Origin of the sequence: Variovorax sp. OV329 (assembly GCF_900114785.1) — a bacterium.
GTDB lineage: Bacteria > Pseudomonadota > Gammaproteobacteria > Burkholderiales > Burkholderiaceae_C > Variovorax.
The window spans coordinates 1-45,394 of sequence record NZ_FOUG01000027.1 but is presented as its reverse complement, the minus strand read 5'-3'; the positions used below and the strand labels follow the sequence as shown (position 1 = coordinate 45,394).

Genomic DNA, 45,394 nt, shown 5'->3' with positions numbered 1-45,394 from the left:
GCTGTTCACCCGGTTGTTCCTTCTGGAAAGTTCTGAAGCGTCGTAACTCCAGTCTCCCAGACTCTTCCGGGTGAACAACCTATTGAGACATCACATCTAGCTTGCGGCGGCTGTCTGAACGCAGCGAACGAAGTTCGCGGAGTGAGTTCCGCCGCGGGGCCGGTCTCGCGAGCAGCACAGGGCAGTCGGCGCCAAAGGCGACGACCGCCCAAGTGGCGCGCTGCGCACACAGCGGCACACAGGCCTTTGACCCGCCCCGAACAACACCACCGCTGCACACAGAACTTTGACCCGCCCCGAACAACGTCATCGCTCAGGCCTTGCCCGAAAAACTACTCCGAAACCTCAGGAGAGTCAGGAGAAACAGACCCCTTGCGACGAGACTTGCGGGCATCCTTCTTGGCCTGCCGCTCCGCATCCTTGCGCTCCCCCTCGGCGAGCCACGACGCGAACTCTTCAGGCGTCTCCAAAGACACTCGCCCAAGAATCGCCGCGCGGAATTCGTTCATCACGATCTCCGCCGCCTTCTGCATGTTCACGCGTCCCTTGCCCAGCAGCGCGCCACGCTTGCGTCCGATGGCTTCGAGCACTTCCTCGTCGCGCATCTGCGCGATCGGCTCGCTCAGCTTGAAGCGCGCCTCCAGCAAGGGCGCATAGTGCTGGCGCAAATAGTCGAGCAGTTCCAGCGCCACCTCTTCCTCGTCGTAGGCATTGCGGCCGACGGCGCCGCTCGCCGCCAGGTTGTAGCCGCTCTTGTCCACGATGATGCGCGGCCAGAGCATGCCCGGCGTGTCCCACAAGTAGAAGTCGTCGGCCAGCGTGATGCGCTGCTCCAGCTTCGTGATGCCTGCCTCGTCGCCCGTCTTCGCCTTGCGCTCGCCCTTCAAGGTGTTGATCAGCGTCGACTTGCCCACGTTGGGCACGCCGCAGATCAGCACCCGCATCGGCTTGGCCATGCCGCCACGATTGGGCGCCAGCGCGTGGCAGGCCGCGACCAGCTTCTGCGCCGGGGCACGCTCGCTCGCGTCCAGCGCGATGGCGCGCGTCTCGGGTTGCGCGTTGTAGTGCGCCAGCCAGCGCGCTGTCACCACGGGGTCGGCCAGGTCCTGCTTGTTGAGCACCTTCAGCCGCGGCTTGTGGCCGGTCAGCGCGTGCAGCATCGGATTGGCGCTGGAGCCGGGCAAACGCGCGTCGAGCAACTCGATCACCACGTCGATCTCCGTCATGCGCTCGGCAATCGCCTTCTTGGTCACGTGCATGTGACCGGGAAACCACTGGATGGGCATGCGTTCTACTTGTCTTCAGGCAATCGACTGAGCCGCCTTCGCGCCCTGGTAGGCGCTGTACAGGCGCTCGAACACCGGGCCGGGCTTGCCGGTGCCGATGGGCTGTCCATCGAGCAGCACCACCGGCAGCACTTCCTTGCTGGCCGAGCTGATCATCAGCTCGTCGGCGCCATGCACCTGCGCCGCATCGATGGGCATCAGCGCAAAGGGAATGCCCTCCTGCTCGCACAGCTCGCGGATCAGCTCGTAGCGGATGCCCTCCAGCACGTGTTCGCTCTTGGGCACGCCGTACACCGCGCCGTCGCGCACGATCCAGACGTTGGACGACGACGCCTCGGTCAGTTGCCCCTCGCGGAAGAGCAGGGTCTCGGTGGCGCCCACGTCGGCCGACACCTGGCGCGCCATCACGTTGCCCAGCAGCGAAGTGCTCTTGATGTCGCCGCGCTCCCAGCGGAAGTCCTCTGCCGTCACGCAGGCCACTCCCTCGCGCACCGTCTGCGCACCGGGCCGCTTCATGGCCGAGACCATGATGAATACCGTGGGCTCGATGTCCTTGGGCATCACGTGGTCGCGCACCGCCACGCCGCGCGAGACCTGGATGTAGATCATCTGGTCCTCGCTGGCGTGCGCGGCAATCAGCTTGCGGCAGCGCTCCAGCCATTCCTCGGCGCTGTGCGGATTGGCAATGCGCAGCTTGCCCAGGTTGCGGTCCAGCCGCGCCAGGTGCTGCTCGAAACGGAACAGCTTGCGTCCGTACACCGGCACCACGTCGTAGATGCCGTCGCCGAAGATGAAGCCGCGATCAAGCACCGAGACCTTGGCCTGGTTGAGCGGCGTGTACTCGCCGTTGAGGTAGCAGAGGGTGTCAGGCAGTTGGTCGATCATCTGGAGGGGCTCGCGGTACGGGTGGCGGTCATGTGGGAAAAGCGCCATCATGCATCGTCGACAACGCGAAAGGGAGAGCACAACATGCAAATCCAGGTCAACGCCGGCAACGGCATCGACAACAAGGAGACGCTGGAACGGTGGGCGGAAGGCGAGCTGCGGCAGGGCCTGAGCCGCTTCGCCGCGGAGATCACCCGCGTGGAGGTGCACCTGGCCGGCGGCACGCCCGACAAGGGCGGCGCCAGCGACAAGCGCTGCACGATGGAAGCGCGCCTGCCGCGGCACAGCGCGCTGGCAGTCACGCACCACGCCAGCGGAACCGACGAGGCCTTCCGCGGCGCACTGGACAAGCTGCGGCACCTGCTGGACAACAAGCTCGGCCGCAGCGCCGACCATCGGCGGCGCGACACGATCCGCAACAGCGCCGACGCCGACGACGCCGTCCCTCTGCGGGACGAACCGGCCGACTAGCCGCTTGTGCGACCCGCAGCGCTCAGGCGCGGGCCGCGGCCGCCATGCCCTTGGCCACCTCGTTGCTGCCCTGAGCCGTGCCACTCTGCGGCACCTGCTCGTCGTCGCGATCGGTCACTTCGGCCAGGCGCGCAGCCAGCGCTTCGGGCGCATGATCGCCGATGCCGATGTAGGCACCTTGCGTGAGCGTGATGTGCGCCGCCTCGAAGGTGCCCGCGCCGGCGCACAGGATGGTGCGGTTGGGCGCCTGCTCGCTGGCTAGCACCAGCATCGCGGGCACCACGGCCTCGGGCTTGAAGGCTTCCAGCATCTGCGGCGGGAACAGGTCCTCGGTCATGCGCGTGGCCGCCGTCGGCGCCAGGCAGTTCACGCGGATGTCGTTCTTCGCGCCTTCGATGCTGAGGGTCTGCATCAGGCCCACCAGCGCCAGCTTGGCGGCGCCGTAGTTGGCCTGGCCGAAGTTGCCGTACAGGCCCGAGGACGAGGTGGTCATGACGATGCGGCCGTACTTCTGCTCGTTCATCAGCGCCCACACGGCCTTGGTGCAGTGCACCGCTCCCATCAGGTGAACGTCGACCACCAATTGGAAGTCCGCCAGTTCCATCTTCGAAAAACTCTTGTCGCGCAGGATGCCGGCGTTGTTCACCAGGATGTCGACGCGGCCCCAGGCGTCCACCGCCTGCTGCACCATGGCCTGAACCGCGGCGAAGTCGGTCACCGACGCGCCATTGGCCAGGGCCTCGCCGCCGGCCGCCTTGATCTCGTCCACCACCGCCTGCGCCGCCGTGGAAGAGCCGCCGGTGCCGTTCACGGTGCCGCCCAGGTCGTTGACCAGCACCTTGGCGCCGCGTGCGGCCAAAGCCAGCGCATGCTGGCGGCCCAGGCCGCCGCCGGCGCCGGTGACGATGGCCACGCGGCCCTTGAAGCCGATCTTGTCGTGGGTGCTGCTGCTGCTCATGGTCGAAGGTCCTGCGTAGTCTCGATGTCGTTGGAATAAAGGAAAGGGACGCGCTGTCGCCCCGCAGCCCTTCTCAGGGCTCGCGCGGCACAGGAAAGCTAAAGGGACGCGACGGCCGCGCGCCTGCGCAGGCCGAGCCGGTCGGCGGACACGTACTGCTGGCGATAGATCTCGAAGGGCATGGTGTCGCCGTCCTCGATCTTCTGCTGTGCGTCCACCGAGTCCTGCGTCATCTGCTCGAAATGCGCCTGCTCATGCTCGGCCCAGGGCAGGCCGTCGATGTACTCGCGCGTCGATTCCGACTGCGCGCGCACGAAGGACACGAAGGAGTTGTCATGGTCTCGCGCCATGGCCGCCAGCACGCGGGCCGAAGGCAGGCTGTCGGGCGACTGCAGCGCAGCGGCTGCGTCGCGCACGGCCTGCGCATGCAGCTCGCCGCCATGCGCCGCGTCGAGGGCGGCGGCGATCGGGCCGAGCTGCGCGATCAACTCCGCGCCCCACGCCGCCAGGCCAAGCTCGCGGCCCGCACGCTGCAGCTTCAGGCCGGGCTCGCGGCCACGCGCTGCCGTCAGGTGCTGGTTGCGCGCCAGCTCGGCGATTTCCGCCGGCGTGTCGTCGGGGCTGTCGGTGAGCAGGCAGTGCATCAGGAACACGTCCAGGAAGCGCATGGTCGATGCACGGATGCCCACAGGCTCGAAGGGGTCCAGGTCCATCAGCCGCACCTCGATGTACTCCACGCCGCGCTCGCGCAGCGCGTGCAGCGGGCGCTCGCCGGTGAAGATGGTGCGCTTGGGGCGGATGGTGCCGTAGAACTCGTTCTCGATCTGCAGCAGCGTGGTGGCCAGCTGGTTGTATTCGCCGCCCGGGCCCTGGATGCCGATGGCCTCGTAGGCAGGCCAGGGGTGCGTGAGTGCGTCTTCCAGCGAGGCGCCGTAGCCGTCCAGGCTGTTGTAGCTCACGGCGAGCGAGGCCTGCGCATCGCTCTGGTAGCCGAGCCGGCCCATGCGCAGCGACGTGCCGTGCGGCATGTGCATGCTGCCTTCGCCGAGCGGCTGCAGCTCGTGCTCGCGGCCGGCCACGAAGGTGGAACACAGCGACGGCGATGCACCGAAGAGGTAGAGCAGAAGGAAGGCGTTGCGGCGGAAGTTGCGGATCAGCCCGAAGTACTGCTCGCTGCTCACTTCAGGCAGCGACCAGTTGTAGTGGATGCCCGAGATGGTCTGCATGCGCCGGCCATAGCGGTAGGCCAGGCCCATGCGGTAGACGCTCTTGGCGCGACCCACGTTGGAGGAGCCGTAGCGCCCGATCGGAATGGTTTCGTCCGCCGGCAGGCCGCAGGGCATGCTCGAGACCCACAGGCGCTCGTCGCCTTCCTTCAGCGCACGGTAGCTGAACTGGTGGATGCGGGTCAGCTCGGCCAGGCAGGCTTCCACCTCGGTGTGGGCGCCGGTGATGAGCTCCACCTGCGATTCGCTGAAATCGGTGGTGATGTGGGGGTGGGTCAGCGCCGAACCCAGCGCCGCGGGGTGCGGCGTCAGGGCCAGCCGGCCGTCGGGCTGGGCCCGCAGGCTTTCCTTCTCGATGCCGCGGCGCATGCCCAGCAGACGCGCGGTCGAGAGCGCGTCCACACGCTCCTGCAATGTGCTCATTTCCATAGGACCGGTCGTTCTTTTGTGGGGCTGGAAGTTAGCATGCCCCGCCAAGACCTGCTCGGGGACGGTCAAGCGCCCCCGGCGGCCGCTAGCGGGCCAGCACCTTCAGCAGCCAGGCGTTGAGATCGGCGATCTCCTCCATGCAGACCGAGTGCGCCATCGGGTACTCGTGCCAGTCGACCTGGTAGCCCAGCGCCTGGAGCGCGTCGCGGGTGGCGGTGGCGCGCTGCAGCACCACCACCGGGTCGGCGCTGCCATGGGCCAGGAAGATGGGCGTGTCGTGGTTGGCGCCGTGGCGCTCGGCTTCCAGCGTCGCTGCGAGGGGCAGGTAGCCCGACAGCCCCACGATGCCAGCCAGCTTTTCCTTGTGGCGCAGGCCCGTCATCAGCGCCATGGCGCAGCCCTGGGAGAAGCCGGCCACCACGATGCGGTCGGCGGCGATGCCGCGCGACTTCTCCTTCTCGATGACCGCCTCGATGCTGGCCTGCGAACGGCGCAGGCCCGCCTCGTCCTCGCGCTGCACCAGGTTCGGGCCGTAGATGTCGTACCAGGCCGGCATCTGGTAGCCGCCGTTGATGGTGACCGGCATCACCGGCGCGTTCGGGAAAACGAAACGCACCGGGCCCACGCTGGACAGGTCCAGCTCCTGCGCGATGGGCACGAAGTCGTTGCCGTCGGCGCCCAGGCCGTGCATCAGCACGATGGAGGCGGTGGGGTTCGGGGCGGTCTCGATTTCGATGGGAGGGAGGGACATGGGTGCCGCTTCGCTTCTGGAGAAAAAAGAGGGGGATGCAGGGATTGTCGTGGCTCAGCGCCGGTCGCGCCGCTCGCGCGCGCGGCGCACCTGGCGGCTCTGGGCGGCCTGCTCGGCCGCGCGCTTCTCCGCGCCCTTCTTCGCGCGGCGCCTGTTGGAGAGCCAGCGGCCCAGCACGAAGCTGCCCAGGCCGCTCACCACGACGATGACCAGGCCGATGATGCCGATGCTGTCCACCATCATTGCACCCGCACGATGGAAGTGGGCTTGAAGCCCAGGTCGGCCGCCTTGCCCTTGCGTCCGCGACCGGCGCGGGCGTTGTTGAGCGAACGGATCTCCAGCGTCTCGTCGCGCGGCTTGCCGCCGCGGCCGATGCCTTCGATCTTCACGCTGCGCGTGTAGGCTGCGGCGCCGGCGAGGGTGTCCTTGGCATCCAGGTCGATCAGCGTGAGGCCGCGGCCACCCTTGGGCAGCGCCTTCAGTTCGGCGATCTCGAAGGTCAGGATGCGTCCGCCCGTGGACGCGCAGGCCACGTGCGTGGCCATGGACTGCGGCTCGGCACCGCTGGCCCCGCCCACCAGCGAGGGCCGGCACAGGCCCTCGCCCTCGCCCACGTCGATGAAGGCCTTGCCGCCACGCTGGCGCGACATCATGTTCTCCACCGTGGCGATGAAGCCGTAGCCGCCGGTGTTGGACAGCAGCAGGCTGGCGCCCACCGGGCCGGCGAAGAAATGCTGCACCTGCGTGCCGCTTTCCAGGTCGATGAGCGTGGTCACCGGCTGGCCGTCGCCGCGCCCGCCGGGCAGCGAAGCCACCGCCACGGTGTAGACGCGCACGCTCTTGTCCTTGGCGGTGCCGAACACCAGCAGCGTGTCGACGCTGCGGCATTCGAAGGCCTCGTAGAGCTCGTCGCCGGACTTGAAGCTGTATTCCGCCGGCGCGCTTCGATCGGCCGCCCAGCCCTTCTGGGTGCGCACCCAGCCCTTCTGCGACACGATCACCGTCACCGGCTCGTCGACCACGCGCACCTCGGCCACGGCGCGCTTCTCGGCCTGGATGAGGGTGCGGCGCTCGTCGCCGAAGGTCTTGGTGTCCTGCTCGATTTCCTTGATGAGCAGGCGGCGCAGCGTGGCCGGATTGCCCAGCACTTCTTCGAGCTTCTTCTGGTCCTCGCGCAGGTTGGCAAGCTCCTGCTCGATCTTGATGGCTTCCAGCCGGGCCAGTTGGCGCAGGCGGATTTCCAGGATGTCCTCGGCCTGGCGATCCGACAGCTTGAAGCGCGCGATCAGCGCCGCCTTGGGGTCCTCGGCGGCGCGGATGATGGCGATCACTTCGTCGATGTTCAGCAGCACCAGCTGCCGGCCTTCGAGGATGTGGATGCGGTCCAGCACCTTGTCCAGGCGGTACTGCGAGCGGCGCTGCACCGTCTTCGCACGGAACTCCACCCATTCGCTCAGGATCTGGCGCAGCGACTTCTGCACCGGCTTGCCGTCGATGCCCACCATCGTCAGGTTGATGGGGGCGGAGCTTTCCAGCGAGGTGTGGGCCAGCAGCGTCGTGATGAACTCTTCCTGGCTGATGCGGCTGGTCTTGGGCTCGAACACCAGGCGCACCGGCGCGTCCTTGCTCGATTCGTCGCGCACCACGTCGAGCACCGAGAGCACCGCGGCCTTCAACTGCGTCTGCTCCGCGCTGAGCGCCTTCTTGCCGGCGCGCACCTTGGGGTTGGTGAGTTCCTCGATCTCCTCCAGCACCTTCTGCGAGCTCACGCCCGGGGGCAGCTCGTTGACCACCAGCTGCCACTGGCCGCGCGCCAGGTCCTCGATCTTCCAGCGCGCGCGCACCTTGATCGAGCCGCGGCCGGTGCGGTAGGCCTCGGCGATGTCGGCCGGGCTGCTGATGATCTGCGCGCCACCCGGATAGTCGGGGCCGGGGATCATGCCGGCCAGTTCCTCGTCGCTCAGCTTGCCGCCGCTCTTGACGAGCGCCATGCAGGCATCGGCCACCTCGCGCAGGTTGTGGCTGGGGATCTCGGTGGCCAGGCCCACGGCGATGCCGCTGGCGCCGTTGAGCAGCACGAAAGGCAGGCGCGCGGGCAGCAGCCGGGGCTCGTCGGTGCTGCCGTCGTAGTTGGGCACGAAGTCCACCGTGCCCTCGTCGATCTCGTCGAGCAGCAGGCTGGTGATGCGCGACAGGCGCGCCTCGGTGTAGCGCATGGCCGCCGCGCCGTCGCCGTCGCGGCTGCCGAAGTTGCCCTGGCCGTCCACCAGCGGGTAGCGCTGCGCGAAGTCCTGCGCCATGCGCACCAGCGCGTCGTAGGCCGCCTGGTCGCCGTGCGGATGGAAGCGGCCCAGCACGTCGCCCACCACGCGGGCGCTCTTCACGGGCTTGGCGCCCACGGTGCCGTTGGCGCCGCCGAAGCCCAGGCCCATGCGCGACATCGAATACAGGATGCGGCGCTGCACAGGCTTCTGGCCGTCGCACACGTCGGGCAGCGCGCGGCCCTTCACGACGGAAAGCGCGTATTCCAGGTAGGCCTGCTGCGCGTAGTCGGCCAGGGTCAGGCCGCCGTCATCATCGGGCGGCGGAAGGTCGAGCGTGGGTTGTTCGGAATCCATAAGAAAACAGGCTACTCAAGAAAATTTGAAAGTCGGATGCGCAAGAAGATCAGGGCGTCTCAGGCAGGGCCGGTGCGGCCGGCATCGCCATGCCCGGCGGCGGCACGTTGCCGCGGCCGATCGCGCCGCCCTTGGGGCCTGCCAGCTCCATGCGCACGCGGCCAGGCTTGCCACCACCCGTGCCGGCACGAAGTGCTGCCTCGGGCTTGAGGTAGGCGTACAGCTGCATGACGGTGGCGACGTAGTTGCGCGTCTCGGGGTAGTTGGGAATGCGGTTGCCCGCCTTCTGCACCGCGCCCTCGCCGGCGTTGTAGGCAGCCAGCGCCAGGTCCAGCCGGCCAGGGAAGAGGACGATCAGGTCGGCAAGGTAGCGCGAGCCTGTGGCCACGTTCTGGCGCGGGTCGAAGAGCTTGGCCTCGACGGTGGCGCGTGCGTCGCCGCGCACGCCGTAGCGCGCAGCCGTGTCGGGCATCACCTGCATCAGGCCCAGCGCGCCCTTGGGCGACACGGCCTGCGGGTCGAAGCCCGATTCGGTGGCCACCAGGGCCTGCAGCAGTTCGTAGTCGATGTCGTGCCGGTGCGCCGCGTCGCGCAGCGCCCGCTTGGCGTTCCTGTAGCCGGGCGAGGCATCGAACATGGCCAGCAGGCTGCGCTGCGCGGCCGTGGACCCGCCGCGGCCTGCGCCCGCGCCCGGCAGGCCGGCTGCCGTGTCGAAGCTCTGGCCCGCCTTGAAGAAGAGCTGGTAGCGCGCATCCAGCGGCTCGGACGCGAAATGCGCCACGCCCTTCTCGTCCACGTAGCCGTAGATGCTGGCGGCCTGCGCGAGCGGCCACAGCGCCGCCATGCCCAGTGCGATCAGCACCGTGCGCAGGCGAAGACCAGGCTTCGCGCGTTGCAGTTGGTCAGACGTCCATCTGGACATCGCCCAGCCCGGCTTGAATGTTGTCGTCCATCGGATCTCGTTGAATCGATTCGAACGCACGGCCGGGCGCTTGCCCGATCAGACATCGACCTCCACGTCGTCGCCGCGCAGTTCCATGAGTTCGCGCCGCGCCGCCGCCTCGCCCTTGCCCATGAGCTTGGTGATCTCGCCCTGCGTCTGCGAGAAGTCCAGCTTGCCCAGGCGCACCTGCAGCAGGCGACGGGTGTCGGGGTTGAGGGTGGTCTCCCACAACTGCTCGGCGCTCATTTCGCCCAGGCCCTTGAAGCGGCTGATGGTCCAGGCGCCTTCGCGCACGCCGTCCTTGCGCAGCTTGTCCAGGATGGCGGTGAGTTCGCCCTCGTCCAGCGCGTAGAGCTTGGCGGCCGGCTTCTTGCCGCGCGCCGGCGCGTCCACGCGGAACAGCGGCGGCTTGGCAACGTAGACGTGGCCGGTGTCGATCAGCTTCGGGAAGTGGCGGAAGAAGAGCGTGAGCAGCAGCACCTGGATGTGCGAGCCGTCCACGTCCGCGTCGGACAGGATGCAGACCTTGCCGTAGCGCAGGCCCGAGAGGTCAGGCGTATCGTCCGGGCCGTGCGGGTCCACGCCGATGGCCACCGAGATGTCGTGGATCTCGGTGTTGGCGAACAGGCGGTCGCGCTCCACCTCCCAGGTGTTGAGCACCTTGCCACGCAGCGGCAGGATGGCCTGCGCTTCCTTGTCGCGGCCCATCTTGGCGCTGCCGCCGGCCGAGTCGCCCTCGACCAGGAAGACCTCGTTGTGCGCGATGTCCTTGCTCTCGCAATCGGTCAGCTTGCCGGGCAGCACGGCCACGCCGGAGCCCTTGCGCTTCTCGACCTTCTGGCCGGCGCGCTGGCGCGTCTGCGCGGCCTTGATGGCCAGCTCGGCCAGCTTCCGGCCGTAGTCCACGTGCTGATTGAGCCACAGCTCCAGCGCCGGGCGCACGAAGCTGGACACCAGGCGCACCGCGTCGCGCGAGTTCAGGCGCTCCTTGATCTGGCCCTGGAACTGCGGGTCCAGCACCTTGGCCGAGAGCACGTAGGAAGCGCGTGCGAACACGTCCTCGGGCAGCAGCTTCACGCCCTTGGGCAGGAGCGAGTGCAGTTCGACGAAGCTCTTCACCGCGTTGAACAGGCCGTCGCGCAGGCCGCTCTCATGCGTGCCGCCGGCGCTGGTGGGAATCAGGTTGACGTAGCTCTCGCGCACCGGCTGGCCTTCCTCCGTGAAGGCCACGCACCATTCGGCGCCCTCGCCCTCGGCGAAGCTGTCGGCGTTCTTGTCCGCGTAGCCGGTGCCTTCGAAGAGCGGAATGACAGGGTCGCCGTTGAGCGTCTGCATCAGGTAGTCGCGCAGGCCGCCCTTGTAGAGCCATTGCTGCGTGTCCTTTGTCTTCTCGTTGACTAGCGTGACGGCCACGCCGGGCATCAGCACTGCCTTGCTGCGCAGCAGGTGCGTCAGTTCATTGATGGGCAGCGTGTGCGATTCGAAATACTTGCCGTCGGGCCAGGCGCGCACCGTGGTGCCCTGCCGGCGCTCGCCGGATTCGATGGCCCGCACCTGCAGCGGCTCCACCACGTCGCCGGCGGAAAAGGCCAGGCGCGCCACCTGGCCTTCGCGGTGCGACTGCACCTCGAGCCGGGTGGACAGCGCGTTGGTCACGCTCACGCCCACGCCGTGCAGGCCGCCGGAGAAGCTGTAGGCGCCGCCGGAGCCCTTGTCGAACTTGCCACCGGCGTGCAGCCGGGTGAAGACCAGTTCCACCACCGGCGCCTTTTCCTCCGGGTGCAACCCGAATGGAATGCCGCGGCCGTCGTCTTCCACGCTCACCGAGCCGTCGGTATGCAGCGTGACCTTGATCTTCTTGCCAAAGCCGGCCAGCGCCTCGTCCGCGGCGTTGTCCAGCACCTCCTGGATGATGTGCAGCGGGTTGTCGGTGCGGGTGTACATGCCCGGCCGCTGCTTGACGGGCTCGAGCCCCTTGAGGACGCGGATGGACGCCTCGCCGTAGGTACCTGGTTCCTTGCTTGCCATAAGCGGCGGATTCTAGGTCGGCGCCGGTCGCCCGATTTGCAGGCCGATGCCGCGGCGCATCAAAGCACACCAAAGATTTCAACAATGGCGCTGCGCAGGCGACAAGCAGCCGCCGGCCCTTTTGTTTACATTTGCCCGCACCATGAATTCCCCGCAACCCCTGAGCCTGCAGCGCGTGCTGCTGTGCGGCGCCCTGATCGTGACCCTGTCCATGGGCATCCGCCACGGCTTCGGCCTGTGGCTGCAGCCGATCACGCAGGCGCAGGACTGGTCGCGCCAGACCTTCTCCTTCGCCCTGGCGGTGCAGAACCTCTCGTGGGGCGTGATGGGCGTGTTCGCCGGCATGATGGCCGACAGGATCGGCGCCTCCAAGGTGCTGATGATGGGCGCGCTGGTCTACGCGCTGGGCATGGCGGGCATGGCCCTGTCGACCACGCCGTTGATGTTCGCCCTGACCACCGGCGTGCTGATCGGCGCCGCCCATGCCTGCACCACCTACGCCGTCATCTACGGCGTGATCGGCCGGCAGATTCCGGCCGAGAAGCGCTCCTGGGCCATGGGCGTGGCGGCCGCGGCCGGCTCCTTCGGCCAGTTCCTGATGGTGCCGGTGGAAGGCCACCTGATCGCCCAGCTGGGCTGGCAGAACGCCCTGCTGGTGCTGGCGGCCGCCACGCTGATCATCGCCCCGCTGGCCCTGGGCCTGCGCGAGCCGCGCCACACCACCAGCCACGCACACCGCGACCAGAGCATCGCCCAGGCGGTGGCCGAGGCCTTCCGCTACCCCAGCTTCCGCCTGCTGATGGCCGGCTATTTCGTGTGCGGCTTCCAGGTCGTGTTCATCGGCGTGCACATGCCCAGCTACCTGCGCGACAAGGGCCTGGGCCCGGAGGTGGCGAGCTACGCGCTGGCGCTCATCGGCCTCTTCAACGTCTTCGGCACCTACGCCGCCGGCTCGCTGGGCCAGCGCATGGCGCGCCGCAAGATCCTGGCGGCGATCTACTTCGGCCGGGCCATCGCCATCGCCATCTTCCTGGCGGTGCCGATCTCGCCGGTCTCGGTGTACGTGTTCTCGGCGGTGATCGGCTTCCTGTGGCTGTCTACCGTGCCGCCCACCAACGCGATCGTTGCCGGCATCTTCGGCGTGTCGCACCTGTCGATGCTCAGCGGCTTCGTCTTCTTCTCCCACCAGATCGGCTCCTTCCTGGGCGTCTGGCTGGGCGGCTTCCTGTACGACCGCACGGGCAGCTACGACGTCGTCTGGTGGCTGTCCATCGCCCTGGGTGTGTTTGCCGCCATCGTGAACCTGCCGGTGCGCGAAGGCGCCATCGCACGGCCGGTGCGGCCGGCGCCGCAGGCGGCCTGAGGCGCGCGACAATCGAATCCTCATGAGCGCCGCACATCGCCACAACCTGCAACGCACCGCCTGGTGGGCGGCGGCCGTGGCGGCGCTGGGCGCGGTGTTCGCGCTCTACACCCGCCCGGCCTTCCTGGTCACGCTGGTCGACCAGATCTGGGCATGCTTCTGAGCGGCACCGATCCGCACGCCGCGCTGTCGGCGCCCTCGCGCTGGGTCCAGCGCTGGTCGCACCTGCTGCCGGCCGGCGGCCGCGTGCTGGACGTGGCCTGCGGCAGCGGCCGGCACATGAAGTGGCTGGCGGGGCTGGGCCATCCGGTCACCGGCGTGGACCGTGCCGCCGATGCGCTGGCCTCCGCCGGCGCCTTCGGCCCGACGGTGCTGGCCGACATCGAGTCCGGCCCCTGGCCCTTCTCCGGCCAGGCCTTCGATGGCGTGGTCGTCACCAACTACCTCTGGCGCACCCGCCTGCCCGACATCGTGGCCGCAGTGGCCCCCGGCGGCGTGCTGCTGTACGAGACCTTCGCCCAGGGCAACGAGAGCGTGGGCAAGCCCTCCAGGCCGGACTTCCTGCTGGCGCCGGGCGAACTGCTGCGCGCCTGCGCCGGCCTGCGGGTGGTGGCCTACGAGGACGGCTTCCTGCCCTCGCCCGAGCGTTTCGTGCAGCGCATCGCGGCCGTCCGGGCGCCGCAGGACCCGGGGGAAACCCCGCCCCGCTACCCGTTGGCGGTAGAGGGCTGAGGCCCCGGCCGGGGGTCCGGCCCCGGTAGAATGTGGTCTTTTCGTCCTAAAGAGACACCCCCTTGCAGCAGCAACTGACTGGCAGCATCGTCGCGCTCGTGACGCCGATGCATGAAGACGGCAGCGTCGACTACCCGGCCCTGCGCCGCCTGATCGACTGGCACATCGAAGAAGGCACCGACTGCCTCGGCGTGGTCGGCACCACGGGCGAGTCGCCCACGGTCGATGTCGAGGAGCATTGCGAGATCATCCGCGTCTCGGTCGAGCAGGCCAAGGGGCGCGTGCCCGTCATGGCGGGCTGCGGTGCCAACTCCACCAAGGAAGCCATCGAGCTGGCCAAGTACGCCAAGGGCGTGGGCGCCGACTCGCAGCTGCAGGTCGTTCCCTACTACAACAAGCCCACGCAAGAGGGCCAGTTCCAGCACTTCAAGGCCATCGCCGAAGCCGTGGGCGACCTGCCCATCGTGCTGTACAACGTGCCCGGCCGCACCGTGGCAGACATGGCGCACGACACCGTGGTCCGCCTCGCCAAGGTGTCCGGCATCGTCGGCATCAAGGAAGCCACCGGCAACATCGAGCGGGCCCAGTGGCTCATCCGCGATGTGCCGAAGAATTTCGCCGTCTATTCGGGCGACGACCCGACCGCCGTGGCGCTCATGCTGTGCGGCGGCCAGGGCAACATCAGCGTCACGGCCAACGTGGCGCCGCGCAAGATGCACGAGCTGTGCGTGGCGGCCATCGCCGGCGATGCGCGGCGCGCCATGCAGATCCAGATGGAACTTCTGCCGCTGCACCGGCATCTGTTCGTGGAGCCCAATCCGATTCCCGTGAAGTGGGCCATGTCCCGTCTCGGCCTGTGCGGCGGCGCCATGCGCCTGCCCCTGACCGAATTGTCCGAAGGGGCCCGCCCCGTGGTTGAAGCCGCTCTGCGCCAGAGCGGCCTGCTCAAGGATTGATCCAACCAAGTCGCCTTCTGACTCTGCAGCAAGCCGGCAAGCCAAGGCCCCCGCGCCCCGCCAAGACCGGCCTCCTAGAGCGCTGAAGCGCCCACCCCCAATCAGGAAGATGACCTTGAAAACTCTTTCGCGCCTCGCGTTGCTGGCCCTTGCCGCCAGCCTTGCAGCCTGCTCCGTGTTCGAGAGCGACAAGATCGACTACAAGAGCGCCGGCAAGGTGCCGACGCTGGAAGTACCGCCCGACCTCACCCAGCTGACCCGCGACAACCGCTACGCCATCCCCGGGGGTGCGGTGTCCGCCAACGCGATGCAGGCCGGCATGACCAACGCGCCCAGCGCGCCCACGGCCGTCAACGCCATCGGCGACGTGCGCCTGGAGCGCAACGGCACGCAGCGCTGGCTGGTGGTCAACCGCGCGCCCGACCAGATCTGGGATTCGATCCGCGACTTCTGGCAGGAGAACGGCTTCCTGCTGACCACCGACCAGCGCAACATCGGCATCATGGAAACCGACTGGGCCGAGAACCGTGCCAAGCTGCCGCAGGACATCATCCGCGGCACGCTGGGCAAATTGGTCGACTCGGTGTATTCCACCGGCGAACTGGACCGTTTCCGCACGCGCCTGGAGCAAAGCGGCGGCAGCACCGAGATCTTCGTGAGCCACCGCGGCATGACCGAGGTCTACTCCAACAGCGCCAAGGACCAGACCATCTGGCAGCCGCGCCCGGCCGACCCCGAACTCGAAACCGAATTCCTGCGCCGCCTGATGGTCAAGCTGGGCGTGTCGCAGGAGCAGTCCAAGGCGCTGGTCGCCGCGGGCGGCGCCCCGGCTTCGCAACGCGCCACGGTCAGCACCGACGGCAACGGCATGCCCACCGTGCGCATCAACGAGAACTTCGACCGCGCCTGGCGCCGTGTCGGCCTGACGCTGGACCGCACCGGCTTCACCGTGGAAGACCGCGACCGCGCCGCCGGCACCTACTTCGTGCGCTACGTGCCGCCGGACCGCAAGGAGCCGGGCACCTGGGCCAAGCTGATCACCTTCGGCCAGGCCGGCAAGGACCTCAAGCCGTTGAAGCTGCGTGTGCAGGTCAAGAGCCAGGGCGACCTGAGCACGGTGAGCGTGCTCAACGAAGCCGGCGCGCCCGACAACAGCGAAAGCGCGAAGAAGATCGTCCAGGTCATTGCCGACGACATGAAGTGAGAGCCTGCCCGTTGACGGGCAAGGCGATCCTCCTGCACAGCGTGAACAGGCCCTAGCCGATGCTGCGATTTCGAAGCCTCGGCAGCGGCAGCAGCGGCAACGCCACGCTGATCGAGGCCGGCAACGGCCACACCACCAGCCGCGTGCTGGTGGATTGCGGCTTCGGGCTGCGCCACCTCGAGGCGCGCCTCGAACGCGCAGGGCTGGCAGCCACGGACATCGACGCCCTCTTCATCACCCACGAGCACGGCGACCACATCGGTTGCGCGCATGCCTTCTCACGCCGCCACGGCACCGCCGTGTGGATGAGCGAAGGCACCTGGATGGCCAGCGGCGCGCGCGACTACGAGGGGCGCCTGAACTTCGCGCGCGACGGCGAAGCCATTGCCGTCGGCGACATGCAGGTCAGGCCCTTCACCGTGCCGCACGACGCACGCGAGCCGCTGCAGCTGCGCTGCACCGACGGTGCGCGCCACCTGGGTGTGCTCACCGACCTGGGCCATGCCACGCCACATGTGCTTGCCCAATTGGGCGGGCTCGATTCGCTGCTGCTGGAGTTCAACCACGACGTGGACCTGCTGGGGGTGTCGAGTTATCCGCCCTTTCTCAAGCAGCGCGTGGGCGGCAAGTGGGGACACCTGTCGAACGACGCAGCAGCGGGCATCGCGGCCGCGCTGTGCCACGGCGCCATCCGGCATCTGGTGGCCGCGCACCTGAGCGAGCAGAACAACCGGCCCGACATCGTCCGCCAGGCGATGGCGCAGGTGCTGGGTGCCCATGCGGACGAGATGCTCACGGCCAACGCGGCCGAGGGCACGCCCTGGCTGGACGTCTAGTCGCGCAGGCGCGCGCCCCGGAAGCAAAAAGCCGCCCGAGGGCGGCTTTTTGTTTGAGGCGTCGAACGCCAGCAGTCTGCGAGCTATTGCTTCGGCGGTGCGTTGGCGGCCGCGTCAGCCGCCGCCTTGCGTGCGGCCTCGACGGCCTTGTTCGCTTCGTCGAGCGCGGCCTGCGAGTCGGGTGCGGGCGTGCCCGGCGTTGCAGCAGGCGCTGCGGGCGAAGGCGCCACGACAGGCGGCGGTGCGGGTGCAGGTGTGACAGCAGCAGGTGGCGTGGTCGTGCTCGTCGCCGGCGTCGCGGCTTCCTGCTTGTTGCAGGCAGTGAGTGCAGCGGCGCCGATCAGTGAGGCGATGAGCCAGGCGGACTTGTTCATGAAAGCTCCTTGAATGCGAGTCGGGAACACGAAAAAATTCTAGACCCGCACCCTGCCCGCAAGCCGCTTCAGGCGTGTATCAAACGGTGTTTGCGGCCTTGGCCTACAAGCCCAGCGTGGTGATCGGAAAGCCTTCGCGGCTGCTGCGCAGGCACTCGTCGAGCTGCTCGCGCAAGGCTCGGCGACTCATGGCATCGGTACCCGCGTGGCCACGGCAGCGCTCAACATCCAGGCGCCGCAGTGCCCAGGTAGGCGTCCAGATCGCGCTGGGCACCGTGGGCAGGCCGGCACCGCGGCACACGCGCGCATCGACGATGTGGCCCCACATGCGCCTCCAGTGGACGAAGCGTGCGTGATGGCGCTCGAACACGTCGTAGCGCTCGGCCAGCAGCGTGAGACGGCGGCCTGCGGAGGACCACTGCTGCATGGCATCGGCCACCACGCGCTCGCCCAAGGGCCAGTCGACGAAATCGGGGTCGCTCCAGGTCCACTCGCGCCAGCCTTCACGCGCTGCGGCATCAAGGGCAGTCCTGATCAGCTGCGCGAATTCGTCGGGCCCCGCGAATGGGCCGGAGGGAAGCACTGCGGCATTGATGCCCGATGCTTCATTCGGCATGGGCCCACCCCGCGTCGCACCAGTCGCGCATCAGCTCGATCGCATCCTTGCTCGCGCCGCGCAGGTCTGTGGCTTGAAGCTCGCGCCGGTCCGCGAGACGGCGCATCAGGGTGGCGTCCCGCCCGCCCGCGCGAAAGCTCTCGCCGTTGATGTAGATGTGGCGTGCGTCGTAGAGCATGCGCGTGCGCCGGTCCAGGGCCACGCGCTGCCAGGGCTCGTCGGGCACATGCGCGTCGTCGTCGAACCACACGTTGGCCTTGGGCTCGGTCATCGATTCGCCCAGCGCGCGCTCGATGGCGTCGGGCTCGCGCAGCGCCAGCGCGACGGCCTCGCGCGCGAAAGCCTGCAGGGCTTCGGGCATGGCGGCGGGTGCGGTGACGGCGCCTTGCGTCGGATCACGGTAGTGCGTGTGCGATGCAGAAGTCGGCGACGCGTGCTCCAGCTCTTCCGCATGTGCCTCGGCCACGCGCGCGAGCAGGTCGGCGCCCAGGTGGCGCTTGGCGGGCGAGCGCAGGCCGATGGAATAGGTCATGCAGTCGCCGCCTTCGGCAACCCCGTCGTGCGCATAGCGCGGCGGCAGGTAGAGCATGTCGCCGGGCTCCAGCACGAAGCTCTGCTCGGGCTCGAAGTTCTCCAGGATCTTCAGCGGCACGCCTTCCTGCAGCCGCATGTCGCGCTGCCGCCCGATGGACCAGCGGCGCCTGCCCGCCGCCTGCAGCAGGAACACGTCGTAGCTGTCGAAGTGCGGGCCCACACCGCCCTGGTCGCTGGCGTAGCTGATCATCAGGTCGTCCAGGCGCGCATCCGGGAGGAAGCGGAACTGCCGCAGCAGCGCGTGGATGCCGGCGTGGTGCAGGTCCACGCCCTGCACCAGCAGCGTCCACCCGGGCCGCGTGGCGGGCGGCAATGCGCGCCGGCCGAAGGGGCCCTGGCGCAGCGTCCAGCCCTTGGCGCCGTGCTGGATCAGGCGCGACTCGACACCCTCCTGGCCAGCAAGGTCGAACAGTTCGGCACGCGCGATCGGTGGCACCATGTCGGGCACGGCGCCGCGGACCAGAAGGGGCTTTTTCTGCCAGTAGCGGCGCATGAATTGCTGCGGGCTGATATTGCCCAGCAGCGCCAGTGGCGATTGGATGTCCATGGGAGAATTCTCGCTTATGGAAATCACTGAACAATGCGTGGTCGCGCTGACCTGGAAGCTCAAGGACACGCTGGGCGAACTGCTCGACGAGCTCGATGAGCCGGTCGAGTTCCTGGTGGGCGGCGACGACCTGCTCAAGCCCATCGAAGCCGCGCTGCAGGGCCACGGCCCGGGCGCCACGCTGCAACTTCACATCGAGCCGGAGGAAGCCTTCGGCGACTACGACGAGGAGCGCGTGTTCCTCGAGCCGCGCACCATCTTCCCTACGGAACTGGAAGAAGGCATGACCTTCGACGGCGCCGCGCTGCCCAAGGGCCACAGCGATGGCATGCCCAAGGACCTGCTCTACACCGTGACCGAGATCTACCCGGAGCACGTGGTGCTGGACGGCAACCATCCGCTGGCCGGCATCGCCCTTCGCATCGAGCTCAAGGTGGAATCCGTGCGCGAGGCTACCGAGGACGAGATCGGCAGCGGCAGCGCGGGCACCGGCTTCTTCAAGGTGCAGCCCGCGTCGCCGGGCAACGGCACGCTGCACTGAGCTCGACTCGGGCACGAAAAAGCCGGGCACTGCCCGGCTTTTTAATTGATGCCGTCCGGCCGCTCAGACGCGCGAGATCTGGTTGCCGTCGATGCGCACGCGGTCGCCCACCCGAAGGTCGCCCGGGTTCTGCACGTCGAAGGCGCGGTAGTTGCCGTTCTCGGTCTGGATCGAGACGCGGTAGTTCTGGTAGACCTGCGGCGCGCGGGCATTGGATTCGATCGCGTTGCCCAGCAGGGCACCGCCCACCACGCCCAGCACGGTGGCTGCGGCCTTGCCGCTGCCGCCACCCACCTGGTGGCCCAGCACGCCGCCCAGCACACCACCGGTGACCGCGCCCACGGCGCTTTGCTGCGAACCGGAGGTCTGGCTCTGCATCACCTCGATGTTGACCACGCGGCCATAACTCACGTGGGGGGCCGGCGCTGCAGCCACGGGGTAAGGCGCGGGCTGGTAGGGATAGGAACTGGTCTGGTAGTAGGGGGCCGGGGCCACGCAGGCCGTCAGCGCGGCGAGCGCGGCGGCACCCAGGCCAAGGCGGCCGACCTGGCCGAATCGTTTGAGCGTGTTGTTCATGATGTAGGGGCTCCTCGTCTTCAGATGGCACGTTTGCTCATCGTTGATGACATAACGCATCTTCTGCATGATTCGAGCACAGCGGCAAGGGCAGGTTCCCGCCTTTACCTGTCAGAAACAGACGACTTCAGGGTCAGTCCCGCTCTGGCTCAGTGCTTGCCGGTGGAGCCGTAGCCGCCCTCCCCGCGCTCGCTGGGCGGGAACTCGGCCACCAGGTTGAACTTCGCCTGCACCACCGGGACGATGACCAGTTGGGCCAGCCGCTCCATGGGCTGCAGCACGAAGGGCACGTCGCTGCGGTTCCAGGCGCTGATCTTCAGCTCGCCCTGGTAGTCGGAGTCGATCAGGCCCACCAGGTTGCCCAGCACGATGCCGTGCTTGTGGCCCAGGCCCGAGCGCGGAAGGATCAGCGCGGCGTAGCCGGGGTCGGCCAGGTGGATGGCGATGCCGGTGCCCACCAGCTGCCAGCCGTTGGGCTCCAGGGTGATGGGAGCATCCAGGCAGGCGCGCAGGTCCAGGCCGGCGCTGCCGGGGGTGGCGTAGGCAGGCAGCTGGTCGGCCATGCGGGGGTCGAGGACTTTGACGTCGATTCTCATTTGATCTTCTGCTGTTGCTGCTTCTGCTTCTGTGCGATGTCTTGAAGGTTGTCTTCGAGCTTCTTCATGATCTGGCGCAGTCCGCGCGCCAGCGGATGCTCGCCCGGGACTTGCAGTCCGGGCGGGATGGACAGGGCGCGCGCCTGATCGGCCGAGCCCGGGTCGTTCACACCGCCGAACACGGGTGAATCGGACTCGGGCCTGCCGAAATGATCATCCGGAAGCTGTTGGCTGCCTTGCCGCGCCGCGCGCTGCGCCACCAGGCTGCGCTGCGCCGACTGGGCCGAGAGGCGCTCCACGTAGGCCGCGAAGTCGCCCTTGGGCGGGGTGTCCCAGGGATGGGCCATGGCTCAGGCCGGCTTCCAGCCCGGCAGGCGGGCCGCGATCTCGGCGATCAGCTCGCGGGCCAGCACCTGCTTTGCGGCACGCGGCAGTTCGCGCACGCCGGTCGGGTCCACCAGCAGCAGGCTGTTGTGGTCCTGGCCGAAGGTGAGCGGGCCGATGTTGCCCACCAGCAGCGGAATGCCCTTGCGCTCGCGCTTGGCCTTGGCGTGCTCCACCAGGTTCTCGCTCTCGGCGGCGAAGCCCACGCAATAGAGCTTGCCGCTCTTCGCGCGCTCGCCCTGCGCCAGGGCGAGCAGGATGTCGGGGTTCTCGACGAAGTTGAGCACGGGCGTCTTGCCGCTGCCGTCCTTCTTGATCTTCTGCTGGCTGTGGCTGGCCGGGCGCCAGTCGGCCACGGCCGCGGTGGCCACGAACACGGTCGCGTCCTGCGCCGAGGCCTGCGAGGCGGCCAGCATCTGCTGCGCGGACTGCACGTCGATGCGGTCCACGCCGCGCGGCGTGGGCAGGTGCACCGGCCCGGCCACCAGGGTGACGCGCGCGCCGGCCTCGCGCGCGGCGCGGGCAATGGCGAAGCCCATCTTGCCGGAGGAATGGTTGGTGATGCCGCGGATCGGGTCCAGGGCCTCGAAGGTTGGGCCGGCCGTCACCAGCACGTGCTGGCCCGCCAGCACCTTGGGCTGGAAGTGGGCCACGATGTCTTCCATCAACTCGGCCGGCTCCAGCATGCGGCCGTCGCCGGTCTCGCCGCAGGCCTGGTCGCCGCTGCCCACGCCCAGGGCGATGGCACCGTCGGCCTGCACCTGCGCCAGGTTGCGCAGCGTGGCGGGGTGCGACCACATCTCGCGGTTCATGGCCGGGGCCAGCAACAGGGGCACGCGGCCGATGGGGCGGGCCAGGCACATGAGGCTCAGCAGCTCGTCGGAGCGCCCCTGCACCAGGCGCGCGATGAAGTCGGCGCTGCAGGGCGCCAGCACGATCGCATCGGCCTCGCGGCTCAGGTTGATGTGCGGCATGTTGTTGGGCTCGCGCCCGTCCCACTGCGAGACGTAGACCGGTCGGCCCGACAGGGCCTGCATGGTCACCGGCGTCATGAACTGGGTGGCCGACTCCGTCATCACCACCTGCACCGTGGCGCCCGCCTTGATCATCAGCCGGCACAGCTCGGCCGACTTGTAGCAGGCGATGCCGCCCGTAAGGCCCAGGACGATGTGTTTGCCGGCAAGATCTTGCATAGGGTCGCAAGTGTAATGAGGGCAGGCCCACGCCGCGCCCCGGTATTTGGCCCGCGTCCCAAGGCGGCAGGGGACCCTCCCCTATAATTCGAATTTCCCACTGCCCGAATCCCGCATTCGGTACTGGCATGACCAAATTCGTCTTCGTTACCGGCGGTGTGGTGTCTTCCCTCGGCAAGGGAATCGCCTCCGCCTCGCTCGCCGCGCTCCTCGAATCGCGCGGCCTCCAAGTCACCCTCATCAAGCTCGACCCCTACATCAACGTCGACCCGGGCACGATGTCGCCGTTCCAGCACGGCGAAGTGTTCGTCACCGACGATGGGGCCGAAACCGACCTGGACCTGGGTCACTACGAGCGCTTCATCACGACGCGCATGCGCAAGGCCAACAACTTCACCACTGGCCAGATCTACAAGTCGGTGCTGGAGAAGGAACGCCGCGGCGACTACCTGGGCAAGACGGTGCAGGTGATCCCGCACATCACCAACGAGATCCAGGAATACGTCAAGCGCGGCGCCGGCATCGGCACCGATCATGAAGTGGACGTGGCCATCGTCGAGATCGGCGGAACGGTGGGCGACATCGAGTCCCTGCCCTTCCTCGAAGCCGTGCGCCAGATGAGCCTGCGCATGGGCCCCAACCAGGCCGCCTTCGTGCACCTGAGCTACGTGCCCTGGATCGCCGCCGCGGGCGAGCTCAAGACCAAGCCCACCCAGCACACTGCGCAGAAGCTGCGCGAAATCGGTATTCAGGCCGATGCGCTGCTGTGCCGCGCCGACCGGCCCATTCCGGAAGACGAACGCTCGAAGATCTCGCTGTTCTCCAACGTGCCCGAGTGGGGCGTGATCTCCATGTGGGACGTGGACACCATCTACAAGGTGCCCCGCATGCTGCACGAGCAGGGGCTGGACGGCCTCATCTGCGACAAGCTGCGCATCAACACGCCGCCGGCCAAGCTGCAGCGCTGGGACGACCTGGTGCACGAGGTGGAGCATCCGCAGCACGAGGTCACCATCGCCATGGTGGGCAAGTACGTCGACCTGTCCGACAGCTACAAGTCGCTGAACGAGGCGCTGCGCCATGCCGGCATGAAGAACCATGCCCGCGTGAAGATCGACTACATCGACTCCGAGACCATCGAGCCCGACAACGTCTCGCGCCTGGCCAAGTACGACGCCATCCTGGTGCCCGGCGGCTTCGGCCAGCGCGGCGTGGAAGGCAAGATCTGCTCGGCCCGCTTCGCCCGCGAGAACAAGATCCCCTACCTGGGCATCTGCCTGGGCATGCAGGTCGCGACCATCGAGTACGCCCGCAACGTGGCGGGCCTGAAGGAAGCCAACAGCACCGAGTTCGACCCCAGCACGCCCGTGCCCGTCATCGCCCTCATCACCGAGTGGAAGGACGCGGACGGCAGCATCAAGGTGCGCAATGAGCAGTCCGACCTGGGCGGCACCATGCGCCTGGGCGCGCAGAGCTCCGACGTGCAGCCCGGCACCCTGGCCCACAGCATCTACGGCGACGTGGTCACCGAGCGCCACCGCCACCGCTACGAGGCCAACGTGAACTACCTGGACCAGCTGCGCAAGGCCGGACTGGTGATCTCGGCCCTGACGCAGCGCGAGCAGCTCACCGAGATCGTCGAGCTGCCCAAGGCCCAGCACCCCTGGTACATGGGCGTGCAGTTCCACCCCGAGTTCAAGTCCACCCCCTGGAGCGGCCACCCGCTGTTCAACGCCTTCGTCGAGGCGGCGCTGGTGCACCAGGGCGTGGAGAAGACCTCGCTGAAGGTGGTGGCCTGATCCAGGCCGCCCGGGCGCTTACTGCGGAGACCCCATGAAACTTACCGGATTCGACATCGGGCTGGACAAGCCCTTCTTCCTGATCGCCGGCCCCTGCGTGGTGGAGTCCGAGCAGCTGCAGATGGACACCGCCGGCACGCTGAAGGAAATCACGTCCTCGCTGGGCATCCCCTTCATCTTCAAGAGCAGCTTCGACAAGGCCAACCGCAGCTCGGGCTCGAGCTTTCGCGGCCCCGGCCGCGAGAAGGGCCTGGACATCCTGGCCAAGGTCAAGCGCGAGCTGGGCCTGCCGGTGCTCACCGACGTGCACAACGAGGACGACATCACCGAGGCGGCCAAGTTCGTCGACGTTTTGCAGACGCCCGCCTTCCTGTGCCGCCAGACCGACTTCATCCGCGCCGCGGCGCAGTCGGGCAAGCCGGTGAACATCAAGAAGGGCCAGTTCCTGTCGCCCCACGAGATGAAGAACGTCATCGACAAGGCCCGCGACGCCGCGCGCGAGAAGGGCCTGCCCGAAGACAGCTTCATGGCCTGCGAGCGCGGCGCCAGCTTCGGCTACAACAACCTGGTGAGCGACATGCGCAGCCTGGCCATCATGCGCGAGACCGGCGCCCCGGTGGTGTTCGACGCCACCCACTCGGTGCAGTTGCCCGGCGGCCAGGGCACCAGCTCGGGCGGCCAGCGCGAGATGGTGCCGGTGCTCTCGCGCGCCGCGGTGGCGGTGGGCATCTCGGGGCTGTTCATGGAAACGCACCCGGACCCCAACAAGGCGCTGTCGGACGGCCCCAACGCGGTGCCGCTCAAGCACATGAAGGCGCTGCTGGAAACGCTGGTCGCCCTGGACCGCATCACCAAGAAGACGCCTTTCCTCGAGACCAATTTCCAAGCCTGAAGGAACACGCACCATGAGCAGCGGCTACGTCATCGCCCACGTCGAAGTCACCAACCCGACCCAGTACGAGGAATACAAGAAGTGGTCCTCGGTGGCCATGCAGGCCCACGGCGCCGAGGTGTGCGCGCGCGGCGGCCAGGTGGCGGTGCTGGAGGGCGACTGGACGCCCTCGCGCATCGTGGTGCTCAAGTTCCCCAGCTTCGAGAAGGCCAAGGCTTTCTACGAGACGCCCGAATACCACAAGGCACGCGAGGCCCGCGCCGGTGCGGCGGTCATGCGCATGATCGCGGTCGAAGGGCTCTGAGCCTCATCGGCCTGCGCGTATAACCGCCACCCCTTTCCCCTCCACACTGTCATCCCCTCATCAAAGCAAGAGACCATGAGCGCAATCGTAGACATCGTCGGCCGTGAAATCCTCGACAGCCGCGGCAATCCCACCGTCGAATGCGACGTGCTGCTCGAGTCGGGCACCATGGGCCGCGCGGCCGTGCCCTCGGGCGCGTCGACCGGCTCGCGCGAGGCCATCGAGCTGCGCGACGGCGACAAGAGCCGCTACCTGGGCAAGGGCGTGCTGAAGGCGGTCGAGCACATCAACACCGAGATCTCCGAATCGGTGCTGGGCCTGGACGCTTCCGAGCAGGCCTTCCTGGACCGCACGCTGTGCGACCTGGACGGCACCGACAACAAGAGCCGCCTGGGCGCCAACTCGATGCTGGCCGTGTCGATGGCCGTGGCCCGCGCCGCGGCCGAGGAATCGGGCCTGCCGCTGTACCGCTACTTCGGCGGCATGGGCGGCATGCAGATGCCGGTGCCGATGATGAACGTCATCAACGGCGGCGCGCATGCCAACAACAGCCTGGACCTGCAGGAGTTCATGATCATCCCGGTGGGCGCCCCCACCTTCCGCGAGGCGCTGCGCTACGGCGCCGAGGTGTTCCACTCGCTCAAGAAGATCATCGACAGCCGCGGCATGCCCACCGCCGTGGGCGACGAAGGCGGCTTCGCCCCCAACGTCGAGAGCCACGAGGCGGCCATCCAGCTGATCCTGGAAGCCATCGACAAGGCCGGCTACGTGGCCGGCGAGCAGATCGCCCTTGGCCTGGACTGCGCCGCCAGCGAGTTCTACAAGGACGGCAAGTACGTCTTGGCCGGCGAAGGCGGCCTGCAGCTGGAAGCCGCCCAGTGGACCGACATGCTGGCTACCTGGTGCGACAAGTACCCGATCATCAGCATCGAGGACGGCATGCACGAAGGCGACTGGGACGGCTGGAAGCTGCTCACCGATCGCCTCGCCAAGAAGGTGCAGCTGGTGGGCGACGACCTGTTCGTCACCAACACCAAGATCCTGAAGGAAGGCATCGACAAGGGCATCGCCAACTCGATCCTGATCAAGATCAACCAGATCGGCACCCTGACCGAGACCTTCGCCGCCATCGAGATGGCCAAGCGCGCCGGTTACACCGCCGTGATCTCGCACCGCTCGGGCGAGACCGAGGACTCCACCATCGCCGACATCGCGGTGGGCACCAACGCTGGCCAGATCAAGACCGGCTCGCTGTCGCGCTCGGACCGCATGGCCAAGTACAACCAGCTGCTGCGCATCGAGGAAGACCTGGGCGACGTGGCCAGCTACCCCGGCCGCGCAGCCTTCTACAACCTGCGCTGAACGCAACCGGCTGAGACCCCACGCCGGCCGTCATGCGCTCGCGCATCGTTCCGATCATCCTGGTCCTGCTCTTGCTCGCCCTGCAGTTTCAACTGTGGAGCGGGCGCGGCAGCATTCCCGACGTGGCGCGCCAGAAGGAGGCCCTGGCCAAGCTCAACGAGGCCAACACGCGCGCCTCGCAAGCCAACGAGCGGCTGGAGTCCGAAGTGCGCGACCTGCAGGAAGGCCTGGAGATGGTCGAGGAGCGGGCCCGTGCCGAGCTGGGCATGGTCAAGCCCAACGAGGTGTACGTCCAGATCACCCGCTGAGCAAAGCGCCCGCCGGGCGCTTTTTTTCATTCTTCCCCGATGTCTTCGCAGATCGCATTGCTTGGCGCCGTCCGCAGCGGTCGCCATGCGCTGCTGCGCGACCTGACGCCGCGGCTGCTGGGCACGGACTTCGACGCGCAGGTGGTCGAGGACCTCGCCGACCTGAAGGCCCCTGCCCTGGTGCTGCTGCTCGCGCCGCGTGATGCGGCCGGCGAGCAGGAAGACATGCGGTGGCGTGATCGGCTTGCTGCAGCCGGCATCGGCTTCTCGGTGCTTCACGGCGACGAGAAGGCGCAGTTCGATGGCGCCTGGCGGCTCGTCCAGCCGCTGCTGGGGCAGCAACCCGAGAACGAGCCGGTCGGCACGAGTGCCCGCTGGACGTGGAGCTGCGACAAGTGCTCCGATCCCGGCTGCGAGCACCGCCTGTTCCAGGACCTGGTTCAGGGCCGGCGCGAGGCCGGCTGAGCGACCGGCGGTCTTACTGGACCGTCGGGCTACCCGGCAACTGGTCCTTGGCCGCGGTGAAGATCTGCGCCGCGTCCACCGCATCGAAGCGGTACTGCTTGCCGCAGAAGTCGCAGCCCACCTCGATGTCGCCGCGCTCGGCCAGGATCTCCTCGGCCTCCTGCACGCCCAGGCCGCGGATCATGCCCGCCACGCGCTCGCGGCTGCAGGTGCAGCGAAAACGCGGGCCCAGCATGCCCACCTGGGGTTCGAAGCGCAGCAGCTTCTCTTCCCAGAACAGGCGCCGCAGGATGGTGTCCACGTCCAGGCTTAGCAACTCGTCACGCGTGAGGCTGCTGGCCAGGATGGAGATGCGGTTGTAGTCCTCGTTGTGGCCCATGCGGTCCTCCAGCGAGATGCCCTGCACCGCCGCCCCGGGGTCGCCCGCCAGGTTGGCCTCGCCCTTGGTGGGCAGGCGCTGGATCAAGAGGCCAGCGGCCACCTTGTCGTCGGCCGCCAGCACCAGCGTGGTGTCCAGCTGCTCGCTTTGCAGCATGTACTGCTGCAGCACCTCGTTGAGCTGTCGCAGCGGCTTGCCATGCGCATCGGCCAGCGGCACCACGCCCTGGTAGGGCTGCTGGCCCGGCACGCGCTCGGCGGGCTCCAGCGTGATCGCGCAGCGGCCGCGCCCGTGCAGGTTCACCATCTGCGGCAGGCGCGCGTCGGGCGCTATCTCGCCGGTCACCGTGGCGGTGGAGCGCAGGCTCATGTCGGGCTTGGCTTCGGCCACGACGACCTTCACCGGGCCATCGCCGAAGACCTGCAGGATCAGCGAGCCCTTGAACTTGATGTTGGCCTGCATGAGCGCAGCGGCGGCCGTCATCTCGCCCAGCAGCTCGGCCACGGGCGCCGGATAGGGGCCGGTGGTGGTGTTGGAGGCGCGGCGCGCCAGGATTTCCTGCCAGGCGTCGGTCAGGCGAACGACCATGCCGCGCACCGGCAGGCCTTCGAACAGGAATTTGTGGAGTTCGCTCACGCGGGAATCCTCGGGGTGGTCTGGCACTTCTTCAGCCGACCTTCTTCAGGCCCTTGCGGAAGCGCTCGCTGTTGTGGACGTAGTGCTGTGCATTGGCGCGCAGCTTCGCGGCCGAGGCCTCGTCCAGCGTGCGCACCACCTTGGCCGGCGCGCCGATGATGAGGGAGTTGTCCGGAAACTCCTTGCCCTCGGTCACCACGCTGCCGGCACCGACGATGCAGTTGCGGCCGATGCGGGCATTGTTCAAGACCACCGCGCCGATGCCGATCAGCGTGTTGTCACCGATGGTGCAGCCGTGCAGCATGACCATGTGGCCCACCGTGACGTTCTCGCCCAGCGTAAGCGGCACGCCCGAGTCCGAGTGAAGGGCCGACATGTCCTGCACGTTGGTGTTGCGGCCGATGGTGATGGGCTCGTTGTCGCCGCGCGCGACGGTGCCGAACCAGACGCTGGCGTTCTCGCCCAGGATCACGTTGCCGATGAGTTGCGCGCTGTCCGCCACCCAGGCGCCGTCCGCCAGCTTAGGCGCCACGCCGTCCAGTTCATACAAGGCCATTGCAGATTCCCCTCGAAAACTAGAATTGTAGGGATGCACCCCCGCCTTCGTGCCCTTGAGGCCTTGCGCCTGGCCGACCCCGAGCTGAAGGTCGCGGCCACCCGCGCGCTGGCCGCCAGCGACGACCTGGAGGGCATCGGCGAAGGCGCCGTGCGCACCGCCGACGACGACGAAGGCGTGCCCGGCCGCCCCGACCGGCCCGAGCGCGTGTCCGCCTTCGCGGTGCCCAAGCGCTCGCCGTTCGTTACTGAAGGCCGCGCGGCGCTGGTGCATTCCATCTGCCACATCGAATTCAACGCCATCAACCTGGCGCTGGACGCCGTGTGGCGCTTCGACGGCATGCCCGCCGCCTACTACCGCGACTGGCTGCGCGTGGCCGACGAGGAGGCGCAGCACTTCGGCCTGTTGCATGCGCACCTGCAGACGATGGGCTGGCGCTACGGCGACTACCCCGGCCACGACGGCCTGTGGACCATGTGCGAGCGCACGAAGGACGACGTGCTGGCCCGCATGGCCCTGGTGCCCCGCACGCTGGAGGCACGCGGGCTGGACGCCACGCCCCAGATCCAGGCCAAGCTGCGCCGCGTCAACACGCCCGACGCGCACGAGGCGGTGGCCATCCTGGACATCATCCTGCGCGACGAGGTGGGCCACGTGGCCATCGGCAACCACTGGTACCGGTGGCTGTGCGAGCGCGCCGGGCTGGACCCCGAGCCCCTCTATCCGCAGCTGGTGGCCCGCTACGAGGCCCCGCGCCTGAAGCCGCCCTTCAACCACGAAGCCCGCGCGAGGGCGGGCTTCAGCGAGGAAGAACTGCGCATGCTCGACGCGCAGGCCGCGGCCCGGTGATCAGTCGGCCTTGATGTTGGCGGCGCGGATGATGCGCCCGTTGGCCTCGTACTCGCGGGCGATCTCGCGCGCGAAATCGGCCGGGCTGCCGCCGGCCGGCTCGTTGTCGGTGGCACGCAGCTTGGCCGCGATCTCGGGGTTGGCCAGGGCGCGGTTGATCTCGGTGTTGAGCCGCTCGATCACCGGGGCCGGGGTGGCCGCCGGCACGAAGATGCCGAAGCGCGACGAAAGATTGGCCGCCGGATAGCCCAGCTCGGCCAGCGTGGGCACCTGCGGCAGGCCCGGCAGGCGCGAAGGCGCGCCCACCGCCAGCGGGCGCAGCTTGCCCGACTGGATGTGCGGCGTGAGCGTGGGCCCGGCGTTGGTCGACAGGATCTCGAACTGTCCGCCCAGCGCATCGTTGAGCTGCTGGCCGCCGCCCTTGTAGGGCACGTGCGTGATGTCCAGCTTGGCCGCGGCATCGAGCTGCTCCAGCATGATGTGGCCTAGCGACGCCGGCCCCGAGGTGGCCCAGCGGATCGCACCCGGCGAGGCCTTGGCATCGCGCACCAGTCCCGGGAAGTCCTGGCTCTTGCTGGCCGACGTGGCCAGCAGCAGCACAGGCGAGACCATCACGCTGGCCACCGGCGCGATGTCCTTCTGCGCATCGAAAGGCAGCTTGCCCAGGTGCGGGCTCAGCACCAGCGGGCTGATGGCCGAGAAGCCCAGCACGCTGCCGTCCGCAGGGGCCTTGGCCACCGCGTCCATGCCGATGGCACCGCTGGCGCCGGCCTTGTTCTCGACCACGACGGCGCTGCCGATCTGCGCCGACAGCTTGTCGCCAAGCGCACGCGCGATGACGTCGCTCACGCCGCCGGCCGGATAGGCGACGACGATGCGGATGGTCTTGGGCAGCGGCTGCTGCGCGAATGCGGCGCCGTTGCCTGCGAGGGCAGCCAGCGCGAGGGCGCCGGCCAGCACGGTGCGGCGGGCGATGGAGGAATCTTGGAGCTTCATGTCTTCAGTCGATCGATGCGGCGGCGTCAGCCGCGCGGGTGATGCTGGGCGTGCAGCTGCTTCAGGCGCTCGCGCGCCACGTGGGTGTAGATGGTGGTGGTGGAGATGTCGGCATGGCCCAGCAGCATCTGCACCGCGCGCAGGTCGGCGCCGTGGTTGAGCAGGTGCGTGGCAAAGGCATGCCGCAGCGTGTGCGGCGACAGTGGCGAGCGGATGCCGGCAGCCAGCGCGCATTTCTTGACGATGATCCAGAACATGACCCGCGTCATGCCCGCGCCGCGCGCGGTGACGAAAAGGTCGGCGGTCTGCTGGCCGGCCAGGATTTCTTCGCGCGCCTCGTGAAGGTAGCGCTCCATCCAGTGCCGCGCTTCGGCGCCGAAGGGCACCAGGCGTTCCTTGCTGCCCTTGCCCATCACGCGCAGCACGCCTTCGTTCATGCCCAGGTCGAAAACCTTCAGGCCCACCAGCTCGCTCACGCGCAGGCCGCTGGCGTACATCAGCTCGAGCATGGCGCGGTCGCGCAGGCCCAGCGGGTTGTTCAGGTCGGGTGCGGCCAGCAGGTCTTCCACCTGCTTCTCGGTCAGCGTCTTGGGCACGCGCAGCGACTGGCGCGCGGGCATCAGTCGCAGCGTGGGGTCGGCATCGATGCGCTTCTCGCGCAGAGCCCAGCGGTAGTAGCGCTTGAAGACAGTGAGGCGCCGATTGGCCGAGGTGGCCTTGCCCTTCTGCGACAGGCGCGCACCCATGTAGGCCTGAAGGTCGTGCTCGCGCACCGCGTCCAGCGTGGCGTGCCGCTCGCGCAGCCACTGCGCCAGCAGGCTCAGGTCGCGCCGATACGCCTCGAGCGTGTTCTTGGCCAGGCCGTGCTCGAGCCACAGCGCATCGACGAACTCGTCGATTTCGGGGAAGGCGGTGGCAGCAGGCGCGGAATTCATCGGGGCGCAAGCCTAGCAAAACATAAAGAGAAAGCCGCCCGAAAGGCGGCTTTCTCTTTGCTCAGAGCTGATGCGTCCTCAGTCCAGGGTCAGCTTCTGCTTGGCAACCACTTGCTTGTAGATCGCCAGCTCGGCCTTGATCTGCTCGGCAAACTGCTCGGGCGTGTTGGCGACGACCACCGAACCCGTTTCCTCGATGCGCTTGCGCACCGCGGGCTCTTCCAGCGCCTTCTTCGCTCCGGCGTTGATCTTGTCCACCACTTCCTTGGGCAGGCCCTTGGGGCCCAGGATGCCGTAGTAGGCCATGCGGTTCACCGGCTCCAGGCCCACTTCCTTGAAGGTGGGCACGTTGGGCAGTTCCTTCAGACGCTGCGGCGCGGCCACCACGATGGGCACCAGCTTGCCGGCCTGGATGAAGGGCATGGCCGAGGGGAGGTTGTCGAAGATCATCGGCACCTGGCCGCCCACCGTGTCGGTCAGCGCCGGACCCGCGCCGCGGTACGGGATGTGGGTGACGTAGGTGTTGGTCAGGCTCTTGTAGAGCTCCATCAGCAGGTGGCCGATGCCGCCCGTGCCCGAGCTGGAGTAGGAATACTTGCCCGGGTTGCGCTTGAGCTCGGCCACGAATTCCTGGTAGTTCTTGGCCGGGAAGTTCGGGTTGACCGCGATCACGTTCGGCGTGGCCGCCAGGTTGATGATGGGCGTGAAGTCGGTGAGCGGGTTGTAGGGCGTCTTGGGGTTGATGGCCGGGTTGGCGGCCGTGCTCGACACGGTGGCCACGCCCAGCTTGTAGCCGTCCGGCGCTGCCTTGGCGGTTTCGTTGGCGCCCACGGCACCGCCGCCGCCGGCCTTGTTGATCACGATCACGCTCTGGCCCAGCACGCGGCTGAGCGGGTCGGCCACGACGCGGGCCACGATGTCGGTGGTGCCCCCTGGCGCGAAAGGCACCTGCAGCTCGATCGGCTTGTTGGGGTAGTTCTGCGCCAGGCTGGGGCCTGCCATGGTGAGCATCGCGCTGGCAGCGGCCATCGCGGCCCAATGGCGACTTTGAATCATCTAGGAATCTCCTTGATTGGAAGGGGTCGGGAACAAAATTCGAGACCTCGATGCTAGCGGCAAGCGCCGGCAGACCATTCCCTGGATTACCCATGGCAATGGCCGGTTTATCCTCGGATGGGTGAACCATGCCCAGCTGCTTTTTCCCGACTTCTCCCTGATCGCCTGCGGCTGGCTCCTGTGCCGATACACCGGCCTGAACCGCAAGGTCTGGGACCAGGTCGACAGCCTGGTGTACTACTTTCTCTTCCCTGTCCTGCTGTTCCACTCGATCGTGCGCAGCCCGCTGGACTTCGGCGCCACTTCCAGCCTGGTGGCCGCCGGCGTGATGCTGAGCCTGACGGGCATCGCCCTGTCCTACAGCCTGCCCTACCTGCCCTGGCTGCGTCATCACATCGACCGGCGCGAGCATGCGGCGAGCGCGCAGGTGGCCTTCCGCTTCAACTCCTTCATCAGCCTCACGCTGGCCGACCGGCTGGCGGGCGCACAGGGCCTGTTGCTGATCGCGGTGCTGATCGGCGTGTGCGTTCCCCTGCTCAACGTGGCCTCGGTGTGGCCGATGGCGCGCCATGCGCAGACCGGCTTCGTGCGCCAGCTGGTGCGCAACCCGCTCATCATCGCCACCGTCTCCGGGCTGCTGGCCAACATCCTGGGCTTCACCGTGCCGAACTGGCTCACGCCCACGCTGTCGCGCATCGGCGGCGCCTCGCTGGCCCTGGGCCTCATGGCCGCCGGCGCGGGCATGCAGTTCGCGACGCTGGGCCGGGGCAAGGTGCTGGCGGTGTCGGTGCTCTCGATTCGCCACCTGCTGCTGCCCCTGGTGGCCTGGGGCCTGACCCGCGCCATGCGGCTGGAGCCCACGCAGGCGGCCGTGCTGATGACCTTCTCCGCCGTGCCCACCGCTTCCAGCGCCTATGTGCTGGCGAGCCGGATGGGGTACAACGGCCCCTTCGTGGCGGGGCTCGTCACGCTGTCGACCTTGCTGGGAGTGGCGAGCCTGAGCTTCGCATTGGCACTGCCGAGGTGAGCCGAGCATGGATGCAGACCCGAACGATGCCCTCGATGTCGATGTGCTGATCGTCGGTGCCGGCCTGTCCGGCATCGGCGCTGCGAGCCACATCCGGCGCCGGTGCCCGCAGCACAGCGTCGCCATCGTGGAGGCGCGCGACCGCCTGGGCGGCACCTGGGACCTGTTCCGCTACCCGGGCGTGCGTTCCGACTCCGACATGCACACGCTCAGCTACGCCTTCCGACCCTGGACCGGCGAGCGCAGCATCGCCAGCGGCCCGGAGATCCTGCAGTACCTGCAGGACACGGCGCGCGAGGAAGGCGTGGCGCCGCTGATCCGCTACGGCCACGCCGTTCGCGAGGCGCGCTGGACCAGCGAGGACGCCCTGTGGACGGTGGGCATCGAGCGCAGCGATGGGAGCCTGCAACTGCGCTGCCGCTTCCTGCTGCTGTGCACCGGCTACTACGATTACCAGGGCGGCTACACGCCCGAGTTCGCCGGCCTCGATGCCTTTGCCGGCCGCGTGGTGCATCCGCAGCACTGGCCCGATGACTTCGACGCCATCGGCAAGCAGGTGGTGGTGATCGGCAGCGGCGCCACCGCCGTGACGCTCGTTCCGGCCCTGGCGACCCAGGCCTCGCACGTGACGCTGCTGCAGCGCTCGCCCACCTACATGGCCGTGCGGCCCTCGGTGGATGCCTCGGCCAACTGGCTGCGGCGCCGGTTGGGGCCGCGCCTCTCGCACGGCCTGAACCGCTGGCGCAACCTGCTCTTCACCATGTACGTCTACCGCACCTGCATGCGCAAGCCGCAGCGGGCCAAGGCCTTCCTGGTCGGCATGGTGCGCCAGCAGCTGGGCCCGGGCTACGACGTGACCCGGCACTTCACGCCGCGCTACAAGCCCTGGGAACAGCGCCTGTGCCTGGTGCCCGACGGCGACCTGTTCAGGCGCATCCGCGAGGGCCGCGTGAGCATGGTCACCGACGAGATCGACCACTTCACCCGCAACGGCATCGACCTAAAGAGCGGCGCGCACCTGAGCGCGGACATCGTGATCACCGCCACCGGCCTGAAGCTCAAGCCGCTGGGCGCGCTGAGGCTGGTAGTGGACGGACGCGCCATCGACCCTTCGCAACTCGTCTACTACAAGGGCGTGATGTTCGGCGGCGTGCCCAACCTGGCCACCGTGGTCGGCTACGTCAACGCCTCGTGGACGCTCAAGGCGGACCTGGCCAGCGTCTTCGTCTGCCGGCTGCTCAACCACATGCGCAGCCGCGGCTACGTGCAGTGCACGCCGCGCGTGGACGAGCACGCGGACGCAGCGCAGCCCTCGTGGGGCGCGCTGTCATCGGGCTATTTGCAGCGCGCGCATGCGCAACTGCCCAAGCAGGGCCGGGACAAGCCCTGGCAGCTGAACCAGAACTACCTCGCCGACTGGGTCCAGCTTCGCTGGGCGAAGCTGGCCGACGGCGTGATGCAGTTCTCTTCTTCTCAGGCCAGGGTGTAGGCCGTCTTCACCGTGGTGAAGAACTCCTGCGCGTACTTGCCCTGCTCGCGCGGGCCGTAGCTCGAGCCCTTGCGCCCGCCAAAGGGCACGTGGTAGTCCACGCCCGCCGTGGGCAGGTTCACCATCACCATGCCCGCCTGGCTGTGGCGCTTGAAGTGCGTGGCGTACTTCAGGCTGGTGGTGGCGATGCCCGCCGACAGGCCGAACTCGGTGTCGTTGGCCGTCGCCAGGGCTTCGTCGTAATCCTTCACGCGGATCACGCTGGCCACCGGGCCGAAGATCTCTTCCTTGTTGATGCGCATCGCCGCCACCGACTCGGAGAACAGCGCCGGCTGCATGTAGAAGCCATCGGTGTCCAGCTTCAGGCGCTGGCCACCCGCTGCCAGCGTGGCGCCCTCCCCTTTGCCAATCTCGATGTAGCTCAGGTCCTGCTCCAGCTGGCTCTGGCTGGACACCGGGCCGATGTCCGTGCCCTGCGCCAGCGCGTCGCCCACCTTGATCTTCTCCATGCGCGCCTTCATGGCCTCGATGAATTTGGGGTAGATGCCTTCGGTGACGATCAGGCGGCTGGAAGCGGTGCAGCGCTGGCCGGTGGAGTAGAAGGCGCTCTGCACGCTCAGTTCCACGGCTTGCGCCAGGTCGGCGTCATCCAGCACCACCTGCGGGTTCTTGCCGCCCATCTCCAGCTGCACCTTCTTGTGCGTCTCCACGCAGCGCTGCGCGATGCCGCGGCCCACGCCCACCGAGCCGGTGAAGCTGATGGCATGCACGCCCGGGTGCTCGACCAGCGCGTTGCCGATGACGCTGCCGCGGCCCATCACCAGGTTGAACACGCCCGCGGGGATGCCCGAACGGCTGATGATCTCGGCGATCGCCCAGGCGCAGCCCGGCACCAGGTCGGCCGGCTTGAGCACCACGCAATTGCCGAAGGCCAGCGCCGGGGCGATCTTCCACGCCGGAATGGCGATGGGAAAGTTCCACGGCGTGATCAGGCCCACCACGCCCACGGGCTCGCGGGTGATCTCCACGCCGATGTTGGGGCGCACCGAGGGCAGCAGTTCGCCGGCCAGGCGCAGGCATTCGCCGGCGAAGAACTTGAAGATGTAGCCGGCGCGGGCCGCCTCGCCGATGCCTTCGGCCTTGGTCTTGCCCTCTTCGCGCGCCAGCAGCGTGCCCAGTTCTTCCTTGCGCGCCAGGATCTCGTTGCCGATCTTGTCCAGCGCGTCCGAGCGCGCCTGCACGCTGCCGGTGGCCCAGGCCGGGAAGGCCGCAGTGGCGGCGGCCACCGCCGCGTTCACCTGCGCGGCGTCGCCCTGGGCGTACTCGGCGATGGTGTCGGCCAGGTTCGACGGGTTGATGTTGGGGCTGTAGCTGTTGCCCTTGACCCACTGGCCGCCGATGAAGTTGTCGTGTTGCTGCATCTGGATTCGCTCCTCTTGAGGTGCCGCCGCTTATTGCGGGCCGAGAGTGTCGATCAGGGCCTTGAGCTTGTCCAATTCGTCGGGCTTGAGGTCGGTCAGCGGTGCGCGCACCGGGCCGGCGTCATGGCCGACGAGCTTGGCGCCCGCCTTCACGATGCTCACGGCGTAGCCGGGCATGCGGTTGCGCAGGTCCAGGTAGGGCATGAAGAAGTCCTTGAGCAGGCGGTGCTGCGTGGCCATGTCGTCGTCGCGCACGGCTTCGTAGAACTGGATCGCGGTCTTGGGGATGAAGTTGAACACCGCCGACGAGTACACCGGGGTTCCCAGCGCCTTGTAGGCAGCGGCATAGACCTCGGCCGTGGGCAGGCCGCCCAGGTAGGCGAAGCGGTCGCCCATCTTCTGGTAGATCGCGACCATGGCCTCGATGTCACCCACGCCGTCCTTGAAGCCCACCAGGTTCGGGTTGCGCTCGGCCAGCCTGGCCAGTGTCTCGGGCTTGAGGCGGCTGTTGGCGCGGTTGTAGACGATGACGCCGAACTTCACGCTCTTGCACACCGCTTCCACGTGCGCGGCCAGGCCTTCCTGGCCGGCTTCGGTCAGGTAGTGCGGCAGCAGCAGGATGCCGTGCGCGCCGGCCTTCTCGGCAGCTTGTGCGCACTGGATGGCGAAGCGGGTCGGGCCGCCGGTGCCGGCAATGATCGGCACCTTGCCGCGGCAGGTGTCGACCGCGGTCTGGATGATCTCGGGATATTCCTCGCCGGTCAGCGAGAAGAACTCGCCCGTGCCGCCGGCGGCGAACAGGGCCGTGGCACCGTAGGGCGCCAGCCATTCCAGGCGCTCGATGTAGCCCTTCTTGTCGAAGTCGCCGTTCGAATCGAAGTCGGTGAGCGGAAAGGAGAGCAGGCCGGAGCCCATGATGGTCTTGAGTTCTTGCGGATTCATCTGCGAACGGTCCAGTGAGGGTGGGTTGGGGATGGTGTGAGGGAAAGAAAGGAAATGCTCAGTCGAGCCGGATGTCGGCGTCCTTGACGACCTTGGCCCAGCGGGCGCGCTCCTTGTTGAAGAACTGCTCTTCCTCGGCCGGCGTCATGGTCACCACCTCGGCGCCCTGCCCGGCCAGGCGCGAGCGGATGTCGGCCGAGCGGATGATGGTGATGAGTTCCTTGTTCAGGCGGTTGACCACGGCGTCGGGCGTGCCGCGCGGCACGCGCACGCCCTGCCAGGTGCCGGACTCGAAGCCGGGCACGCCCTGTTCGGCCACGGTGGGCACGTTGCCGATCAGCGGCATGCGCGTGGCCTTGGACACGGCCAGCACCTTGAGCTTGCCGTTCTGCACCTGCGGCAGCGTGGCCAGCATGCCGTTCATCAGCACCTGGGTCTGGCCGGCTACCGTGTCCTGGATGGCCTGCACGCCGCCCTTGTAGGGCACGTACACCCACTTGGCGCCCACCGCGCGCTGCAGGGCCACGCCCGCCAGGTGCGGCGCGCTGCCGGTGGCGGTGACGGCGAAGTTCAGGTCGCTGGTCTTGGACAGCGCCACCAGCTCCTTCAGGCTGTCGGCCTTCACCGAGGGGTGCACCACCAGCAGGTGGGGCGAGTAGGCCAGCATGGTCACGCCGCGCAGGTCCTTGGAGGGGTCGAAGCTGAGCTTGGTGTAGACCGAGGGGCTGATGGCCAGCGCACCCACGTCGCACAGAAGCAGCGTGTAGCCGTCGGCCGGCGCCTTGGCGACCAGGTCGGCGCCCAGGTTGCCGTTGGCACCCGGCTTGTTGTCGACGATCACCGTCTGGCCCAGGGCCGCGGACAGCGGCTGGCTGATGGCGCGGGCGATGATGTCCGACGACCCGCCCGGCGGGTAGGGCACCACGATGCGGATCGGCTTGGTGGGATTCCACTCGGCCTGCGCCAGGGCGGGCGCATGCGCCCCGACCAGCGTGGCGCCCATCAGCAGGGAGGCACCGATCAGGTGGCGCCGGCGTTGAACGTTCATCTCTTGTCTCCTTGGGGTGTGGAAGGGAGCCGGCCCATGCCTTCGCCGCGGATTGCAGCGGGCATCGTGTCCGACTTGTCATCAGTCATCGTACAACTGAAAGAACGACTTGTCCAGCCGGATGGCGGCCGATCGCCGCCGGATTCACGGATCAGCGGGAGGGCTTGGCCTCGGCGCCCTGCTGTGCCAGGCGCGCGGCCTCCTGCGCCAGCCGCAGGCGTTCGCGGCTGTTGGTCAGGTGGATGCGCATGGCGGCGCGCGCCGACTCGGAGTCGCGCCGGGCGATGGCGGCGTAGATCTCCTCGTGCTCGCGGTTGACCCGGCTCAGGTACTCGGCGCCTCGGTCGATGTTGCGCAGGGCATTGATGCGGGTGCGCGGGATGATCGTGGTGCCCAGGTGGCTCATGATGTCCGCGAAGTACGGATTGCCGGTGGCCTGGGCGATCTCCAGGTGGAAGCGGAAGTCCGGCGCCACGGTGTCCCCGGCCTGGGCGACGTTGGTCTCGAAGTCGTCCAGCGCCTGGCGCATGGCCTGCAGCTGCGCCTCGGTGTGGCGGCTGGCCGCCAGGCCGGCCGACTCGGTCTCCAGGCTGATGCGCAGTTCCAGCACCGCCAGCACGTCGACCGAGGTGGCGATGTCGCCCGCATCCAGCCGGAACATGCCCGTGGTGCGCGGCTGCAGCACGAAGGTGCCGATGCCGTGGTGCGTTTCCACCAGGCCGCCCGCCTGAAGCTTGGACAGCGCTTCGCGCACGACGGTCCGGCTCACGCCGAAGGACTGCATGATGGCCGACTCGGTGGGCAGCTTGTCGCCCGGCCGCAACGCGCCGTCGCGGATCTGGATGCCGAAGGCGTCCACCAGGGCGTGCGCCAGTCCCCGGCCCCGAGGCCGCGCGCGGGTCGCCGGCGCGACCGGCGCGTCGGCCGGGGCGCCGGTGGGCCTGGGAAGCTCTGTTGACACGCGCGACATGGCCTGATGATAATTGCGCGGCAGTTGTACGACAACAGATAACTTACGATACCTATGAGCGAGACATCCGGCAAGACTCCGGCCCCAGCCACTACTGCGGCCCCCAAGCTTTCCCGCCTGCTGCTGACCGGCGCCGCCGGCGGCCTGGGCAAGGTGCTGCGCGAGCGCCTGCAACCCTTTGCCCAAGTCATCCGCCTGTCCGACGTCGCCGAGATGGCACCCGCGGCCGGCGCCCACGAGGAAGTGACGCCCTGCAACCTGGCCGACAAGAAGGCCGTGGACGCCCTGGTGGCCGGCTGCGACGCCATCGTCCACCTGGGCGGCGTGTCCGTCGAGCGCCCTTTCGAGGAAATCCTCGAAGCGAACATCAAGGGCGTCTTCCACATCTACGAGGCGGCCCGCCGCCACGGCGTGAAGCGCGTGGTGTTCGCCAGTTCCAACCACGTGATCGGCTTCTACGAGCAGAGCGAGCACATCGACGCCCACGCCGCGCGCCGGCCCGACGGCTACTACGGCCTGTCCAAGTCCTTCGGCGAGGACGTGGCCCAGTTCTACTTCGACCGCTACGGCATCGAGACGGTGAGCATCCGCATCGGCTCTTCCTTCCCCGAGCCGCTGAACCGCCGGATGATGAGCACCTGGCTCAGCTACCGCGACCTGACCAGCCTGATCGAGAAATCGCTCTTCACGCCGGACGTGAAGCACACCGTGGTCTACGGCATGTCGGCCAACCGCGACGTGTGGTGGGACAACAGCGCGGCGGCGCACCTGGGCTTCGTGCCGCAGGACAGCTCCGAGGTCTTCCGCGCCAAGGTCGAGGCGCAGCCGCCGGTGGCACCCACCGATCCCAACGCCATCTACCAGGGCGGCGCCTTCACCGCCCAGGGCCCCTTCGGCGACTGAGGCGAATCCCGCGTTGCCTCACATGCAAGCCGAACTCATCCTCGACGCGCGCTGCGCCACGGGCGAAAGCCCCGTGTGGAGCGCGCAGGAGCAGGCCCTCTACTGGGTGGACATTCCCGCCCGCCAGCTGCATCGCATCGACCCGTCCACCGGCGCCCACAAGATCTGGACCGGCGACGAGATGCTCGCCTGCATCGCGCCGCGCGCCGGCCACCCGGGCCAATGGATCGCCGGCATGGAAAGCGGCCTGTTCGCCATCGCCACGCGAGACGACGGCACCCTGGCCACGACGCGCCTGGCCCACGTGGCACACGAGCAATCGGGCATGCGCTTCAACGACGGCCGCTGCGACCGCCAGGGCCGCTTCTGGGCCGGCACCATGCTGATGGACATGGCCGCGGCCCGCGAGGTCGGCCGCGTCTACCGCTACCAGAGCGACGTCAACGCCGAAGCGGCGCTGCGGGTGCACTTCGAGCACATGATCGTGCCCAACGGCATGGCCTTCAGCCCCGACGGCCGCACCATGTACCTGTCGGACTCGCATCCGAACGTGCAGGCCATCTGGGCCTTCGACTACGACACCCAGACCGGCACGCCGCACAACCGGCGCCTGTTCGTGGACATGAAGCCCCTGCCCGGCCGCCCCGACGGTGCCGCGGTCGACGCGGATGGCTGCTACTGGATCTGCGGCAACGACGCCGGCCTGGTGCACCGCTTCACGCCGGAGGGCAAGCTCGACCGCTCGCTGGCCGTGCCGGTGAAGAAGCCCGCGATGTGCGCCTTCGGCGGCAGCGCGCTCGACACCTTGTTCGTGACCTCCATCCGCCCGGGCGGCGACCTGTCCGACCAGCCCCTGGCCGGCGGCGTGTTCGCGCTGAACCCCGGCGTGAAGGGCCTGCCCGAGCCCGATTGCCGGTTCTGAGTTTTTCAAGCGTTTCCATCAGATTTCAACCACCCACCAAAGAGGAAGACAAATGAAATACACCCGCACCCTGATCGCGCTCGCCGCGAGTGCCTGCGCCCTGGCTGCACACGCCGTCGAGTTCCGCTCGGCCGACGTGCACAACAGCGACGAATACCCCACCGTGGCGGCCGTGAAGCACATGAGCGAGTTGCTGGAAAAGCGCAGCAACGGCAAGTACAAGATCAAGGTCTTCAACAAGAGCGCCCTCGGCTCGGAGAAGGAGACCATCGACCAGGTCAAGATCGGCGCGCTGGAGATGAACCGCGTGAACATCAGCGCGCTGAACTCCATGTGCCCGAAGACGCTGGTGCCCACCATGCCCTTCCTGTTCAGCTCGATCGACCACATGCGCAAGACGCTGGACGGCCCGATCGGCGAGGAAATCCTCAAGGGCTGCGAGCATGAAGGCCTGGTCGGCCTGGCCTTCTACGACAGCGGCGCGCGCTCCATCTACGCCAAGAAGCCGGTGAAGTCGGTGGCCGACACCAAGGGCCTGAAGATCCGCGTGCAGCAGTCCGACCTGTGGATCGCGCTGGCCAGCGCCATGGGCGCCAACCCCACTCCCATGCCTGCCGGCGAGGTCTACACCGCGCTGAAGACCGGCCTGATCGACGCCGCCGAGAACAACATCCCCTCCTACGACGGCTTCAAGCACTACGAGGCGGTGAAGATCTACTCGCGCACCGAGCACTCGATGGCGCCGGAAATGCTGGTGATGTCCAAGGCCGTGTACGACAAGCTGTCCAAGGAAGACCAGGCGCTCTTCCGCCAGGCCGCCAAGGACTCCGTGCCTTTCCAGCGCAAGAAGTGGGACGAGCAGGAAGCCAAGTCGCTGGACGTGGTGACCAAGGGCGGCGCGACCATCGTCACGGACGTGGACAAGGCCTCCTTCCGCACGGCCATGGCCCCCGTGTACGCCAAGTTCATCACCACGCCTGACCTGCAACGCCTGGTGAAGGCCGTGCAGGACAGCGGCAAGTAAGTAAGTCGCGCGCCTTGTCGTGAACCCGTTCCCGCCCCGCACGGCGGGGACGGTCCCGGACCCATCCTGAAGAGACTTCCATGACCCTCGCCGCCCAACCGGCAGAGACGGCCGCGGACGTGAACGACGTGCCCCTTCAGCTCCACGAGCTGAACGAGGGGCACGAGCGTCCGCCCGCGCGCCACCTCTACTCGCGCATCTGCGCCTTTCTTTCCAAGTACAGCCTGATGCTGGCCGTGGTGATGCTCATCGGCATCATCGTGTGCGTGCAGTACCAGGTGGTGGGCCGCTACGTCTTCAACGACACGCCGACCTGGGCCGAGGACCTGGCGCTGCAGCTGGTGCTGTACGTCACCGCCTTGGGCGTGGCCGTGGGCGTGCGCGACTCGGGCCACATCGGGCTCGATTCGCTGGTGTCCCTGCTGCCCGAATCGGCGCGCCTGAAGGTCGAGATCCTGATCCACGCGCTGGTGGCCTTCTTCGGCGCCATCATGGTGTGGAGCGGCTGGATGTGGACCCAGCTCAAGTGGACCGACCTCAAGCCCATGCTGCACATCCCCGTGGGCGCGGACTACCTCGCGCTGGTGGTGGCGGGCATCCTCATCGTGCTTTTTTCAATCGAACATATCGTCGCGCTGCTGCGCGGCGAGGAAGTGGTGCCAGCGTGGAACTGACTGTCCTGACCATCGCCTTCGCGGCACTGCTCGTCCTGGGCGTGCCGGTGGCCTTCTCGATCGGCCTGGCCTCGGTGGCCACGGTCTGGTATGCGGGCCTGCCCACCGCCGTGGTGTTCCAGAAGATGGTCGGCGGCATGCAGATCTTCTCCTTCCTGGCCATCCCCTTCTTCGTGTTCGCCGGCGAACTCATGCTCTACGGCGGCATCGCCCAGCGCATCGTGCGCTTCGCCAACAGCCTGATCGGCCACGTGCGCGGCGGCCTGGGCATGAGCAACGTGGTGGGCTGCACGCTGTTCGGCGGCGTCGCCGGCTCGCCGGTGGCCGACGTCTCGGCCATGGGCTCGGTGATGATCCCGCTGATGAAGAAGGAAGGGTACGACGCCGACTACGCGGTCAACGTCACGACCCACGCGGCCCTGGTGGGCGCACTGATGCCCACCTCGCACAACCTGATCATCTTCACGCTGGCCACCACGGGCATCGCCTCGGTGAGCGTGCTCAGCCTGATCCTCGCGGGCCTCATTCCCGCGCTGATCCTCACGCTGTGCAACCTGGCGGCGGCCTACTACGTGGCCATCAAGCGCGGCTACCCGATCCGCGGCGCCTTCCCGGGCTGGAGCGAAGTGCTGGCCGCCTTCATCGCGGCCCTGCCGGGGCTGCTGATCGTGGTCATCATCCTGGCGGGCATCCTGTCGGGCGTGTTCACCGCCACCGAGTCGGCCGCCACCGCGGTGCTGTGGGCGCTGATCGTCACGGTGTTCGTGTACCGCTCGCTGAGCTGGCACGACTTCATCAAGGCCTGCGCCAAGGCCTGCCGCACCACCGGCGTGGTGCTGCTGCTGATCGGCATCTCCTCGGCCTTCGGCTACTTCATGGCGCTGTACGAAGTGCCGCAGAAGACCGGCGAGCTGATGACCAGCGTGTCGAGCTCGCCCTGGGTCATCTTCCTGATGATCAACGTGCTGCTGTTCGTGCTGGGCACCTTCCTGGACATGGCAGCCACCATCCTGATCTGCACGCCCATCTTCCTGCCCATCGCCATGCAGTTCGGCATGAGCCCGGTGCAGTTCGGCATCGTGATGCTGATCAACTGCGCGCTGGGGCTGAACACGCCACCGGTGGGCACCACGCAGTTCATAGGATGCGCGATCGGGGAGGTCTCCGTGGGGACGGTGATGCGGTCCATCTGGCCCTTCTACGGCGCGCTGCTGGTGTGCCTGATGCTGGTGACCTACGTGCCCTCCTTCTCGATGTGGCTGCCCGAGCTCTTCAACCCGACCGTCGTCGCCAAGTAGCCCGAGCATCGCCATGAGCACCCGCGCGCCCCATCGCATCCAGGTCCATCCGGCCGACAACGTCGCCATCGTCGCCAACGACGGTGGCCTGAAGGCCGGCACGGTGTTCGACGACGGCCTCGCCCTCGTCGACAACGTGCCGCAGGGCCACAAGGTGTCGCTGGTCGACCTGGCCGAAGGCGATGCGGTGCTGCGCTACAACGTGGCCATCGGCTACGCCCTCAAGCCCATTCCCGCAGGCAGCTGGGTGCACGAGCGCCTGCTGCAGATGCCCGCCGCGCGCGAGCTGCAGGGCCTGCCCATCGCCACCGTCAAGCCGCCGGCTGCCGCGCCGCTGGAAGGCTTCAGCTTCGAGGGCTTCCGCAACCCCGACGGCACGGTGGGCACGCGCAACATCCTGGCGATCACCCAGACCGTGCAGTGCGTGGCCGGCGTCACCGACTTCGCCGTGCAGCGCATCAAGGCCGAGCTGCTGCCCAAGTATCCGCATGTCGACGACGTGGTGGCGCTGGAGCACAGCTACGGCTGCGGCGTGGCCATCGACGCGCCCGACGCGATCATTCCCATCCGCACCCTGCGCAACATCAGCCTGAACCCCAACTTTGGTGGCGAGGTGATGGTGGTGAGCCTGGGCTGCGAGAAGCTGCAGCCCGAGCGCCTGCTGCCCCCCGGCACCATCCCGCTGGTGGATGAGCGCAACGTGGCCGACGTGGGCGAGAACGCCACCAGCCAGCTGGACGTGGTGTGCCTGCAGGACGAGGCGCACGTGGGCTTCATGTCCATGATCGACTCGGTCATGCGCCAGGCCGAGGAACACCTGGAGCGCCTGAACGCGCGCCGGCGTGAGAGCGTGCCCGCCAGCGAACTGGTGGTGGGCGTGCAGTGCGGGGGCAGCGATGCCTTCTCGGGCGTCACGGCCAACCCGGCAGTGGGCTTTTGCACCGACCTGCTGGTGCGCGCGGGCGCCACCGTGATGTTCTCCGAAGTGACCGAGGTGCGCGACGGCATCGACCAGCTCACCTCGCGCGCGAC

Annotated in this window: 48 protein-coding genes; 23 read left to right on the top strand and 25 right to left on the bottom strand. The window is 68.0% G+C overall.

The window, feature by feature from the left end; translation table 11 throughout:
• Positions 1–332 precede the first annotated feature (332 nt).
• Positions 333–1,286: a ribosome biogenesis GTPase YlqF gene (gene ylqF / locus BM345_RS27945; protein WP_093386659.1), complete on the bottom strand. Its 954-nt coding sequence runs from the start codon at positions 1,284–1,286 to the stop codon at positions 333–335.
• A gap of 15 nt (positions 1,287–1,301) precedes the next feature.
• Entirely contained in the window at positions 1,302–2,171 is an 870-nt protein-coding gene (locus BM345_RS27940; RefSeq protein ID WP_093386656.1) for a D-amino acid aminotransferase, read from the bottom strand.
• 84 nt (positions 2,172–2,255) lie between these two features.
• On the opposite strand from BM345_RS27940, the gene BM345_RS27935 reads away from it, so the two are divergent.
• Positions 2,256–2,642 carry an HPF/RaiA family ribosome-associated protein gene (locus BM345_RS27935; RefSeq protein ID WP_093386653.1) on the top strand — a complete coding sequence of 129 codons (387 nt, stop codon included), beginning with the start codon at positions 2,256–2,258 and terminating at the stop codon, positions 2,640–2,642.
• A gap of 22 nt (positions 2,643–2,664) precedes the next feature.
• Here the strand turns inward: BM345_RS27935 and BM345_RS27930 are convergent, their stop codons facing one another.
• The 7 genes from BM345_RS27930 to BM345_RS27900 form a co-directional block, all read right to left on the bottom strand.
• Positions 2,665–3,600: an SDR family NAD(P)-dependent oxidoreductase gene (locus tag BM345_RS27930; RefSeq protein WP_093386650.1), complete on the bottom strand. Its 936-nt coding sequence runs from the start codon at positions 3,598–3,600 to the stop codon at positions 2,665–2,667.
• Positions 3,601–3,698: 98 nt separating this feature from the next.
• Entirely contained in the window at positions 3,699–5,249 is a 1,551-nt protein-coding gene (gene gshA, locus BM345_RS27925; RefSeq protein ID WP_093386670.1) for a glutamate--cysteine ligase, read from the bottom strand.
• A 91-nt stretch (positions 5,250–5,340) separates the two neighbouring features.
• Positions 5,341–6,006, bottom strand: coding sequence for an alpha/beta hydrolase (locus BM345_RS27920; protein WP_093386647.1), 666 nt, complete (start codon positions 6,004–6,006; stop codon positions 5,341–5,343).
• Positions 6,007–6,060: 54 nt separating this feature from the next.
• A complete protein-coding gene (locus BM345_RS27915) occupies positions 6,061–6,249 on the bottom strand; it encodes a hypothetical protein (RefSeq protein ID WP_093386645.1) in 189 nt (62 codons plus the stop codon).
• On the bottom strand, positions 6,246–8,624 hold the full coding sequence (gene parC / locus BM345_RS27910; RefSeq protein ID WP_093386642.1) for a DNA topoisomerase IV subunit A: 2,379 nt from the start codon (positions 8,622–8,624) through the stop codon (positions 6,246–6,248). Before parC ends, BM345_RS27915 begins: the two co-directional genes overlap by 4 nt.
• A gap of 49 nt (positions 8,625–8,673) precedes the next feature.
• Positions 8,674–9,468, bottom strand: a complete 795-nt coding sequence (locus tag BM345_RS27905; protein ID WP_254790033.1) for a lytic transglycosylase domain-containing protein — start codon at positions 9,466–9,468, stop codon at positions 8,674–8,676.
• A gap of 156 nt (positions 9,469–9,624) precedes the next feature.
• Positions 9,625–11,595, bottom strand: a complete 1,971-nt coding sequence (locus tag BM345_RS27900) for a DNA topoisomerase IV subunit B (RefSeq protein ID WP_093386637.1) — start codon at positions 11,593–11,595, stop codon at positions 9,625–9,627.
• Between the two features lie 142 nt (positions 11,596–11,737).
• Here BM345_RS27900 and BM345_RS27895 point away from each other — a divergent pair, with 142 nt between their 5' ends.
• The 6 genes from BM345_RS27895 (at position 11,738) to BM345_RS27875 (ending at position 16,686) form a co-directional block, all read left to right on the top strand.
• The gene (locus BM345_RS27895; protein ID WP_093386634.1) at positions 11,738–12,958 is read left to right on the top strand and encodes an MFS transporter; all 1,221 of its coding nucleotides are present in this window, start codon (positions 11,738–11,740) and stop codon (positions 12,956–12,958) included.
• 22 nt (positions 12,959–12,980) lie between these two features.
• Positions 12,981–13,121: a hypothetical protein gene (locus BM345_RS30325; protein WP_175545179.1), complete on the top strand. Its 141-nt coding sequence runs from the start codon at positions 12,981–12,983 to the stop codon at positions 13,119–13,121.
• Positions 13,112–13,690, top strand: coding sequence for a class I SAM-dependent methyltransferase (locus BM345_RS27890; protein ID WP_093386632.1), 579 nt, complete (start codon positions 13,112–13,114; stop codon positions 13,688–13,690). The genes BM345_RS30325 and BM345_RS27890 overlap by 10 nt, the downstream gene beginning before the upstream one ends.
• Before the next feature lie 62 nt (positions 13,691–13,752).
• Positions 13,753–14,646 (top strand): 4-hydroxy-tetrahydrodipicolinate synthase, encoded by an 894-nt coding sequence (gene dapA, locus BM345_RS27885; protein ID WP_302847598.1) that lies wholly within the window; start codon positions 13,753–13,755, stop codon positions 14,644–14,646.
• Positions 14,647–14,755: 109 nt separating this feature from the next.
• Positions 14,756–15,850 carry an outer membrane protein assembly factor BamC gene (bamC, locus tag BM345_RS27880; protein ID WP_093386629.1) on the top strand — a complete coding sequence of 365 codons (1,095 nt, stop codon included), beginning with the start codon at positions 14,756–14,758 and terminating at the stop codon, positions 15,848–15,850.
• Positions 15,851–15,909: 59 nt separating this feature from the next.
• Positions 15,910–16,686 carry an MBL fold metallo-hydrolase gene (locus BM345_RS27875; protein WP_093386627.1) on the top strand — a complete coding sequence of 259 codons (777 nt, stop codon included), beginning with the start codon at positions 15,910–15,912 and terminating at the stop codon, positions 16,684–16,686.
• Between the two features lie 83 nt (positions 16,687–16,769).
• On the opposite strand, the gene BM345_RS27870 is transcribed toward BM345_RS27875, so the two are convergent.
• The 3 genes from BM345_RS27870 to BM345_RS27860 all read right to left on the bottom strand — a co-directional run bounded on the left by BM345_RS27870 (position 16,770) and on the right by BM345_RS27860 (position 18,817).
• Positions 16,770–17,060: a hypothetical protein gene (locus tag BM345_RS27870; protein WP_093386624.1), complete on the bottom strand. Its 291-nt coding sequence runs from the start codon at positions 17,058–17,060 to the stop codon at positions 16,770–16,772.
• A 103-nt stretch (positions 17,061–17,163) separates the two neighbouring features.
• Positions 17,164–17,676: a hypothetical protein gene (locus BM345_RS27865; protein WP_093386622.1), complete on the bottom strand. Its 513-nt coding sequence runs from the start codon at positions 17,674–17,676 to the stop codon at positions 17,164–17,166.
• Positions 17,666–18,817, bottom strand: coding sequence for a JmjC domain-containing protein (locus BM345_RS27860; RefSeq protein WP_093386619.1), 1,152 nt, complete (start codon positions 18,815–18,817; stop codon positions 17,666–17,668). Before BM345_RS27860 ends, BM345_RS27865 begins: the two co-directional genes overlap by 11 nt.
• A gap of 16 nt (positions 18,818–18,833) precedes the next feature.
• Between BM345_RS27860 and BM345_RS27855 the strand changes: the two genes are divergently transcribed.
• Positions 18,834–19,358 (top strand): FKBP-type peptidyl-prolyl cis-trans isomerase, encoded by a 525-nt coding sequence (locus BM345_RS27855; protein WP_093386617.1) that lies wholly within the window; start codon positions 18,834–18,836, stop codon positions 19,356–19,358.
• Between the two features lie 63 nt (positions 19,359–19,421).
• On the opposite strand, the gene BM345_RS27850 is transcribed toward BM345_RS27855, so the two are convergent.
• The 4 genes from BM345_RS27850 to coaBC all read right to left on the bottom strand — a co-directional run bounded on the left by BM345_RS27850 (position 19,422) and on the right by coaBC (position 22,107).
• Complete coding sequence (locus BM345_RS27850; RefSeq protein WP_093386664.1) at positions 19,422–19,934, bottom strand: outer membrane lipoprotein; 513 nt, start codon at positions 19,932–19,934, stop codon at positions 19,422–19,424.
• 149 nt (positions 19,935–20,083) lie between these two features.
• Positions 20,084–20,530 carry a dUTP diphosphatase gene (gene dut, locus BM345_RS27845; RefSeq protein WP_093386614.1) on the bottom strand — a complete coding sequence of 149 codons (447 nt, stop codon included), beginning with the start codon at positions 20,528–20,530 and terminating at the stop codon, positions 20,084–20,086.
• A complete protein-coding gene (locus BM345_RS27840; RefSeq protein WP_093386611.1) occupies positions 20,527–20,877 on the bottom strand; it encodes a hypothetical protein in 351 nt (116 codons plus the stop codon). Before BM345_RS27840 ends, dut begins: the two co-directional genes overlap by 4 nt.
• A 3-nt stretch (positions 20,878–20,880) precedes the next feature.
• A complete protein-coding gene (gene coaBC / locus BM345_RS27835; protein ID WP_093386609.1) occupies positions 20,881–22,107 on the bottom strand; it encodes a bifunctional phosphopantothenoylcysteine decarboxylase/phosphopantothenate--cysteine ligase CoaBC in 1,227 nt (408 codons plus the stop codon).
• A gap of 128 nt (positions 22,108–22,235) precedes the next feature.
• Between coaBC and BM345_RS27830 the strand changes: the two genes are divergently transcribed.
• From BM345_RS27830 to BM345_RS30320, 6 genes are all read left to right on the top strand, one after another.
• Positions 22,236–23,906 (top strand): CTP synthase, encoded by a 1,671-nt coding sequence (locus tag BM345_RS27830; RefSeq protein ID WP_093386606.1) that lies wholly within the window; start codon positions 22,236–22,238, stop codon positions 23,904–23,906.
• A gap of 34 nt (positions 23,907–23,940) precedes the next feature.
• Complete coding sequence (kdsA, locus tag BM345_RS27825; RefSeq protein WP_093386604.1) at positions 23,941–24,798, top strand: 3-deoxy-8-phosphooctulonate synthase; 858 nt, start codon at positions 23,941–23,943, stop codon at positions 24,796–24,798.
• Positions 24,799–24,811: 13 nt separating this feature from the next.
• A complete protein-coding gene (locus BM345_RS27820; protein ID WP_093386601.1) occupies positions 24,812–25,102 on the top strand; it encodes a DUF1330 domain-containing protein in 291 nt (96 codons plus the stop codon).
• Positions 25,103–25,177: 75 nt separating this feature from the next.
• Positions 25,178–26,464 carry a phosphopyruvate hydratase gene (eno, locus tag BM345_RS27815; protein ID WP_093386599.1) on the top strand — a complete coding sequence of 429 codons (1,287 nt, stop codon included), beginning with the start codon at positions 25,178–25,180 and terminating at the stop codon, positions 26,462–26,464.
• Between the two features lie 32 nt (positions 26,465–26,496).
• Positions 26,497–26,772, top strand: a complete 276-nt coding sequence (locus tag BM345_RS27810) for a septum formation initiator family protein (protein WP_093386596.1) — start codon at positions 26,497–26,499, stop codon at positions 26,770–26,772.
• A 39-nt stretch (positions 26,773–26,811) separates the two neighbouring features.
• Positions 26,812–27,237 carry a hypothetical protein gene (locus tag BM345_RS30320; protein ID WP_093386594.1) on the top strand — a complete coding sequence of 142 codons (426 nt, stop codon included), beginning with the start codon at positions 26,812–26,814 and terminating at the stop codon, positions 27,235–27,237.
• Positions 27,238–27,250: 13 nt separating this feature from the next.
• Here BM345_RS30320 and BM345_RS27800 read toward each other — a convergent pair whose 3' ends face one another.
• Positions 27,251–28,252, bottom strand: coding sequence for an Hsp33 family molecular chaperone HslO (locus tag BM345_RS27800; protein WP_093386591.1), 1,002 nt, complete (start codon positions 28,250–28,252; stop codon positions 27,251–27,253).
• Between the two features lie 31 nt (positions 28,253–28,283).
• Positions 28,284–28,808 carry a gamma carbonic anhydrase family protein gene (locus BM345_RS27795; protein ID WP_093386589.1) on the bottom strand — a complete coding sequence of 175 codons (525 nt, stop codon included), beginning with the start codon at positions 28,806–28,808 and terminating at the stop codon, positions 28,284–28,286.
• A gap of 33 nt (positions 28,809–28,841) precedes the next feature.
• Between BM345_RS27795 and BM345_RS27790 the strand changes: the two genes are divergently transcribed.
• Positions 28,842–29,657 (top strand): ferritin-like domain-containing protein, encoded by an 816-nt coding sequence (locus BM345_RS27790; protein WP_093386586.1) that lies wholly within the window; start codon positions 28,842–28,844, stop codon positions 29,655–29,657.
• Here BM345_RS27790 and BM345_RS27785 read toward each other — a convergent pair whose 3' ends face one another.
• From BM345_RS27785 to BM345_RS27775, 3 genes are all read right to left on the bottom strand, one after another.
• Positions 29,658–30,653 (bottom strand): Bug family tripartite tricarboxylate transporter substrate binding protein, encoded by a 996-nt coding sequence (locus BM345_RS27785; RefSeq protein WP_093386584.1) that lies wholly within the window; start codon positions 30,651–30,653, stop codon positions 29,658–29,660.
• A 26-nt stretch (positions 30,654–30,679) separates the two neighbouring features.
• Positions 30,680–31,588 carry a site-specific tyrosine recombinase XerD gene (xerD, locus tag BM345_RS27780; RefSeq protein WP_093386582.1) on the bottom strand — a complete coding sequence of 303 codons (909 nt, stop codon included), beginning with the start codon at positions 31,586–31,588 and terminating at the stop codon, positions 30,680–30,682.
• Between the two features lie 78 nt (positions 31,589–31,666).
• The gene (locus BM345_RS27775) at positions 31,667–32,641 is read right to left on the bottom strand and encodes a tripartite tricarboxylate transporter substrate binding protein BugE (RefSeq protein ID WP_175545181.1); all 975 of its coding nucleotides are present in this window, start codon (positions 32,639–32,641) and stop codon (positions 31,667–31,669) included.
• Between the two features lie 124 nt (positions 32,642–32,765).
• On the opposite strand from BM345_RS27775, the gene BM345_RS27770 reads away from it, so the two are divergent.
• Positions 32,766–33,671 (top strand): AEC family transporter, encoded by a 906-nt coding sequence (locus tag BM345_RS27770; protein ID WP_093386579.1) that lies wholly within the window; start codon positions 32,766–32,768, stop codon positions 33,669–33,671.
• Positions 33,672–33,678: 7 nt separating this feature from the next.
• Positions 33,679–35,160, top strand: a complete 1,482-nt coding sequence (locus BM345_RS27765; protein ID WP_093386577.1) for a flavin-containing monooxygenase — start codon at positions 33,679–33,681, stop codon at positions 35,158–35,160.
• On the opposite strand, the gene BM345_RS27760 is transcribed toward BM345_RS27765, so the two are convergent.
• The 4 genes from BM345_RS27760 to BM345_RS27745 all read right to left on the bottom strand — a co-directional run bounded on the left by BM345_RS27760 (position 35,145) and on the right by BM345_RS27745 (position 39,541).
• Positions 35,145–36,581: an aldehyde dehydrogenase family protein gene (locus tag BM345_RS27760; protein WP_093386574.1), complete on the bottom strand. Its 1,437-nt coding sequence runs from the start codon at positions 36,579–36,581 to the stop codon at positions 35,145–35,147. The two genes, BM345_RS27765 and BM345_RS27760, sit on opposite strands and share 16 nt — an antisense overlap.
• 30 nt (positions 36,582–36,611) lie before the next feature.
• Complete coding sequence (gene kdgD, locus BM345_RS27755; protein ID WP_093386572.1) at positions 36,612–37,523, bottom strand: 5-dehydro-4-deoxyglucarate dehydratase; 912 nt, start codon at positions 37,521–37,523, stop codon at positions 36,612–36,614.
• A gap of 58 nt (positions 37,524–37,581) precedes the next feature.
• Positions 37,582–38,571 (bottom strand): Bug family tripartite tricarboxylate transporter substrate binding protein, encoded by a 990-nt coding sequence (locus BM345_RS27750; protein ID WP_093386569.1) that lies wholly within the window; start codon positions 38,569–38,571, stop codon positions 37,582–37,584.
• Between the two features lie 151 nt (positions 38,572–38,722).
• Positions 38,723–39,541, bottom strand: a complete 819-nt coding sequence (locus BM345_RS27745) for a FadR/GntR family transcriptional regulator (protein ID WP_093386567.1) — start codon at positions 39,539–39,541, stop codon at positions 38,723–38,725.
• 54 nt (positions 39,542–39,595) lie between these two features.
• On the opposite strand from BM345_RS27745, the gene BM345_RS27740 reads away from it, so the two are divergent.
• The 6 genes from BM345_RS27740 to BM345_RS27715 all read left to right on the top strand — a co-directional run.
• Positions 39,596–40,444: an NAD-dependent epimerase/dehydratase family protein gene (locus tag BM345_RS27740; RefSeq protein ID WP_093386564.1), complete on the top strand. Its 849-nt coding sequence runs from the start codon at positions 39,596–39,598 to the stop codon at positions 40,442–40,444.
• 22 nt (positions 40,445–40,466) lie between these two features.
• The gene (locus BM345_RS27735; protein WP_093386561.1) at positions 40,467–41,366 is read left to right on the top strand and encodes an SMP-30/gluconolactonase/LRE family protein; all 900 of its coding nucleotides are present in this window, start codon (positions 40,467–40,469) and stop codon (positions 41,364–41,366) included.
• 52 nt (positions 41,367–41,418) lie between these two features.
• A complete protein-coding gene (locus tag BM345_RS27730; protein ID WP_093386559.1) occupies positions 41,419–42,390 on the top strand; it encodes a TRAP transporter substrate-binding protein in 972 nt (323 codons plus the stop codon).
• Between the two features lie 227 nt (positions 42,391–42,617).
• On the top strand, positions 42,618–43,064 hold the full coding sequence (locus tag BM345_RS27725) for a TRAP transporter small permease (RefSeq protein ID WP_254790032.1): 447 nt from the start codon (positions 42,618–42,620) through the stop codon (positions 43,062–43,064).
• Complete coding sequence (locus BM345_RS27720; RefSeq protein WP_093386554.1) at positions 43,055–44,362, top strand: TRAP transporter large permease; 1,308 nt, start codon at positions 43,055–43,057, stop codon at positions 44,360–44,362. The genes BM345_RS27725 and BM345_RS27720 overlap by 10 nt, the downstream gene beginning before the upstream one ends.
• A gap of 13 nt (positions 44,363–44,375) precedes the next feature.
• Positions 44,376–45,394, top strand: a 1,019-nt coding sequence (locus BM345_RS27715) for a UxaA family hydrolase (RefSeq protein WP_175545178.1), incomplete at its 3' end; no start/stop codon positions are given.

What these genes read in the sequence shown, in the direction of transcription:
- BM345_RS27855 (WP_093386617.1), top strand. Translation starts at nt 18,834, where the DNA reads ATGGAAATCACTGAACAATGCGTGGTCGCGCTGACCTGGAAGCTCAAG.
- eno (WP_093386599.1), top strand. Translation starts at nt 25,178, where the DNA reads ATGAGCGCAATCGTAGACATCGTCGGCCGTGAAATCCTCGACAGCCGC.
- BM345_RS27735 (WP_093386561.1), top strand. Translation starts at nt 40,467, where the DNA reads ATGCAAGCCGAACTCATCCTCGACGCGCGCTGCGCCACGGGCGAAAGC.
- kdsA (WP_093386604.1), top strand. Translation starts at nt 23,941, where the DNA reads ATGAAACTTACCGGATTCGACATCGGGCTGGACAAGCCCTTCTTCCTG.
- BM345_RS30320 (WP_093386594.1), top strand. Translation starts at nt 26,812, where the DNA reads ATGTCTTCGCAGATCGCATTGCTTGGCGCCGTCCGCAGCGGTCGCCAT.
- BM345_RS27760 (WP_093386574.1), bottom strand. Translation starts at nt 36,581, where the DNA reads ATGCAGCAACACGACAACTTCATCGGCGGCCAGTGGGTCAAGGGCAAC.
- BM345_RS27920 (WP_093386647.1), bottom strand. Translation starts at nt 6,006, where the DNA reads ATGTCCCTCCCTCCCATCGAAATCGAGACCGCCCCGAACCCCACCGCC.
- parC (WP_093386642.1), bottom strand. Translation starts at nt 8,624, where the DNA reads ATGGATTCCGAACAACCCACGCTCGACCTTCCGCCGCCCGATGATGAC.
- BM345_RS27740 (WP_093386564.1), top strand. Translation starts at nt 39,596, where the DNA reads ATGAGCGAGACATCCGGCAAGACTCCGGCCCCAGCCACTACTGCGGCC.
- BM345_RS27790 (WP_093386586.1), top strand. Translation starts at nt 28,842, where the DNA reads ATGCACCCCCGCCTTCGTGCCCTTGAGGCCTTGCGCCTGGCCGACCCC.
- BM345_RS27745 (WP_093386567.1), bottom strand. Translation starts at nt 39,541, where the DNA reads ATGTCGCGCGTGTCAACAGAGCTTCCCAGGCCCACCGGCGCCCCGGCC.
- BM345_RS27725 (WP_254790032.1), top strand. Translation starts at nt 42,618, where the DNA reads ATGCTGGCCGTGGTGATGCTCATCGGCATCATCGTGTGCGTGCAGTAC.
- BM345_RS27750 (WP_093386569.1), bottom strand. Translation starts at nt 38,571, where the DNA reads ATGAACGTTCAACGCCGGCGCCACCTGATCGGTGCCTCCCTGCTGATG.
- BM345_RS27895 (WP_093386634.1), top strand. Translation starts at nt 11,738, where the DNA reads ATGAATTCCCCGCAACCCCTGAGCCTGCAGCGCGTGCTGCTGTGCGGC.
- kdgD (WP_093386572.1), bottom strand. Translation starts at nt 37,523, where the DNA reads ATGAATCCGCAAGAACTCAAGACCATCATGGGCTCCGGCCTGCTCTCC.
- BM345_RS27850 (WP_093386664.1), bottom strand. Translation starts at nt 19,934, where the DNA reads ATGAACAACACGCTCAAACGATTCGGCCAGGTCGGCCGCCTTGGCCTG.
- ylqF (WP_093386659.1), bottom strand. Translation starts at nt 1,286, where the DNA reads ATGCCCATCCAGTGGTTTCCCGGTCACATGCACGTGACCAAGAAGGCG.
- bamC (WP_093386629.1), top strand. Translation starts at nt 14,756, where the DNA reads ATGACCTTGAAAACTCTTTCGCGCCTCGCGTTGCTGGCCCTTGCCGCC.
- coaBC (WP_093386609.1), bottom strand. Translation starts at nt 22,107, where the DNA reads ATGCAAGATCTTGCCGGCAAACACATCGTCCTGGGCCTTACGGGCGGC.
- BM345_RS27795 (WP_093386589.1), bottom strand. Translation starts at nt 28,808, where the DNA reads ATGGCCTTGTATGAACTGGACGGCGTGGCGCCTAAGCTGGCGGACGGC.
- xerD (WP_093386582.1), bottom strand. Translation starts at nt 31,588, where the DNA reads ATGAATTCCGCGCCTGCTGCCACCGCCTTCCCCGAAATCGACGAGTTC.
- BM345_RS27830 (WP_093386606.1), top strand. Translation starts at nt 22,236, where the DNA reads ATGACCAAATTCGTCTTCGTTACCGGCGGTGTGGTGTCTTCCCTCGGC.
- BM345_RS27930 (WP_093386650.1), bottom strand. Translation starts at nt 3,600, where the DNA reads ATGAGCAGCAGCAGCACCCACGACAAGATCGGCTTCAAGGGCCGCGTG.
- BM345_RS27820 (WP_093386601.1), top strand. Translation starts at nt 24,812, where the DNA reads ATGAGCAGCGGCTACGTCATCGCCCACGTCGAAGTCACCAACCCGACC.
- gshA (WP_093386670.1), bottom strand. Translation starts at nt 5,249, where the DNA reads ATGAGCACATTGCAGGAGCGTGTGGACGCGCTCTCGACCGCGCGTCTG.
- BM345_RS27860 (WP_093386619.1), bottom strand. Translation starts at nt 18,817, where the DNA reads ATGGACATCCAATCGCCACTGGCGCTGCTGGGCAATATCAGCCCGCAG.
- BM345_RS30325 (WP_175545179.1), top strand. Translation starts at nt 12,981, where the DNA reads ATGAGCGCCGCACATCGCCACAACCTGCAACGCACCGCCTGGTGGGCG.
- BM345_RS27905 (WP_254790033.1), bottom strand. Translation starts at nt 9,468, where the DNA reads ATGGCGGCGCTGTGGCCGCTCGCGCAGGCCGCCAGCATCTACGGCTAC.
- BM345_RS27915 (WP_093386645.1), bottom strand. Translation starts at nt 6,249, where the DNA reads ATGATGGTGGACAGCATCGGCATCATCGGCCTGGTCATCGTCGTGGTG.
- BM345_RS27890 (WP_093386632.1), top strand. Translation starts at nt 13,112, where the DNA reads ATGCTTCTGAGCGGCACCGATCCGCACGCCGCGCTGTCGGCGCCCTCG.
- BM345_RS27935 (WP_093386653.1), top strand. Translation starts at nt 2,256, where the DNA reads ATGCAAATCCAGGTCAACGCCGGCAACGGCATCGACAACAAGGAGACG.
- BM345_RS27810 (WP_093386596.1), top strand. Translation starts at nt 26,497, where the DNA reads ATGCGCTCGCGCATCGTTCCGATCATCCTGGTCCTGCTCTTGCTCGCC.
- BM345_RS27765 (WP_093386577.1), top strand. Translation starts at nt 33,679, where the DNA reads ATGGATGCAGACCCGAACGATGCCCTCGATGTCGATGTGCTGATCGTC.
- BM345_RS27870 (WP_093386624.1), bottom strand. Translation starts at nt 17,060, where the DNA reads ATGAACAAGTCCGCCTGGCTCATCGCCTCACTGATCGGCGCCGCTGCA.
- BM345_RS27865 (WP_093386622.1), bottom strand. Translation starts at nt 17,676, where the DNA reads ATGCCGAATGAAGCATCGGGCATCAATGCCGCAGTGCTTCCCTCCGGC.
- BM345_RS27900 (WP_093386637.1), bottom strand. Translation starts at nt 11,595, where the DNA reads ATGGCAAGCAAGGAACCAGGTACCTACGGCGAGGCGTCCATCCGCGTC.
- BM345_RS27840 (WP_093386611.1), bottom strand. Translation starts at nt 20,877, where the DNA reads ATGGCCCATCCCTGGGACACCCCGCCCAAGGGCGACTTCGCGGCCTAC.
- BM345_RS27940 (WP_093386656.1), bottom strand. Translation starts at nt 2,171, where the DNA reads ATGATCGACCAACTGCCTGACACCCTCTGCTACCTCAACGGCGAGTAC.
- BM345_RS27875 (WP_093386627.1), top strand. Translation starts at nt 15,910, where the DNA reads ATGCTGCGATTTCGAAGCCTCGGCAGCGGCAGCAGCGGCAACGCCACG.
- dut (WP_093386614.1), bottom strand. Translation starts at nt 20,530, where the DNA reads ATGAGAATCGACGTCAAAGTCCTCGACCCCCGCATGGCCGACCAGCTG.
- BM345_RS27730 (WP_093386559.1), top strand. Translation starts at nt 41,419, where the DNA reads ATGAAATACACCCGCACCCTGATCGCGCTCGCCGCGAGTGCCTGCGCC.
- BM345_RS27785 (WP_093386584.1), bottom strand. Translation starts at nt 30,653, where the DNA reads ATGAAGCTCCAAGATTCCTCCATCGCCCGCCGCACCGTGCTGGCCGGC.